Annotated in this window: 49 protein-coding genes (1 of these 49 cut by a window edge); 29 read left to right on the forward strand and 20 right to left on the reverse strand. The window is 71.6% G+C overall.

The window, feature by feature from the left end; translation table 11 throughout:
- On the forward strand, positions 1–593 hold the final stretch of the coding sequence (locus ACWGN5_RS04535; protein WP_453511238.1) for a DUF2079 domain-containing protein. 904 nt of this gene lie to the left of the window's left edge; 593 of the gene's 1,497 nt are visible here — the last part of the coding sequence; the start codon falls outside the window, past its left edge; it ends in the stop codon at positions 591–593.
- Between the two features lie 290 nt (positions 594–883).
- Here the strand turns inward: ACWGN5_RS04535 and mgrA are convergent, their stop codons facing one another.
- Positions 884–1,921, reverse strand: a complete 1,038-nt coding sequence (gene mgrA, locus ACWGN5_RS04540) for an L-glyceraldehyde 3-phosphate reductase (protein WP_453511239.1) — start codon at positions 1,919–1,921, stop codon at positions 884–886.
- Positions 1,922–2,031: 110 nt separating this feature from the next.
- On the opposite strand from mgrA, the gene ACWGN5_RS04545 reads away from it, so the two are divergent.
- The 5 genes from ACWGN5_RS04545 (at position 2,032) to ACWGN5_RS04565 (ending at position 7,742) form a co-directional block, all read left to right on the forward strand.
- Complete coding sequence (locus ACWGN5_RS04545; RefSeq protein ID WP_453511241.1) at positions 2,032–2,793, forward strand: isoprenyl transferase; 762 nt, start codon at positions 2,032–2,034, stop codon at positions 2,791–2,793.
- A gap of 308 nt (positions 2,794–3,101) precedes the next feature.
- Positions 3,102–4,427, forward strand: a complete 1,326-nt coding sequence (locus ACWGN5_RS04550) for a PhoH family protein (RefSeq protein WP_453511243.1) — start codon at positions 3,102–3,104, stop codon at positions 4,425–4,427.
- Positions 4,428–4,804: 377 nt separating this feature from the next.
- A complete protein-coding gene (locus ACWGN5_RS04555) occupies positions 4,805–5,515 on the forward strand; it encodes an aggregation-promoting factor C-terminal-like domain-containing protein (protein WP_453511244.1) in 711 nt (236 codons plus the stop codon).
- A gap of 116 nt (positions 5,516–5,631) precedes the next feature.
- Positions 5,632–7,071 (forward strand): AI-2E family transporter, encoded by a 1,440-nt coding sequence (locus ACWGN5_RS04560; protein ID WP_453511246.1) that lies wholly within the window; start codon positions 5,632–5,634, stop codon positions 7,069–7,071.
- Positions 7,068–7,742 carry a hypothetical protein gene (locus ACWGN5_RS04565; RefSeq protein ID WP_453511248.1) on the forward strand — a complete coding sequence of 225 codons (675 nt, stop codon included), beginning with the start codon at positions 7,068–7,070 and terminating at the stop codon, positions 7,740–7,742. Before ACWGN5_RS04560 ends, ACWGN5_RS04565 begins: the two co-directional genes overlap by 4 nt.
- Before the next feature lie 55 nt (positions 7,743–7,797).
- Here the strand turns inward: ACWGN5_RS04565 and ACWGN5_RS04570 are convergent, their stop codons facing one another.
- Positions 7,798–8,331 carry an alkyl hydroperoxide reductase gene (locus ACWGN5_RS04570; RefSeq protein ID WP_030222466.1) on the reverse strand — a complete coding sequence of 178 codons (534 nt, stop codon included), beginning with the start codon at positions 8,329–8,331 and terminating at the stop codon, positions 7,798–7,800.
- Between the two features lie 12 nt (positions 8,332–8,343).
- The gene (locus ACWGN5_RS04575) at positions 8,344–8,898 is read right to left on the reverse strand and encodes a peroxiredoxin (protein ID WP_453511249.1); all 555 of its coding nucleotides are present in this window, start codon (positions 8,896–8,898) and stop codon (positions 8,344–8,346) included.
- Positions 8,899–9,031: 133 nt separating this feature from the next.
- On the opposite strand from ACWGN5_RS04575, the gene ACWGN5_RS04580 reads away from it, so the two are divergent.
- On the forward strand, positions 9,032–10,000 hold the full coding sequence (locus ACWGN5_RS04580; protein WP_453511251.1) for a hydrogen peroxide-inducible genes activator: 969 nt from the start codon (positions 9,032–9,034) through the stop codon (positions 9,998–10,000).
- A gap of 91 nt (positions 10,001–10,091) precedes the next feature.
- Here ACWGN5_RS04580 and ACWGN5_RS04585 read toward each other — a convergent pair whose 3' ends face one another.
- Genes ACWGN5_RS04585 through ACWGN5_RS04595 form a run of 3 tightly spaced genes read right to left on the reverse strand, consistent with a single transcriptional unit; the run spans position 10,092 to position 13,665 of the window.
- Complete coding sequence (locus tag ACWGN5_RS04585) at positions 10,092–12,464, reverse strand: FtsX-like permease family protein (protein ID WP_453511252.1); 2,373 nt, start codon at positions 12,462–12,464, stop codon at positions 10,092–10,094.
- The gene (locus tag ACWGN5_RS04590; RefSeq protein ID WP_453511254.1) at positions 12,461–13,144 is read right to left on the reverse strand and encodes an ABC transporter ATP-binding protein; all 684 of its coding nucleotides are present in this window, start codon (positions 13,142–13,144) and stop codon (positions 12,461–12,463) included. Before ACWGN5_RS04590 ends, ACWGN5_RS04585 begins: the two co-directional genes overlap by 4 nt.
- Complete coding sequence (locus ACWGN5_RS04595) at positions 13,141–13,665, reverse strand: PadR family transcriptional regulator (RefSeq protein ID WP_225799388.1); 525 nt, start codon at positions 13,663–13,665, stop codon at positions 13,141–13,143. Before ACWGN5_RS04595 ends, ACWGN5_RS04590 begins: the two co-directional genes overlap by 4 nt.
- 266 nt (positions 13,666–13,931) lie before the next feature.
- Here ACWGN5_RS04595 and ACWGN5_RS04600 point away from each other — a divergent pair, with 266 nt between their 5' ends.
- Entirely contained in the window at positions 13,932–16,148 is a 2,217-nt protein-coding gene (locus ACWGN5_RS04600) for a transglycosylase domain-containing protein (protein ID WP_453511256.1), read from the forward strand.
- A gap of 82 nt (positions 16,149–16,230) precedes the next feature.
- Here the strand turns inward: ACWGN5_RS04600 and ACWGN5_RS04605 are convergent, their stop codons facing one another.
- The 3 genes from ACWGN5_RS04605 to ACWGN5_RS04615 all read right to left on the reverse strand — a co-directional run bounded on the left by ACWGN5_RS04605 (position 16,231) and on the right by ACWGN5_RS04615 (position 20,764).
- A complete protein-coding gene (locus ACWGN5_RS04605; protein ID WP_453511257.1) occupies positions 16,231–18,228 on the reverse strand; it encodes a SpoIIE family protein phosphatase in 1,998 nt (665 codons plus the stop codon).
- A gap of 311 nt (positions 18,229–18,539) precedes the next feature.
- Complete coding sequence (gene fomD / locus ACWGN5_RS04610; RefSeq protein ID WP_453511258.1) at positions 18,540–19,205, reverse strand: cytidylyl-2-hydroxypropylphosphonate hydrolase; 666 nt, start codon at positions 19,203–19,205, stop codon at positions 18,540–18,542.
- Between the two features lie 158 nt (positions 19,206–19,363).
- Positions 19,364–20,764, reverse strand: coding sequence for a class II fumarate hydratase (locus ACWGN5_RS04615; RefSeq protein WP_453511260.1), 1,401 nt, complete (start codon positions 20,762–20,764; stop codon positions 19,364–19,366).
- 105 nt (positions 20,765–20,869) lie between these two features.
- On the opposite strand from ACWGN5_RS04615, the gene ACWGN5_RS04620 reads away from it, so the two are divergent.
- Positions 20,870–22,399 carry a ricin-type beta-trefoil lectin domain protein gene (locus tag ACWGN5_RS04620; RefSeq protein ID WP_453511262.1) on the forward strand — a complete coding sequence of 510 codons (1,530 nt, stop codon included), beginning with the start codon at positions 20,870–20,872 and terminating at the stop codon, positions 22,397–22,399.
- A 95-nt stretch (positions 22,400–22,494) separates the two neighbouring features.
- Here the strand turns inward: ACWGN5_RS04620 and ACWGN5_RS04625 are convergent, their stop codons facing one another.
- Entirely contained in the window at positions 22,495–23,136 is a 642-nt protein-coding gene (locus ACWGN5_RS04625; protein ID WP_453511263.1) for a lipoprotein, read from the reverse strand.
- A 116-nt stretch (positions 23,137–23,252) separates the two neighbouring features.
- Here ACWGN5_RS04625 and ACWGN5_RS04630 point away from each other — a divergent pair, with 116 nt between their 5' ends.
- On the forward strand, positions 23,253–23,753 hold the full coding sequence (locus ACWGN5_RS04630; RefSeq protein ID WP_453511264.1) for a dirigent protein: 501 nt from the start codon (positions 23,253–23,255) through the stop codon (positions 23,751–23,753).
- A 13-nt stretch (positions 23,754–23,766) separates the two neighbouring features.
- Here ACWGN5_RS04630 and ACWGN5_RS04635 read toward each other — a convergent pair whose 3' ends face one another.
- Together ACWGN5_RS04635 and ACWGN5_RS04640 are read right to left on the reverse strand one after the other, a co-directional pair.
- A complete protein-coding gene (locus ACWGN5_RS04635) occupies positions 23,767–24,387 on the reverse strand; it encodes an HAD family acid phosphatase (protein WP_453511266.1) in 621 nt (206 codons plus the stop codon).
- A gap of 213 nt (positions 24,388–24,600) precedes the next feature.
- Complete coding sequence (locus tag ACWGN5_RS04640; RefSeq protein WP_453511267.1) at positions 24,601–26,271, reverse strand: fumarate hydratase; 1,671 nt, start codon at positions 26,269–26,271, stop codon at positions 24,601–24,603.
- 238 nt (positions 26,272–26,509) lie between these two features.
- On the opposite strand from ACWGN5_RS04640, the gene ACWGN5_RS04645 reads away from it, so the two are divergent.
- Positions 26,510–27,229, forward strand: a complete 720-nt coding sequence (locus tag ACWGN5_RS04645; protein WP_453511268.1) for a DUF1707 SHOCT-like domain-containing protein — start codon at positions 26,510–26,512, stop codon at positions 27,227–27,229.
- Positions 27,230–27,435: 206 nt separating this feature from the next.
- Positions 27,436–27,807 (forward strand): WhiB family transcriptional regulator, encoded by a 372-nt coding sequence (locus ACWGN5_RS04650; protein ID WP_030692804.1) that lies wholly within the window; start codon positions 27,436–27,438, stop codon positions 27,805–27,807.
- Positions 27,808–27,932: 125 nt separating this feature from the next.
- On the opposite strand, the gene glpX is transcribed toward ACWGN5_RS04650, so the two are convergent.
- Positions 27,933–28,967: a class II fructose-bisphosphatase gene (gene glpX, locus ACWGN5_RS04655; protein WP_352023716.1), complete on the reverse strand. Its 1,035-nt coding sequence runs from the start codon at positions 28,965–28,967 to the stop codon at positions 27,933–27,935.
- Between the two features lie 116 nt (positions 28,968–29,083).
- Here glpX and ACWGN5_RS04660 point away from each other — a divergent pair, with 116 nt between their 5' ends.
- Positions 29,084–29,617: a DUF4245 domain-containing protein gene (locus ACWGN5_RS04660; RefSeq protein ID WP_453511269.1), complete on the forward strand. Its 534-nt coding sequence runs from the start codon at positions 29,084–29,086 to the stop codon at positions 29,615–29,617.
- A 56-nt stretch (positions 29,618–29,673) separates the two neighbouring features.
- Here ACWGN5_RS04660 and ACWGN5_RS04665 read toward each other — a convergent pair whose 3' ends face one another.
- The 4 genes from ACWGN5_RS04665 to ACWGN5_RS04680 all read right to left on the reverse strand — a co-directional run bounded on the left by ACWGN5_RS04665 (position 29,674) and on the right by ACWGN5_RS04680 (position 33,345).
- Positions 29,674–30,264 carry a malonic semialdehyde reductase gene (locus ACWGN5_RS04665; protein ID WP_453511270.1) on the reverse strand — a complete coding sequence of 197 codons (591 nt, stop codon included), beginning with the start codon at positions 30,262–30,264 and terminating at the stop codon, positions 29,674–29,676.
- Between the two features lie 159 nt (positions 30,265–30,423).
- On the reverse strand, positions 30,424–30,684 hold the full coding sequence (locus ACWGN5_RS04670; RefSeq protein WP_369146259.1) for an exodeoxyribonuclease VII small subunit: 261 nt from the start codon (positions 30,682–30,684) through the stop codon (positions 30,424–30,426).
- 35 nt (positions 30,685–30,719) lie between these two features.
- Complete coding sequence (xseA, locus tag ACWGN5_RS04675) at positions 30,720–31,937, reverse strand: exodeoxyribonuclease VII large subunit (protein ID WP_453511271.1); 1,218 nt, start codon at positions 31,935–31,937, stop codon at positions 30,720–30,722.
- A 55-nt stretch (positions 31,938–31,992) separates the two neighbouring features.
- Entirely contained in the window at positions 31,993–33,345 is a 1,353-nt protein-coding gene (locus ACWGN5_RS04680) for an APC family permease (RefSeq protein ID WP_453511272.1), read from the reverse strand.
- 54 nt (positions 33,346–33,399) lie between these two features.
- Here ACWGN5_RS04680 and ACWGN5_RS04685 point away from each other — a divergent pair, with 54 nt between their 5' ends.
- Positions 33,400–34,428 carry a 4-hydroxy-3-methylbut-2-enyl diphosphate reductase gene (locus ACWGN5_RS04685; RefSeq protein WP_453511274.1) on the forward strand — a complete coding sequence of 343 codons (1,029 nt, stop codon included), beginning with the start codon at positions 33,400–33,402 and terminating at the stop codon, positions 34,426–34,428.
- A 30-nt stretch (positions 34,429–34,458) separates the two neighbouring features.
- Positions 34,459–35,202 (forward strand): polyphosphate--glucose phosphotransferase, encoded by a 744-nt coding sequence (gene ppgK / locus ACWGN5_RS04690; RefSeq protein WP_453511276.1) that lies wholly within the window; start codon positions 34,459–34,461, stop codon positions 35,200–35,202.
- Between the two features lie 121 nt (positions 35,203–35,323).
- Here ppgK and ACWGN5_RS04695 read toward each other — a convergent pair whose 3' ends face one another.
- Positions 35,324–36,022, reverse strand: a complete 699-nt coding sequence (locus ACWGN5_RS04695; RefSeq protein ID WP_453511277.1) for a DUF6542 domain-containing protein — start codon at positions 36,020–36,022, stop codon at positions 35,324–35,326.
- A 162-nt stretch (positions 36,023–36,184) separates the two neighbouring features.
- Here ACWGN5_RS04695 and ychF point away from each other — a divergent pair, with 162 nt between their 5' ends.
- Positions 36,185–37,273: a redox-regulated ATPase YchF gene (gene ychF, locus ACWGN5_RS04700; RefSeq protein ID WP_453511278.1), complete on the forward strand. Its 1,089-nt coding sequence runs from the start codon at positions 36,185–36,187 to the stop codon at positions 37,271–37,273.
- Positions 37,274–37,349: 76 nt separating this feature from the next.
- Here ychF and ACWGN5_RS04705 read toward each other — a convergent pair whose 3' ends face one another.
- The gene (locus tag ACWGN5_RS04705; protein ID WP_453511280.1) at positions 37,350–37,964 is read right to left on the reverse strand and encodes an antibiotic biosynthesis monooxygenase; all 615 of its coding nucleotides are present in this window, start codon (positions 37,962–37,964) and stop codon (positions 37,350–37,352) included.
- A gap of 37 nt (positions 37,965–38,001) precedes the next feature.
- Positions 38,002–41,172 (reverse strand): NACHT domain-containing protein, encoded by a 3,171-nt coding sequence (locus ACWGN5_RS04710; protein ID WP_453511281.1) that lies wholly within the window; start codon positions 41,170–41,172, stop codon positions 38,002–38,004.
- 687 nt (positions 41,173–41,859) lie between these two features.
- On the opposite strand from ACWGN5_RS04710, the gene ACWGN5_RS04715 reads away from it, so the two are divergent.
- The 13 genes from ACWGN5_RS04715 (at position 41,860) to ACWGN5_RS04775 (ending at position 56,759) form a co-directional block, all read left to right on the forward strand.
- On the forward strand, positions 41,860–42,699 hold the full coding sequence (locus ACWGN5_RS04715; RefSeq protein WP_453511283.1) for a hypothetical protein: 840 nt from the start codon (positions 41,860–41,862) through the stop codon (positions 42,697–42,699).
- Between the two features lie 281 nt (positions 42,700–42,980).
- Complete coding sequence (locus ACWGN5_RS04720) at positions 42,981–44,252, forward strand: nucleotide disphospho-sugar-binding domain-containing protein (protein WP_453511285.1); 1,272 nt, start codon at positions 42,981–42,983, stop codon at positions 44,250–44,252.
- A 4-nt stretch (positions 44,253–44,256) separates the two neighbouring features.
- Positions 44,257–44,859, forward strand: coding sequence for a dTDP-4-dehydrorhamnose 3,5-epimerase family protein (locus tag ACWGN5_RS04725; protein WP_453511286.1), 603 nt, complete (start codon positions 44,257–44,259; stop codon positions 44,857–44,859).
- A gap of 51 nt (positions 44,860–44,910) precedes the next feature.
- Complete coding sequence (locus ACWGN5_RS04730; protein WP_453511287.1) at positions 44,911–46,503, forward strand: MFS transporter; 1,593 nt, start codon at positions 44,911–44,913, stop codon at positions 46,501–46,503.
- Positions 46,504–46,548: 45 nt separating this feature from the next.
- Positions 46,549–48,312 carry an FAD-binding oxidoreductase gene (locus ACWGN5_RS04735; RefSeq protein WP_453511289.1) on the forward strand — a complete coding sequence of 588 codons (1,764 nt, stop codon included), beginning with the start codon at positions 46,549–46,551 and terminating at the stop codon, positions 48,310–48,312.
- Positions 48,313–48,339: 27 nt separating this feature from the next.
- Complete coding sequence (locus ACWGN5_RS04740; protein ID WP_453511291.1) at positions 48,340–49,455, forward strand: acyl-CoA dehydrogenase family protein; 1,116 nt, start codon at positions 48,340–48,342, stop codon at positions 49,453–49,455.
- An 11-nt stretch (positions 49,456–49,466) separates the two neighbouring features.
- A complete protein-coding gene (locus ACWGN5_RS04745; protein ID WP_453511292.1) occupies positions 49,467–50,297 on the forward strand; it encodes an SDR family oxidoreductase in 831 nt (276 codons plus the stop codon).
- The gene (locus tag ACWGN5_RS04750) at positions 50,294–51,118 is read left to right on the forward strand and encodes an NAD(P)H-binding protein (protein WP_453511294.1); all 825 of its coding nucleotides are present in this window, start codon (positions 50,294–50,296) and stop codon (positions 51,116–51,118) included. Before ACWGN5_RS04745 ends, ACWGN5_RS04750 begins: the two co-directional genes overlap by 4 nt.
- Positions 51,119–51,150: 32 nt before the next feature.
- Entirely contained in the window at positions 51,151–51,636 is a 486-nt protein-coding gene (locus ACWGN5_RS04755; protein WP_453511295.1) for a flavin reductase family protein, read from the forward strand.
- Between the two features lie 13 nt (positions 51,637–51,649).
- Positions 51,650–52,489 (forward strand): SDR family oxidoreductase, encoded by an 840-nt coding sequence (locus ACWGN5_RS04760; RefSeq protein ID WP_453511297.1) that lies wholly within the window; start codon positions 51,650–51,652, stop codon positions 52,487–52,489.
- A 115-nt stretch (positions 52,490–52,604) separates the two neighbouring features.
- On the forward strand, positions 52,605–54,134 hold the full coding sequence (locus ACWGN5_RS04765; protein WP_453511298.1) for an FAD-dependent monooxygenase: 1,530 nt from the start codon (positions 52,605–52,607) through the stop codon (positions 54,132–54,134).
- 46 nt (positions 54,135–54,180) lie between these two features.
- Complete coding sequence (locus tag ACWGN5_RS04770; RefSeq protein WP_453511300.1) at positions 54,181–55,233, forward strand: methyltransferase; 1,053 nt, start codon at positions 54,181–54,183, stop codon at positions 55,231–55,233.
- A 134-nt stretch (positions 55,234–55,367) separates the two neighbouring features.
- A complete protein-coding gene (locus ACWGN5_RS04775) occupies positions 55,368–56,759 on the forward strand; it encodes an FAD-binding oxidoreductase (RefSeq protein ID WP_453511302.1) in 1,392 nt (463 codons plus the stop codon).
- The last annotated feature ends 248 nt before the right edge of the window (positions 56,760–57,007 follow it).

Consider the following 57,007-nt stretch of genomic DNA (forward strand, 5'->3'; position numbering starts at 1 on the left):
CCACCCTCGGCTGGCGGCTGCTCTCCGAGAACGGCTTCCACTGGGGGACGGCGTTCCACTACAGCGCGATCCTCATGCCCGTCGTGTTCGCCGGTCTCGTCGACGTGCTGGGCAGACGAGCCCCGGACCGGCGTGAGCTGCGGGCCGTCCTCGCGACGGTGCTGGTCGTGACGGCCGTCCTGCTGCCGTCCTTCCCCCTCGCCCAGCTCGCCCAGCGGGCCACCTGGCACACCACGCCGCACGTGCGGGCGGCCCGCGCGCTGCTCGCCCGCATCCCCGACGGCGCCACCGTCGCCGCCTCCAACCGGCTCGCGCCGCAGCTCACCGCGCGCTGCACGGTCGTCCTCTTCCCGACGTTCCCGGTGGACGGCGAGCTCTACCGCCACGACGTCCCGCGCCTCCCGGCGCCGACCGCCGCGTGGATCGTCCACGACGAGCGGGCGCCCGAGGCCTGGCCGTACCCCTCGGGCCACTGGCCCTACCCCCTGGAGCGGCAGCTGGCCGAGCTGGAGGCCGCGACCGGGACGTACGGCTACGAGGTCGTCGCCCGCCGTGACGGCATCACCCTGCTGCACCGGCGACCGGAGGCCTGACCTGCCGGAAAGCCGCCCCGCCGGGCCGGTCGCGTCAACGTCGCGCCCTTGGGGGGCGGTCCCTCTTCGGAGGGACGGAACTCCGCCGCCACGCCGGGGCGCAAACCCGCCACGGGGCCCCGGACCCCTTGTGCCGCCTGGGATCCGGCCCATCCGGCGGGGTTCGTTCGGCGCACGTGGCGCGCAACACGACTATCGAAGGGTTATGGTGGAAACCCCCCCTCGGGCCGGTCCGTATCCCCCCCACGGACCGGCCCGTTTTTTGTGCTCCGACTGCCCTCCGGGGCGCGTCAGCCCCGGCCGGCCCAGATGTTCGTGCCCTCGGTGTCGACGGCGAAGGAGTCGATCTCCTTCAGCTCCTCCTCCGACAGCGGCGCCGCGTGCAGGGCCGCCACGTTCTCCTCCAGCTGGGCGACGCTGGACGCGCCGATCAGCGCCGAGGTCATCCGCTCGTCCCGCAGCACCCAGGACAGCGCCAGCTGGGCGAGGGACTGCCCGCGCCGCTCGGCGATGTCCGCCAGGCCGCGCAGCCGCCGCAGCACCTCGTCGGAGAGCAGGTTCGGGTCGAGGGACTTGCCCTGGGTGGCCCGCGAGCCCTCCGGGATGCCCTTCAGGTACTTGTTGGTGAGCAGCCCCTGCGCCAGCGGCACGAAGGAGATGCAGCCCATGCCGGCCGCCTCCAGGGTGTCGAGGAGGGCGTCCTCCTCGGTCCACCGGTTGATCATGGAGTACGAGGGCTGGTGGATCAGGGCCGGGACGCCCATGTCCTTGAGGATCCGGGCGGCCTCGGCGGTCTGCTCGCTGTTGTACGAGGAGACGCCGACGTACAGCGCCTTGCCCTGCTGGACGGCGGAGGCCAGGGCCCCCATCGTCTCCTCCAGCGGGGTGTGCGGGTCGAAGCGGTGCGAGTAGAAGATGTCGACGTGGTCGAGGCCCATCCGGTTCAGGGAGGCGTCGAGCGAGGACAGCAGGTACTTGCGGGAGCCCCACTCGCCGTACGGCCCGGGGTGCATCAGGTAGCCGGCCTTCGTCGAGACGACCAGCTCGTCCCGGTACGGCGCGAAGTCCTGGGCGAAGATCTTGCCGAAGTTCAGCTCGGCGGAGCCGGGCGGCGGCCCGTAGTTGTTCGCCAGGTCGAAGTGGGTGACGCCGAGGTCGAAGGCGCGGCGCAGGATCGCGCGCTGGGTGTCGAGCGCGCGGTCGTCGCCGAAGTTGTGCCAGAGACCGAGCGAGATCGCCGGGAGCTTGAGTCCGCTGCGGCCGGTGCGGCGGTACTCCATGGAGTCGTAGCGGTCCGCGGAGGCGCGGTACAGGGGGGAATCAGTCACGTATCTCTGCTTATCACGGACTTGTGACAGTCCCGGGCTGGGAGCCCGTCGCCCGTCCGCAGTAGTGTGGCGGCTTCGGGGGCCGACACTGCATGGAGGGGTAAAGAACAGTGAACCTGCGCGACCTGGTGTACGGGCTCTACGCACGCCGGGTGGAAGGCCGCCTCGACCACACCCAGGTGCCCAAGCACATCGGGGTCATCCTCGACGGGAACCGTCGCTGGGCCAAGGCGTCCGGCGGGACCCCCGAGCAGGGACACAAGGCCGGTGCGGACAAGATCCAGGAGCTGCTCGGCTGGTGTGCCGAGACGGACGTCGAGGTCGTGACGCTCTGGATGCTCTCCACGGACAACCTGAACCGCCCCGAGGAACAGCTCGTCCCGCTGCTCGGCATCATCGAGAACGCGGTGCGCGCGCTGGCCGCCGACGGCCGCTGGCGGGTCCACCACGTCGGCACGATGGACCTGCTGCCCGCTCGTACGCAGACGGTGCTGAAGGAGGCCGAGCAGGCCACCCACGGCAACACCGGGATACTCGTGAACGTCGCCGTGGGCTACGGCGGCCGGCAGGAGATCGCGGACGCGGTCCGCTCGCTGCTGCTCGAGGCCGCGGAGCGGGGCACGAGCTTCGAGGAGCTCGCCGAGATCGTCGACGTCGAGCACATCTCGGAGCACCTGTACACGCGTGGCCAGCCCGATCCGGACCTGGTGATCCGGACCAGCGGGGAGCAGCGGCTCTCCGGGTTCATGCTCTGGCAGAGCGCCCACTCCGAGTACTACTTCTGCGAGGTCCACTGGCCGGCCTTCCGCAAGGTCGACTTCCTGCGGGCGCTGCGGGACTACGCGGCGCGGCACCGGCGCTACGGCACCTGACCGGCAGCGGTCACGCCACCCGGACATTCCCGGTCGGAATCGATCACCTCGTGTTCATGAACACGTCGTCATATGCCATGGCATGGCAAGGGCTGTTCGAGGGCATATCCCCAGTGAAGTGAGCGGCACGGAGACCGCCACCCGGGAGGCCCCTTGCACCAGGACGACCGTGCGGAACACGTACGGGAGAAGCGGAGGGCCGTGGTTCGGCCCGCGCAGCGCGGCCTGAGCCCGGTCCCATTCCGCAGCGACACCGGTTCCGTCGCACCCCGACCTCACAGGGGTCTTCAGAGGGGGTCTGTCCTTCCGTGGTGACCAGCACGAAGCGCCGCCTTTCCGACCGGCGCACCTATGTTCTCGACACCAGCGTCCTGCTGGCCGACCCCAACGCCGTCTCGCGCTTCGAGGAGCACGAGGTGGTGCTCCCGATCGTCGTCGTGACGGAGCTGGAGGCCAAGCGGCACCACCCCGAGCTCGGCTACTTCGCCCGGCAGGCGCTGCGCCTGCTCGACGACTTCCGGGTCCGGTACGGACGCCTGGACGCCCCGCTCCCCATCGGGGACCTGGGCGGCACCCTGCGTGTCGAACTCAACCATTCCGACCCCGGCGTCCTGCCCGCCGGCTACAGGTTGGGGGACAACGACTCACGGATCCTCGCGGTCGCGCGCAACCTCCAGGCGGAGGGGTACGACGTCACGGTCGTCTCCAAGGACCTGCCGCTGCGCATCAAGGCCTCCTCGGTCGGGCTCCTCGCCGAGGAGTACCGCGCCGAGCTCGCCATCACGGACGCCAACGGCTGGACCGGGATGTCCGAGCTGGCGCTCTCCGGCGAGCAGGTCGACCTGCTCTTCGAGCAGAACACGCTGTACGTCCCCGAGGCCGCCGAGCTCCCGGTCCACACGGGCCTGGTGCTCCAGTCCGAGCGCGGCAAGGCGCTCGGCCGGGTCACCGCCGAGGGGAACGTACGCCTGGTCCGCGGCGACCGGGAGGCCTTCGGGCTGCACGGCCGCAGCGCCGAGCAGCGGATCGCGCTCGACCTGCTGCTCGACCCGGACGTCGGCATCATCTCCATGGGCGGCCGGGCCGGCACCGGCAAGTCGGCGCTCGCGCTCTGCGCGGGCCTGGAGGCGGTCCTGGAGCGCCGTCAGCACCAGAAGGTGATGGTCTTCCGTCCGCTGTACGCGGTCGGCGGCCAGGAGCTCGGGTACCTGCCGGGCAGCGAGTCCGAGAAGATGAGCCCGTGGGCCCAGGCCGTCTTCGACACGCTGTCCTCGGTCGCGGGCCGGGAGGTCATCGAGGAGGTGCTCGGCCGCGGGATGCTGGAGGTCCTGCCGCTCACCCACATCCGGGGCCGCTCCCTCCACGACGCCTTCGTCATCGTGGACGAGGCCCAGTCCCTGGAGCGGAACGTCCTGTTGACCGTTCTGTCCCGTATCGGGGCGAATTCGCGGGTCGTCCTGACCCATGACGTCGCCCAGCGCGACAACCTCCGGGTCGGCCGGTACGACGGAGTCGTCGCCGTGGTCGAGAAGTTGAAGGGGCATCCGCTCTTCGCGCACGTCACGCTCACCCGCTCGGAGCGCTCGCAGATCGCCGCGCTCGTGACGGAGATGCTGGAGGACAATCAGCTCTGACCGATTCGTACCCGTCTGTACGGGTAAGACAGTTGGCGCCGCCCGGCAAAGCGCAGGAGCTTAGCCGGGCGGCGCCCTGCTGTCCCGTGGATCCGTCAAAACACCTGCGCCCACCGAGGTGTGAGCTTTCACACGCAACACGGAATTGCCTTGCGGCCTCACCGTCCGGCAGAGTCTTGCTTCCGTCAGGCCCCGCATACGGCACACGTGCACCCTCAGGGGTGCGCACAGCACCACACAACTCCACAGCCGTCGCCGTATGCCGCCCACAGCACCACGGGCCCGTGTCTTCTGTGACCCCGTACGTCGGAGACCAGTGCCAGGGGCAAGATTTCGCCCGCGTGGTCACCTGTGCGGACGTGCTGGAAGGAAACCGTGTGAGCCGGATCTCGGTCCGGGGATTCGCGGTGGCTTCGGCCACTGCGGTCACCACTGTCGGCGCCATCGCCGGTGTTGCCACGGGCAACGCCGCGCAGCCCTCGGACGACAACTTCGAGGCCACCGCGGCCGACACCTCGCTGCTCGCGGACATCCCCGCCGGGGAGCAGGCCCAGGTACAGGTCTCGTCCCTCGCGGAGCAGGCCGACGTCCAGGCCGCCGCCGCCGACGCCGCCGCGAAGAAGTCCGCGGAGGAGTCCGCCCGCATCCGCGCCGCCAAGGACGCCGAGGCCAAGAAGGAGGCCGCCGACAAGGCAGCCGCCGAGGCCAAGGCCGAGGAGGAGCGCAAGGAGGCCGAGGAGCGCGCCAACCGTTCCTCCATCCGCAGCGCCAGCTCCTTCGCCTCGCAGGGCTCCTACAGCATCGCCGAAGTCAAGGCGATGGCCCGGCAGATGATGCCGTCCGACCAGTTCTCGTGCTTCAGCAACATCGTGGACCACGAGTCCGGCTGGAACTACCGCGCGACCAACCCGTCCTCGGGTGCCTACGGTCTCGTGCAGGCCCTCCCGGGCTACAAGATGGCCTCGGCCGGCGCCGACTGGCAGACCAACCCGGCCACCCAGATCAAGTGGGGCCTCAACTACATGGACAGCCGCTACGGCAGCCCGTGCGGTGCCTGGTCCTTCTGGCAGGCCAACCGCTGGTACTAGTCCCAGCGCGCTCAACCTCCGGAAGCCCCTCGCCGTCCTACGGTGAGGGGCTTCTTGCGTGTAGGTTCGCGAGGAGATACGAGCGGGGCGGGACCTGCGGGGGAAGAGGAAAAGTGATGTCCGGAGTGCCAGGCTGGCTGGGCCGGCTGGGCGAGAGCCTGAGCCGCATGGGAGAACGACTCGACGAGCGCCGGGCCGAGGCGGAGCGGGAGGACCCGCTCGGACCGCCGTACGTGTCCGACGTCCCGTACGAGGCCGCGGCCGCGACCGCCCCCGTACGGCCCGACGTCGACCCCGACACCGCCGCGCCGCTCCCGGAGCCCGCGGCCGCCGCGGCGGACAGCGGCCCCGCCGAGCAGGGCCGTTCCGTCCCCGCACCCCCCTCGTACGCGCCGGCCGTCGCCGCCCGCCCCGACCCCGTCGCCGCCATCCCCTGGGGCATGCGCGTGGCCGCCGAGGCAGGCTGGCGGCTGCTCGTCCTGGCCGGCACGGTCTGGGTCCTGATGAAGGTGATCAGCTCCGTGCAGCTGGTCGTCCTCGCCTTCGTCGCCGCGCTCCTCGTCACCGCGCTGCTCCAGCCCACCGTCGCCATGCTGCGCCGCAAGGGCCTGCCCCGCGGGCTCGCGACCGCCGTGACCGCCGTCTCCGGCTTCGTCGTCATGGGCCTGGTCGGCTGGTTCGTGGTCTGGCAGGTCATGGACAACATCGACAACCTGTCCGACCGCGTCAAGGACGGCATCGAGGAACTCAAGCACTGGCTGCTCGACAGCCCGTTCCACGTCACCGAGCAGCAGATCAACGACATCGCCAAGAACCTCAGCGAGGCCATCGGCGCCAACGCCGAGCAGATCACCTCCGCCGGACTCCAGGGCGTCACCGTCATCGTCGAGGCCATGACCGGCATCCTGCTCGCCATGTTCTGCACCCTCTTCCTGCTCTACGACGGGAAGAAGGTCTGGGAGTGGACGCTCAAGCTGGTGCCCGCCCAGGCCCGGCCCGGCGTCGCCGGCGCGGGACCCCGCGCCTGGCGCACCCTCACCGCCTACGTCCGCGGCACCGTCCTCGTCGCCCTCATCGACGCCGTCTTCATCGGCCTCGGACTGTGGTTCCTCGACGTGCCGATGGCGGTGCCGCTGGCCGTCTTCATCTTCCTGTTCGCCTTCATCCCGCTGGTCGGCGCGGTCATCTCCGGCGCCCTCGCCTGCGTCGTCGCCCTCGTCACCAACGGCGTGTTCACCGCCCTCATGGTGCTCGTCGTCGTGCTCGCCGTGCAGCAGATCGAAGGCCACGTCCTCCAGCCGTTCATCCTCGGCCGGGCCGTCCGCGTCCACCCGCTCGCCGTCGTCCTGGCCGTCGCCGCCGGCGGCCTCACCGCCGGAATCGGCGGCGCCGTCGTCGCCGTACCGCTGGTCGCCGTCCTCAACACGGTGGTCGGCTACCTCCGCGCGTACAGCACCGAACAGGCGCTCCGGAGCACCCCCGAGCCGCGCGGGGCGACGGCCTTCGCCGTGGCGCCGGTCCCGGCGCCGGGCGCCGCCGAAGGGGAGGCCAAGTGATATCCGAGCCCGAGCTGGTCGGCGGTACGGAGTTCGACGACCCCGAGGTACTCACCGAGGCGCCGCCGCCGCGCCCGCCCCGGGCCCGCCGCCCCTGGCTGTGGGCGCTCGGCGGCGCGGTGCTCGCCTCGGCCGTGTGGGGCGGCGGGCTCTACGCGTACGGACAGAAGAGGGAACCGGGCACGGACCTCGGCGGGTACGCCGCGAAGGTGGACATCTGCGGGGTGGCGAAGCTGAAGGCGCTCGGCGGGATCCTCGGCAAGCGGGGCGAGGACGGCCTCGGGCCCGAGATGGACGATCCGGCGGTGTACGAGGCGTCCTGCCAGATGACCTACGGTGATCCGGACGCCGGGTACAGCGCCTCCCTCACGTACACCCTGCACAAGGTGACCGACCCGGGGCCCGAGTTCGCGGCCCGGTCGAAGTACTACGACCTCACCACGCCGATCGGCGGTCTCGGGGAGCAGGCCTACTTCAACGACAGCGGCGGCGAGGGCGGGGACCTCAGGATCCTCGACGGGCAGGCCGAGATCGCGCTCAACATCTACCGGCAGTACTCGACCGACGCGCAGGGGCGCCCGCTCGGGGAGGGCAAGAAGATCGACCTCTCCGGCATCGACGTCCCCATGACCCAGGACATGCTGGCCCTCATGGCGGAGCTGAAGAAATGACGGAAGGGCCCCGGGGCGCGAAGCCCCGGGGCCCTTCTCGTACGACGGGTCCCGCCTACTCGGCGAGGACCGCTTCCGCGTCGAGGGTGACGCCGACCGCCTGGATCACCGCGGCGATCTTCACGGCCTCCTGGATCGTGGCGCGGTCGACACCGGCCTGGCGCAGGACCTGCTCGTGCGAGTCCAGGCACTGGCCGCAGCCGTTGATCGCGGAGACGGCCAGCGACCACAGCTCGAAGTCGACCTTCTCGACGCCCGGGTTGCCGATGACGTTCATCCGCAGGCCGGCGCGCATCGTCCCGTACTCGGGGTCCGACAGCAGGTGCCGGGTCCGGTAGAAGACGTTGTTCATCGCCATGATCGCGGCGGCGGACTTGGCGGCCTGGTACGCCTCGGGCTTCAGGTTGGCCTGGGCCTCGGGCTCCAGCTCCTTGAGCACCTTCGGCGAGCGCGAGGCGATCGCGCAGGCGAGGACGGTGCCCCACAGCTGCTGCTGCGGGAGGTCGCTGTTGCCGATGACCGAACCGAGGTTCAGCTTCAGGTCCTTGGCGAAGTCCGGTATGGCGGACTTCAGTTCGTCGAGAGCCATGTCGGGTCGCCCTTACTCGCCGGCGAGGAGCGCGGCGGCGTCGAGGGTGTTCTCGCCCTTGTTCCAGTTGCACGGGCAGAGCTCGTCGGTCTGCAGCGCGTCGAGGACCCGCAGGACCTCCTTGGGGTTACGGCCGACGGAGCCGGCGGTCACCATCGTGAACTGGATCTCGTTGTTCGGGTCGACGATGAAGACGGCACGCTGGGCGAAGCCGTCCTCGCCGCGGACGCCGCAGTCGCTCATGAGCTCGTGCTTCGAGTCCGCCAGCATCGGGAAGGGCAGGTCACGCAGGTCGGCGTGGTCCTTGCGCCAGGCGTGGTGGACGAACTCGGAGTCGCCGGAGACGCCGAGGATCTGGGCGTCGCGGTCGGCGAACTCGTCGTTCAGCTTGCCGAACGCGGCGATCTCGGTCGGGCAGACGAAGGTGAAGTCCTTCGGCCAGAAGAACACCACGCGCCACTTGCCCTCGTAGGACTTGTGGTCGATCTGCGCGAACTCCTTGCCGCTCTCCAGCGACACGCAGGCGGTCAGGTCGTAGGTGGGGAACTTGTCACCGACAGTGAGCACGCGCTCTCCTTGCAGGGTGGAAGGTGCCCTTTTGGGGTCTTCCGTGAGGGGTTGGACGGCCCACAGCATGGCACGGAGTGCATTGATCAGTGAAATAGCTAGAGTGGGTCGTGTTGATCGAAGGTGGTTATCAGTGGCATCCCGGTACAGCACCCCGCACGGCCCGCACCGAGGCAAGCAGCCCAGCCTTTCGCAGCTCAGAGCCTTCGCGGCGGTCGCAGAGCATCTGCACTTCCGTGATGCGGCGGCCGCCATCGGCATGAGCCAGCCTGCACTCTCGGGCGCGGTTTCGGCCCTCGAAGAGGCACTCGGTGTCCAGCTCCTCGAGCGTACGACGCGGAAGGTGCTGCTCTCTCCCGCGGGGGAGCGGCTCGCGGTCCGCGCCCGGGCCGTCCTCGACGCGGTCGCGGAGCTGATGGAGGAGGCGGAGGCGGCCCAGGCCCCCTTCACCGGCGTCCTCCGGCTCGGCGTGATCCCGACCGTCGCGCCGTATCTGCTGCCCACCGTGCTGCGGCTCGTCCACCGCCGCTACCCCGAGCTCGACCTCCAGGTCCACGAGGAGCAGACCTCCTCGCTCCTGGAGGGGCTCACCGCCGGGCGGCTCGACCTGCTGCTGCTCGCCGTGCCGCTCGGCGTGCCCGGCATCGCGGAACTCCCCCTCTTCGACGAGGACTTCGTCCTGGTCACCCCGGAGGGGCACCCCCTTGCCGGGCGCGACGACATCCCGCGCGAGGCCCTCAAGGAGCTCCGGCTGCTGCTCCTCGACGAAGGGCACTGCCTGCGCGACCAGGCCCTCGACATCTGCCGGGAGGCCGGTCGCACCGACGGCGCCGAGGTCACCACCACCGCCGCCGGGCTCGCCACCCTGGTCCAGCTCGTCGCCGGCGGCCTCGGGGTGACCCTGCTGCCGCGCACCGCCGTGACCGTCGAGACCGCCCGTAACACCGCCCTGTGGACCGGAAGGTTCGCCGAGCCGGCGCCCTCGCGGCGGATCGCCCTCGCGATGCGGACGGGCGCGGCCCGGCACGCCGAGTTCGAGGAGCTGGCGGCGGCCCTGCGCGGGGCGATGAAGGGGCTTCCCGTACGGGTGCTGGGCGCCTGAGCCCGTACGGACGCTCTCGTACGGGTGAGGGGCTTCCTGACACCCCCCGGTGCCAGGAGCCGACGCCCCTCTCGCACATACGAACGACGGGTTACTCCGTGCGCAGTCCGTCCGCCCTCATCAGCCGCCACAGCACCGGCATGCTCAGCAGCGTCACCACCGCGATGAGACCGAGGCCGATCCCGACGACGGGCAGGAAGACCCACCAGTCGTTCACCCGCTGACCGCCCATCCTCAGCAGGACCACCCCGAGGCCGAGGCCGCCCGCCACGGCGAGGGCGAGTCCGAGGAGGATCGGCACCGCCGTCTGCCAGAGCACCGACCAGCTCAGGGTCGAGCGGCGGGTGCCGAAGGCGACGAGCGAGGACAGCAGCCGCTTGCGGTCCCGCAGTTGCTCCAGGGTCGCCACCAGGAGCGAGGCCGCCACCAGGAGCATCGTCAGGGTGGAGCCGACGAGGATGCCGGTGCGGACGCTGGAGAACGCCGCGTCGCGCTCGGTGTCCTTGAGGGTGCGCACCCAGGACGTCGGATCGATGGCGTCCGCCGTGTTCCGTACGAGGTCGGCGGCGTCCGGCACGGCAGGGTCGAGCCGGACCATGGCCTGCGCGTCGGGTTCGTCGAGCCCGGCGGTGTCGATCGCCGCAGGGGTGGCGAGGACGCCGTACTGGTACATGCCCGTCGGATCCGGCCGGGAGTCCACGACCTTGGCGGCGGCGGGTATGCGCCACTCCGGCAGCGGTGCGCCCTTCGGGCGCTGCGGCGCGCTCGGGTGCGGATGCGGGTCGCGCAGGGCGACCGTGGCGCCGGGCCGGGCGGTCCTGGTGACGAGGGAGTCGTCCGGGTTGCCCTGTCGGCCGTGCGCGAGGAAGACGAACACGTCGCCGTCCGCGCAGGAGGGAAGCGTCGCGAACTCCCGGAGGGAGGCGCAGTCGCCGACCCGGAGCGAGGCCTGCGGGGAGAACTCCTCGCCACCCTTCAGGGGGCCGGGCCGCCACACGCGCGACTCGACGACGCCGATCACGCCGGCGACGCCCTCGGTCCGGCGCAGGCGGTCGATCATCCCCCGGGCCTCCTCGGCGGTCCTGGCGTCGGCGCCGATCGCGATCTGGGCGCGGGAGGTGTCCTCGCCGGTGGGGCTCGTGAAGTCGTTCTCCATCGCCTGGAAGAGCATCTGGAGCGCGATCGCCCCCGTCGCCGCGACGACGATTCCGCTGACCGCGCGGGCCGCCGTGCCGCTGCTCAACTGGAGCCTGCGGACCGCGAGCTGCCAGGCCACAGGACCGGCGTGCAGCCGCTTCACGCCGGCCTCGACGAGCCATGGCAGCAGCGTGGTGAGGCCGGTCAGGGCGAGTGTCGTGCCGAGCACGACGCTCACGCTGTCGATGCTCGTCTGGTTCGCCCGCACGTCGCCGATGAGCGGGACGAGGAAGGCGACGCCGGCCGCGAGCAGCAGCAGCCGCCACCACAGCCGGCGGCGGCGCGGGGTGGAGGTGCGGACGACGCCGAGCGGTTCGATGACCACCCCGCGCAGCGCGAAGAGGGTGACGACGACCGAGGCGACCGGGACGACGGCGAGGACGAGCAGGGCGAGCGCGGTCATCGGGACGACGTCGCCGGGGTAGGCGTTGACGTCCCAGATGGTGAAGATCCCCGCGAACTGCCGGGCCGCCGCGAAGAGTCCGAGGCCCACGAGCAGGCCCAGGAGCGCGCTCGCGAGGGATTCGCCGGCCGCGATCCGCCGGGTCATGGCGGTGTCCGCGCCGATCAGCCGCAGTGCCGCGAGCCGCCGGTCGCGCTGCTCGCCGCCGAAGCGGACGGCGGTCGCGACGAAGACCAGGACGGGGAGGAGCAGGACGACGCAGGCGACGACGACGAGGAGGATCAGGAACGCGTTCATCGGTTCCTCGGGCACCGACCAGCCGTAGCGGGTGCCGCGCCCGTCGAGGTTCTCGGCGTCGAGGAAGTCGACGTGGGCGACGTACCGGAGTTCGGCGGGGCCGATGAGTCCGGCCGGGCCGATCGTCCCGGCGATCTCGTAGGGGAGCCGCTTCTTGAGGAGGGCGCCCTCGGGGGAGTCGAGCAGTTCGCCGAGTGCGGGGGAGACCAGCATCTCGCCGGTCCGGGGGAAGGCGGGGGCGCCCGGCGGGAGCGGGGGCGCGTCGCCCTCGGGGCGCAGCAGCAGTCCGCTGACGACGTCGTCCCGGTAGACGGTGGTCCGGCTCAGGTGGAGGAAGGAGTCGGGGCGGGGCGAGGTGACCTCCTCGCTGCCGTCGACGGCCCGGACCGACTCCCGCACCTCCCGCTGGAAGAGCATGTTCGGGAAGGAGGCGGCGAGCAGCAGCAGGGCCACGCCGAAGCCGACGCCGGTCGCGGTCAGTACGGTGCGGAGCAGGCCGGAGCGGCCGCCGGTGACCGCGAAGCGGGCGCCGAGCGTCAGGTCGCGGGCCCAGGTGCCGGGGCTCATGCGGCCCACACCGAGTCCCGTACCGAGCCGTCCCGTACGACGACCTCGCGGTCGGAGTAGGCGGCGACCCGGGCCTCGTGGGTGACGAGGACGACGGCGGCGCCGGTGTCACGGGAGGCGTCGGTGAGGAGCCGCATGACCCGCTCGCCGTTGAGGGAGTCGAGCGCGCCGGTCGGCTCGTCGGCGAAGATCACGCGCGGGGCGGTGACGAGGGCGCGGGCGACGGCGACGCGCTGGCCCTGGCCGCCGGATATCTCGCCGGGGCGTTTGCCGGCGACGGTGTCGACCTCCAGGCGGGCGAGCCACTCGGCGGCCCTGGCCTCGGCGGTCTTGCGCTTCTCGCCGTTGAGGCGGAGCGGGAGGGCGACGTTCTCGACGCAGGTCAGCTCGGGTACGAGCTGGCCGAACTGGAAGACGAAGCCGAAGTCGGTGCGGCGCAGGGAGCTGCGGGCCCCGTCGGAGAGCGCGGTGAGCTCGCGGCCGTCGTAGGTGATGGTGCCGGCGTCGGGGCGCACGATGCCCGCCAGGCAGTGCAGGAGCGTCGACTTGCCGGAGCCCGAGGGGCCCATGACGGCGACGACCTCGCCGGCCCGGAGGGCGAAGTCGGCGCCGGCGAGCGCCGGGGTCGGGCCGTAGGCCTTGTCCAGGCCGGTGGCGTGCAGGAGCGGGGTGGGGCTCATCGGCGGATCTCCTCGGCGAGCGCGTCGAGGCGGGCGGCGGTCAGTTCGAGCCAGCGCAGGTCCGCTTCCAGGTGGAAGAGGGCGTGGTCGCAGATGAGCTGGTCGGCGAGGTCGCCGTCCCGCTTGCGCCGGGTGAGTTCGCGCATCAGCCGGAGGTGCTCGGCGCGCTGGGTGTCGAGGAGCTCGGCGGCGCCGCGGCCGGTGAGCAGGGCCAGGACGACCTTGGTGTAGAGCGTGGACTGGAGGTACGGCTCCGGCTTCTCGGGGGTGGCGAGCCACTGGGCGACATCGGTGATGCCGGCCTCGGTGATCGCGTACCGCTTCCGCTCCGGGCCGCCGCCGGCCTCGATGCCGTCGACGACGACCAGGCCGTTCTTCAGGAGCCGGGACATCGTCGAGTAGACCTGGCCGTAGTGGAGCGGCCGGTCCTGGCCGAACTTCTCGTCGAAGGCGCGCTTGAGGTCGTAGCCGTGGCGCGGGCCGGACTCCAGGAGCCCGAGGAGGGTGTGACCGATGGACATGGCACCACTGTACACGCGGTGTATACGCACGATGTATAGCCGGACCCGGCTGGGTCCGTCACCAAGCGGAACCGACCCTTCACGCAACCATCCGTCCGGCCCGAGCGTCGGTTCCTCTGGGCGTGGGTGCTGATTCTCACGTCCGGAAAAGACGTGATCGGTTGTCCTTTGTCCGCCTCGTCGGTGTTAGCTTGCTGAGCTGATCCGGCGCGGACGGGCTCAGCACCGAGGGCGCCGGACACACGACGAGCGGAGCGACGGGACACATGGGCCGACCGGACAAGGGCAAGGCGAAGAAGCGCGGCATACGCCGTCTCTTCACCTGGAAGAAGCTCCTGGGCACCTTCTTCGTGTGCTGCCTGCTCGGCATGGGTGCCCTCTACGTCGTCTACCTGATGGTCCCGGTGCCGTCGGCCAACGCCGAGGCGACGATGCAGAGCAACATCTACAAGTACTCCAACGGCAAGATCCTCGCCCGCACGGGCAAGATCAACCGTGAGATCGTCGGCCTCGACAAGATCCCACTGAAGGTCCAGAACGCGTTCGTCGCCGCCGAGAACAAGACCTTCTACAAGGACAACGGCGTCGACATCAAGGGCACCACCCGCGCCGCCTGGAACACGATCACCGGCAAGGCCAAGCAGGGTGGCTCGACCATCACCCAGCAGTACGTCAAGAACTTCTACCTGAGCCAGGACCAGACGGCCACGCGCAAGCTCAAGGAAATGGTCATCGCCATCAAGGTGGACCAGAACATGAGCAAGAGCGACATCCTCGCCGGCTACATGAACACCAGCTACTACGGGCGCAGCGCCTACGGCATCCAGGCCGCCGCCCGCTCGTACTACGGCGTCGACGCCACCCAGCTCACCACCGCGCAGGGCGCCTACCTCGCCTCGCTGCTCCAGGCGCCCAACCAGTACGACTGGACGTCCGCGAGCGCCACCGGCCGCAAGCTCGTCGAGGAGCGCTGGAACTACGTCCTCGACAACATGGTCGGCGAGGGCTGGCTCACCCCCTCCGAGCGCGCCGGCATGAAGTTCCCCGTCCCGCAGAAGCCCAAGCCCGCCCCCGGCATGGAGGGCCAGACCGGCTACATCGTCGAGGCCGCCAACCAGGAGCTGATGCGCCAGGGCATCAGCGAGGAGGACATCAAGTCCGGCGGCTGGACGATCACCCTCAACATCGACGAGAAGAAGCAGAAGGACCTCGTCAAGGCGGTCGACAAGCAGCTGGAGTCCAAGCTCGACCGCAAGGGCGACAAGAAGCAGGCCACCGTCCAGGCCGGCGCCACCTCCGTCGACCCGAAGACCGGCGCGGTCGTCGCGCTGTACGGCGGCGTCGGCGCCACCGAGCACTGGATGTCCAACGCGACCCGCCGCGACTACCAGCCCGCCTCCACCTTCAAGCCGCTCGTCCTCGCCTCCGCCGTCGACAACCAGGCGGTCACCCAGGACGGCCGGAAGATCGGCCTCGGCACGGTCTACGACGGAGACAGCAAGCGCCCGGTCGTCGGCAGCCCCATCGACTTCGCGCCGGAGAACGAGGACGACTACAGCTACGGCCCCGTCACCGTCCAGAAGGCCACCAACAAGTCGATCAACTCGGTCTACGCCCAGATGATCGTCGACGTCACCCCGGCCAAGGCCAAGAAGACCGCCCTCGCCCTCGGCATGAAGGACGGCGCGGACTTCCCCGAGAGCCCCGCCATCTCCCTCGGCACCATGGGCGCCTCGACCATGGACATGGCCGGCGTCTACGCCACGCTCGACAACCACGGCAAGAAGGTCACCCCGACCCTGGTGAAGACCGCCACCCACAAGGACCGCACGGTCCAGGGCGCCCAGGCGATCGGCGAGCAGGTCATCAGCCGCGAGGCCGCCGACACCGCCACCCAGGCCATGACGGGCGTCGTGAAGAGCGGCTCCGGCTTCCGCGCCGCCGGCGACTACGAGGCCGCCGGCAAGACCGGCACCTCCGAGAACAACCGCTCCGCCTGGTTCGTGGGCTACACCCCCGAACTCGTCACCGCCGTCGGCCTCTTCGGCGAGGACGCCCAGGGCAACCAGGTCACCCTCACCGACACCATCAACGAGGGCCGCGCCAACGGTGGCCGTACGCCCGCCCAGATCTGGGGCGACTACACCGAGCGCGCGCTGAACGGCGGCTCGGACGCCACCTTCGACCTGGAGACCGACGGCGCCGCCCCCGACGGCACCCTGCCGGAGCCCACCGAGAGCAGCGAGGCCCCGGCGACCGAGGAGCCGACCGAGGAGCCGACCACGGCCCCCACGGGCCCGACGGCCCCGCCGACCTCCACGGCCACCACCCCGCCGCAGCCGACCGGCGACCCCGTCACCACGCCGCCGGAGCCCACCGGGGAGCCGACGGCCACCGAGGAGCCGACGACCGCGCCGACCACGATCCAGCCGCCCGACGCGGGCGACCCCGTCGTGAACAGCAGCGCCCGCCCGCCCCGCTGACGACACACGCCGAAGGCCGGACCCCTCGCACGGGGTCCGGCCTTCGGTGCTTTCCCGCGGGTACGGGGCTCAGGTACGGGACTCAGGTACGGGTCGCCAGCTCGAACCAGACCACCTTGCCGCCCGAAAGCCGGGTCGCCCCCCACCGCCGGGCCAGCCGGTTCACCAGGAAGAGCCCGCGCCCGCCCTCGTCGGTGTCGCGCGCCCGCCGCTGCCGGGGCAGCTGCGGAGAGTCGTCGCCGACCTCGCAGCGCAGCACGTCCGTACGGAGCAGCCGCAGGGTCACCGGACGCTCCGCGTACCGCACGGCGTTCGTCACGACCTCGCTGATCAGCAGCTCGACCGAGTCCGTCAGCTCCTCCAGGTCCCAGCGGGCCAGCGCCCGCCGGGCGAGCCGCCTGGCCCGCCCCGGGGCGGCGTCCTCCGGCTCCAGGAACCAGTACGCCACATCGCTCGGCGCGATCCCGTCGAACCGGGCCGCGAGCAGCGCGATGTCGTCGTCCCGGTCGCCGGGACCCAGCATGTCCAGGACGTCGTCGCAGAGCGCTTCGAGCGGCGGCGAGTGGTCCGGGCCCGTCAGCTGCGCGGTCGCCGCGAGGCGCTCCCGCAGCTGCTCGATCCCCGTCCACACGTCCCGCAGCCGGGACTCGACGAGACCGTCCGTGTACAGCAGCAGCGTCGCGCCCGCCGGGGCGTCCAGCTCGACCGCCTCGAAGTCCACCCCGCCGACCCCGATCGGGGCGCCGGGCGGCACCCGCAGCACCTCGGCGCGGCCGCCCAGGTGGAGCAGTATCGGCGGCGGATGGCCCGCGTTGGCGACCGTGATCCGGTGCGAGACCGGGTCGTACACCGCGTACATGCAGGTCGCCATACGGTTCTCGCCGAGCCGCTGCGCCTGCTCGTCCAGGTGGTGCAGGACCTCCTGCGGAGGCAGGTCGAGACCGGCCAGGGTCTGCGCCGTGGTGCGCAGCTGGCCCATGATCGCCGCCGAGGTCATGGAGTGGCCCATGACGTCGCCGACGACCAGGGCGACCCTGCTGCCGGGCAGCGGGATCGCGTCGTACCAGTCGCCGCCGACCCGGGCCGTCTCGGCCGCCGGCAGATAGCGCGAGGCCAGCTTGACGCCGGTCGGCTGCGGCAGCGAGTCCGGCAGCATCGTCCGCTGGAGCTCGTCCGCGATGTACGCCTCACGGCCGTAGAGCACGGCCTTGTCGATGCCGAGCGCGGTGTGCGTGGCCAGCTGCGCCGCGACCAGCAGGTCGTTCGGCTCGAAGCCGGCCCGCTCGGGGCGGCGCAGGAACACGGCCGCGCCGATCACCCGGCGCCGGCCGCGCAGCGGCGCGAGGACCGCCCGCAGCCCGCCGGGCAACGGGTGCTCGGGGCCGAGGAGTTCGGTGAGGGCGGACTTCGCGGCCGCGGAGTCGCCGAAGACCGGCCGCACCCCGCGCAGCACCTCGGCGAGCGCCCCGCCGTTCCGTACCTCGCAGAGTTCGGCCGCGGGGGTCGGTTCCGGATCGGGTACGAGGACGAGCTCCTCGCCCTCCAGATCGCTTAACCGGAGCCGGTCCGTGCGGCGCAGCCGCAGCACGAACGGCGCCACCGGCCGCTCGTCGCCCACCGGGAGCGGGTCGCGGAGGTAGACCAGGATCTCGTCGGAGAAGGTCGGCACGGTGGCCCGGCACAGGCCGAGGACGATCTCGTCCAGGTCGATGCCGCGCGCGATGCGCCGGGTCGCGGCCCCGACGAACCGCAGCCGCTCGCCCTCCCGCCGCGCGGAGCCGTCCCCGCCGCGCGACCCGCCGGGCGGTTGCGGGGAGACGGCGACGGCGACCGCGCCGGGGGTGCCGGGGTGGCCCGGGCCGCCGGGGGTGTCCGGGTGGCCCGTGCCGGCCGGCATCTCCGGCGTGGTGGGCTGCGTGGGTGCCTCCGCGCCCGGGGTCGCGGGGATCGCCGGGCCGCCCGCCTGGGCGGGCAGGTCGGAGGGCAGGCCGGCCGCCGCCTCCTGGCGAGGCCGCGCGCGTTCCTGCGGCCGGGCAGCCAGGGGCTGCCGGCCTTCGTGGGAGGTGGGATGCTCCGTCACGCGTGGGATTCCGTCCGTCCGGGCCGGTGGTGCGATGCACTCGCTCTTCTCGCCGATGCCGCGCCTTCGGCGGGGGTAAACCCCTCGTATGCAGCGGATGTGGACGTTCCGCGAGCTGCGGCAACGGCAGGGGTCGCAACACCCGGGCGCACGTCCGGCACTGCTCTCCCCCTCGTGGATGACTTCTGGTCAGGTCCTGCGCTGTGCTGAGTCGTTGACGTGCGGTTCGGTCGGTCTGACGTGGTGTTCGGTCCGTCTGTGCCGTGCGGAGGACGATCCTACGTTTGAACCCCGGGGGCGCATCAAGGGTCTCACGGCGCCGTGTGCGCCGGAGTGCGATCCCAGTCCGCCGGCAGATCCGGAACCCGCCAGCCCGGATCGGGCCGCCAGTCCTCCCAGCCGTCCGCGAACGGCGTCCCCCATCTCTTGATCCGCTCCACCGCCCGCTCCCCGGCCGCCCGCACCCCGGCGGCCTGCTCCGGGCTCATCAGGCCGGACCGCTGGGCCTGCGCGAACTCGTCCTCGTCCCGCCACAGCCAGCTGCGGTCGGGGTAGACGGAGATGTCGAGGAAGTGGTCCTCGGAGTCGAAGCCGCCGGACCACCGGACCCGCGGCTCCTCGAGGTTCACGTACCAGCTGCGGAAGCGCCAGCCGCGCTCCCAGAACAGCCACACCGACCACGGCTCTTCGGGCCGCGCCAGCTTGAGCACCCCGCTGCCGGCCCAGCGGGTGCGCTCGGTGGTGCGGGGGGCGGTGTAGCGGGTGGCGAGCGGCTCCTCGTGGACGGCCGTGCCGTCGGCGAGGACGGGCCGGACGCACTCGGTGCCGGGCGCCATCCAGACCGCGAGCAGCTCGGGCGTGTCCTGGACGACCGTCACCGGCCGGCAGATGTGCACCGCTCCGGTGCCATTGCCGCGGTAGCGCCAGAGGATGTGATCCCCCGGCGCCCAGTGCTGAGGGCCGCCCGATCCTGTCATGCGCAGATCTTAGGGGCGCGCTCCCACGACCGCTGCGGCACAGATCACCAAGGAGTCGGCTACCGGTCACGGACGAAACGGCTACCGGCCGGTCGCCGGAGGCCGGGGGTGCGGGCCCCGGTCGCCACCGGCCGGTCGCCGTCGGTGGGGCCGCCGGCCTACGGGTGCGTCATGCGCAGCACGTCCAGCGCCTCGTCGAGCTGCTCGACGGTGAGGTCGCCGCGCTCCACGTAGCCGGACTCGAGGACCACCTCGCGGATGGTCTTCCGCTCGGCGAGGGACCTCTTCGCGACCTTCGCCGCCTCCTCGTAGCCGATGTACTTGTTCAGCGGGGTGACCACGGACGGCGACGACTCGGCGTACTCCCGGGCGCGCTCCACGTTCGCCGTGATCCCGTCGACCGTGCGGTCGGCGAGCAGCCGGGAGGCGTTGGCCAGAAGCCGTACGGATTCCAGGAGGTTCTTGGCCATCACCGGCAGCATCACGTTGAGCTCGAAGTTCCCGGCCGCGCCCGCCACCGCCACGGTGGTGTCGTTCCCGGTCACCTGGGCGGCGACCATCAGGACCGCCTCGGGGATCACCGGGTTCACCTTGCCCGGCATGATCGAGGAGCCGGGCTGGAGGTCGGGGAGGTTGATCTCGGCGAGGCCGGTGCGCGGGCCGCTGGCCATCCAGCGAAGGTCGTTGGCGATCTTCGTGAGGGAGACGGCGATGGTCCTGAGCTGCCCGGACGTCTCCACCAGGCCGTCGCGGGCGCCCTGGGCCTCGAAGTGGTCGCGGGCCTCGGTCAGCGGCAGGCCGGTGGCGCGGGCGACCTCGGCGATGACGGCCGCGGAGAAGCCGGCCGGGGTGTTGATGCCGGTGCCCACCGCCGTACCGCCGAGGGGGAGTTCGGCGAGCCGGGGGAGCGCCGCGCGCAGCCGCTCGGCGCCGTACCGGACCTGGGCCGCGTAACCGGCGAACTCCTGGCCCAGGGTGACCGGAGTGGCGTCCATCAGATGCGTACGGCCCGACTTCACCACCGACGAGAATTCGGCCGATTTTCGCTCCAGGGCGGCGGCCAGGTGATCGAGGGCGGGGATCAGGTCACGGGTGACGGCGGCGGTGGCCGCGATGTGGATGGAGGAGGGGAAGACGTCGTTCGACGACTGCGAGGCGTTGACGTGGTCGTTGGGGTGGACCTCGCGGCCCTCCGGCAGCCGCTCGGTGGCGAGGGTGGCGATCACCTCGTTGGTGTTCATGTTGGACGAGGTGCCCGAGCCGGTCTGGAAGACGTCCACGGGGAAGTGCTCGTCCCAGCGCCCCTCCGCGACCTCGTCGGCGGCCGAGGCGATCGCCTTCGCGCGGTCCTCGTCGATCACGCCGAGCTCGGCGTTGACCTTCGCGGCGGCCGCCTTGATGCGGGCCAGAGCCTCGATGTGGGCGCGCTCCAGGCGCTGCCCGGAGACCGGGAAGTTCTCCACGGCCCGCTGGGTCTGGGCCCGCCACTTGGCGTGCGCGGGGACCCGCACCTCGCCCATGGAGTCGTGCTCGATCCGGTATCCATCGTCCTGGTTCATGTATCCAACCTCCAATAAAAGATGAGCACTTGTCTTGTTCGATGTATTCCCAAGGCGCGTACCGGCCAGTAAAAACCGTGGGTAACCCCACTTCCAGGAGGCGCAGTGAAGCGCACCAGGTACAGACTCCGCTGGCCCGTCGCGGCCGTCGCCGCCGCCGCGGCGGCCCTCGGCAGCATGACCGCAGTCGCCCCCGCCGGCGCGGCCGACACGAGCACCGCGGCCGGAATCACCTCCGTACCGCTCTCTCCCGAGCTGGAGGCGATCCGGGCGGCCGAGGCCACCAAGATCTACGGCAGCCCCGAGGAGCGCCCGCTCGCCCAGCGCAGGACCGGCCTGATCTCGCTGGGCGACAGCGAGATCTCCGGCGAGGGCGTCGGCACGTACGAGTCGCCCACCAACGGGCCCACCAACTGGTGCCACCGCTCCCCGGACGCCGCCATCCACCGCACCGGGATCCCCGCGGACCTCACCTTCAACGTGTCCTGTTCCGGCGCCTACACCGGGAACATCCGGATCGGCGGCTCCAAGCAGTACGCCGACGAGCTCGTCCAGAGCGACAACCTCGCCATCAAGGCCCGCAACACCCGCATCAAGATGGTCCTGCTCGTCGCCGGCGCCAACGACGACCTGCAGTTCGGGCCCGTCATGACCGACTGCGTCCAGCGGTACGTGCTCAGCCAGGGCACCTGCGAGCCCAAGTACGCCCCCGGCTGGCAGGCCCGCGTCGACGGACTCGTCCCCAAGGTCGAGCAGACCGTCCGCGACCTCAGGACCGTCATGCGCGACGCCGGATACGCCGACGGCGACTACAAGCTCGTCGTCATGGGCTACCCCAGCCCGATCGGCCCCGACTTCCACGACAACCCGAACTTCCCCGGCAAGCTCGCCTGCGGCGGCATGGGCTACGACTCCGACACCAAGTGGGGCCGCAACACCGCCGTCCCCGCCTTCGAGCGCGGCATGCGCAGGATCGCCGCCGACACCGGCGCCACCTACCTCGACAACTCGCGCCTCTTCCACGGCCACGAGGTCTGCATGGAGGACACCTGGGCCCGGGGCCTCTACATCGACCTCTCCAAGCCCGGCGGCCTCGACGAGAACTCCGTACGCCAGTCCTTCCACCCCAACAAGAGCGGCCACGGCGCCTTCGCGTCCTGCCTGACCCAGATCTACAACTCGGGCCTGCGCGAGGCGAGCTGCGCCGACGTCAACTCCTCCGGCACCCCGACGCTCTTCCCGCTCGCCTGGGACGACGCGTACCAGCCGCTGAGGAACCAGGCGACCGGCAACTGCCTGGACGTCAACGCCTCCGAGTCCGCCAACGGCACCGCCGTCCTCGGCTGGGACTGCCACGGCGGCCGCAACCAGGGCTGGTGGTACGACTCCGCCCGGCAGACCGTCCACACCCAGCTCACCCAGGACCGCTGCCTGGACGTACCGGGAGCCGCCTACCAGGCCGGCAAGGCCCTCATCGTCTGGAACTGCAGCGGCGCCGCCAACCAGAAGTTCGTCCGTGACGGCGCCACGATCCGGCCCGCCGCCGCGACCGGACTCTGCCTCGCCCAGAGCGCGGCGAAGGAGCCGGTCAGGCTCCAGAACTGCGACGGCTCCGCGAACCAGAAGTTCGCGTAAGGGCCTTCGGAAACCCCGTGGCCTCCGTCCGGTGCGGGACGGGGGCCACGGTCATGCTCAGAGCGCCTTCGTCCGGTGCGGGGCCACGGTCATGCTCAGAGCGCCTTCGTCGTGCTCTTCGCCAGCTCGTAGGCCGGGAGCATCTCCCGGTGCTCGTCGGTGTCGAGCCCGCCGAGATGGACGATGACGACCGCGCCCTTCGGGGTGGAGACGGCGAAGGCCCGCTCCTCCTTGGACTCCTCCATCAGCTCGTTGTAGACCGTGTAGGTCACCTCGGTCGCGGGCAGCGCGCCCGCCTTCGTCTCCCGGTAGGTCACCGCCGAACTGCCCTTCTCCGCCTTCACGAAGCCTTCGAGGGCCGTGCGGGCCGGGCCCTTCGGGGCCGTCCACACCCGCAGGTAGCCGATGTTCCCCGAGGGCTTGGCGTCGACCTCGCAGCGGACGGTGGCCGGGCCCTGCCGCGTGAGCGCCGCGAACTCCGGGTCCTCGGGGTTCTTGATGGCCTCCGGCTTCCAGTCCTCCGCGAGCCCGAAGGAGACGGGCAGCGCGCAGGCCGACCCCGGACCGCCGAGGGTCGCGGCGGCCCGGGGCGCGGCGGGCGCGCTGGACGTCTTGTGCGTGCCGGCCGCCGGGGCGACGGGCTTCGGGGTCGTACCGCAGGCGGTCAGCAGCAGTCCGGCCACCGCCACGAGGGCGGCGGGGACGGCCGTACGTATCGGTCGTGCTCTGTCTGGCATGGCGCCATGATCCCCGACGCCGCCGCCGCGGATTGCGCCGGACGGGCGAATCCGGCGTGATCGCCGCACAATGTGAAGCGTGCCGAGGGGGACCCCCATCCCACGGGAGGCAGGACATGACCCGCACCTTCAGGAGGATCGGCTCGCTCTGCGCCGGTACGGTCGCGGCGGTCACCTTCGCCGCCGCCGCCCCCGCCCAGGCCGACAACGGAGACGGCTTCGAGTTCACGCTCTACGCCAAGCAGGTCCCGCCCCCCGCGGCGGACGAGAGCGGCCCACCGCCCAAGGTCGGGGACGCCCCCGTCTTCGCCGACGACCTCTACAAGACCAAGGGCGGCGAGAAGGTCGGCCGCGACGGCGTGGCCTGCGCCGTGGTGCGCGTCTCCGGCGACCAGGTCGACATGAACTGCGTCGGCACCATCGTCCTGAACGGCGGACCGGGCGGACAGCTCGCCGCCCAGGCCCTCACCACCTTCGACACCTCGAACGACACGCCCTCCGCCTTCGACCTCGCCGTCACCGGCGGCACCGGTGACTTCACGAGCGCGCGCGGCTACATCAGCGTGACCCCCGACGGGGACTACGACCGGATGGACTTCCACATCACCAAGCGGTAGGCGACGGGCAGGGCTAGGAGAGCTTGCCGCCGTAGTCCGGGAGCTTGAAGGCGCGCTCGGCGTGGCCGCCGACGAGGTCGGTCGTGTTGTTGCCGATGTTCGCGATGATCGTGTAGCCCTTGGCCTCGATCTCGGCGCGCTTCTCGGTCTTGTACGCGCTGACCTCGGCGAACAGGTCGGGGAGCGAGCGCACGTACAGCCCGTCGACGGGGTAGCCGGCCTTCTTCAGGTTCCAGTCCGTCAGGGAGTAGATGATCCCGGGGCGGGCGGTGACGAAGAAGACGGCCACCCCGCGCGCGTGGGCGTCGTTGACGAGCGCGCGCACGTCCGCGATGGCCGGGGTCGGCAGCTCCCAGAACGGGTGGAAGTCCGTCTCCAGGGAGCTGTTGTCGATGTCGAGGACGATGGCCTGCTTCTCGCGGCCGGCGTTCTCCGAGCGCGCCTCGATGTACGGGCGGGCCTCGGCGACGACGGCGGCGACGTCGTGGCGCCAGGTCGTGTAGTCGACGTCCGCGAGGGCCGCGGCCGAGGTGACGTGGGTGTCGGGGTCGGCGGCGGAGGCGGCGGGCGCGGCACCGACGACGAGGACGGCGGTCAGGCCGAGGGCCGCGGCGGTGGTCTTGGCGGAGGGCATGGGGGGCTCCCGAGTGGTGGGTCGAACCGGCTCAGTGATTGACATGCTCGCGACCCATACTGACCAGTAGGCAACGGGAGGGCTACCGGTTGGTAGCGACTTTCTGAGCGAAAGATCTTTCCGGGCGGAGATCCCTTCCGGGCGGAGAAAAACGACGCCCCCCGGCCGGGAAGGCCGAGGGGCGTCGCGAGAGCCCTACGAGATCGGGAGAGATCAGGCGAGACCGGGACCCCGCACCGGGATGTGCGTGAACGTCGGCTCCGGGGCCGGGTTCTGGAAGAAGTCGTTGCCCTTGTCGTCCACCACGATGAACGCCGGGAAGTCCTCGACCTCGATCTTCCAGACCGCCTCCATGCCGAGCTCCTCGTACTCGACGACCTCGACCTTCTTGATGCAGTCCTGCGCGAGGCGCGCCGCCGGGCCACCGATCGAGCCCAGGTAGAAGCCGCCGTGCGCGCCGCACGCGTCCGTGACCTGCTTGCTCCGGTTGCCCTTGGCCAGCATGACCTTCGAGCCGCCCGCGGCCTGGAACTGCTCCACGTACGAGTCCATGCGGCCGGCCGTCGTCGGACCGAAGGAACCGGAGGCGTAACCCTCGGGGGTCTTCGCGGGGCCCGCGTAGTAGACCGGGTGGTCCTTCAGGTACTGCGGCATCTCCTCGCCCGCGTCCAGGCGCTCCTTGATCTTGGCGTGCGCGATGTCGCGCGCCACGACCAGCGGGCCGTTGAGGGAGAGACGGGTCTTGACCGGGTACTTGGTCAGCTCGGCGAGGATGTCGTCCATCGGCTGGTTGAGGTCGATCTTGACGACGTCGCCGGCCTCGTCCAGGTGGGAGTCCTCGGTCTCCGGCAGGAAGCGCGCCGGGTCGGTCTCCAGCTGCTCCAGGAAGACGCCCTCGGCGGTGATCTTCGCGACGGCCTGGCGGTCGGCCGAGCAGGACACGGCGATCGCGACGGGCAGCGAGGCGCCGTGACGGGGGAGGCGGACGACGCGGACGTCGTGGCAGAAGTACTTGCCGCCGAACTGCGCGCCGATGCCGATCTTCTGCGTCAGCTCGAAGACCTTCTCCTCCAGCTCCTTGTCGCGGAAGCCGTGGCCGGTCTCGGCCGAGCCCTCGGTGGGCAGCTCGTCCAGGTAGTGCGCGGAGGCGTACTTCGCGGTCTTGAGCGCGAACTCGGCGCTGGTGCCGCCGACGACGATCGCCAGGTGGTACGGCGGGCAGGCCGCCGTGCCGAGCGAACGGATCTTCTCCTCCAGGAACTTCATCATGGAGGCCTCGTTCAGGACCGCCTTGGTCTCCTGGTAGAGGAAGGACTTGTTGGCCGAGCCGCCGCCCTTGGCCATGAAGAGGAACTTGTACGCGCCGCCGTCGGTCGCGTACAGCTCGATCTGCGCGGGCAGGTTCGAGCCGGTGTTCTTCTCCTCCCACATGGTCACCGGGGCCATCTGCGAGTAGCGCAGGTTGAGCTTGGTGTACGCGTCGTAGATGCCCTTGGACAGGGCCTCCTCGTCGCGGCCGGAGGTCAGCACGTTCTGGCCGCGCTTGCCCATGACGATCGCGGTGCCGGTGTCCTGGCACATCGGGAGCACGCCCGCGGCGGCGATGTTCGCGTTCTTGAGGAGGTCGAGCGCGACGAACTTGTCGTTGTTCGACGCCTCCGGGTCGTCGATGATCCGGCGCAGCTGGGCCAGGTGCGCCGGGCGCAGGAAGTGCTGGATGTCGTGGATGGCCTCGGCGGCCAGCTTGCGCAGCGCCTCCGGCTCGACCTTGAGGAACGTACGCCCGTCGGCCTCGAAGGTGGAGACACCTTCGGAGGTCACCAGGCGGTACGGCGTGGTGTCCTCTCCCAGGGGGAGCAGATCGGAGTACGCAAACTCAGGCATGACGGCGGCCATTCCTCACTCGGCAGACAGCTGCGCCGCCTCCGTTGGCGGCGCGCCCTCCAGCGTATGACGCGGGGGCGGCGCCGATCCTGTGAGGTAAGGCTCAGTAGCGGGCGGAAGGGTGCCGGAATGGCGTGTTTCCGTGCCCGGACGTGCGCGTCCGGGGGTGTCCCCTAGGGGACGGGACCAGGGTCTGTCCCTCTGGTTGCGATCTATCGCGTTTCGCTAGGCTGACTTCGTGGACCTCGAAAAGCAGCCCGAACCCGAGAAGCAGCCGCAGCCGCAGCGGCCGGTCGCCCCCGCCGAGCCCGCTCTCGCCGGGCCCGCCCACGTCGATCCGCAGGGTTCGCTGCGGGCCTCGGACGCCGACCGCGACCGCGTCGCGGACATCCTCAGGGACGCCCTCGCCGAGGGACGGCTCGACGCCGAGGAGCACTCGGACCGGATCGACGCGGTCTACCGGGCCAAGACCGTCGGGGAACTGGAGCCGATCGTCCGCGACCTGCCGGCCGCCCGGACCGCCCGCGAGCCCGAACCGGCCGTGGCCTGGGGCCCGGACGACCCCGAGGGCCCCGCGGAGAGCCTCGTCGCGATCTTCTCCAGCACGACCCGCAAGGGCCGCTGGCGGGTGAGCCGCCGGACGAACGCCTTCGCCCTCTTCGGGAACGTCGAGATCGATCTGACCGAGGCGATCTTCGCCCAGCGGCTGACCACCATCAACGCCACCTCGATCTTCGGCAACGTGGAGGTGCGGGTCCCGGAGAACATCAGCCTGCGCGGCAGCGGCAGCGGCGTCTTCGGGAACTTCGAGGTCGTGACCCTGGAAGGGGCCGACCCGCAGGCCCCGGTCGTCGTCATCAACGGCTACTCGGTCTTCGGGAACGTGGAGGCCAGGCCCAAGCGCGGCAAGTGGATCACCGACCTCCAGGGCAGGCTGCGCAAGCACCTCGGACACTGACGACCGGCGCCGTCCCGGGGGCCGCTCCGGTCGCTGGTGCAAGGGCCCTTCCGGGAGCCCTTGTGGGGCGCCCCCGGAGGTGACCGGAATTCGCCCTCGGGTATCCGCAGTGCGGAACGGCGGGGCACGCAGTGCATAGGCGCGCGCACAGCGGGTAGGGCTGGTGCATCGCCGCTCGCTCGCGAAGCCGTCGTCAGGAGTAGACCGTGCTGCAACTGCCGCATCAGCCCCTCCAGGTCGCCGCCGTACCCCCTCAGCGCGCCCCTGCCCGGGAGGACGAGGCCGGTCCATGGCACGCGGAGGCGGTGTGCCGCCGGGACGAGGCCGGGCTCTTCTTCGCGCCCTCCAAGGAGCCGACCGCCGCGCGGCTCGCCCGCGAGGAGGCGGCCAAGCGGGTCTGCGCGCGCTGTCCGGTCATGGTCGAGTGCCGGGAGCACGCCCTGCTCCAGCCCGAGCCGTACGGGGTGTGGGGCGGGCTCACCGCGGCGGAGCGCCGCGTCGTCCTCGCCCGGCGCCGGCGGCGTGAGGTCGAGCTGCGGAAGGCCGCCGCGACCGAGCGGATCGCCCAGGCGGGCTGACGGGACCGCGGAGAGCTTCCCCCGCGCCCGTACGAGAAGGGGCGCCCCCACCGCACATGGGGGCGCCCCTCTTCGTACCGTCGCGCCTTCGTACCGTCGCGCCTTCGTGCCGCCGCGCTGAAGCGTTACTTCGCGCGGTCGAAGTCGATCGCGCTGTAGGCGCGCAGCTTCGAGAGGCGGTGCGTCGAGTCGATCTGGCGGATCGTGCCGGACTTCGAGCGCATGACCAGCGACTGCGTGGTCGCCGTCTCGGCGCGGTAGCGCACGCCGCGCAGCAGCTCGCCGTCGGTGATGCCGGTCGCGACGAAGAACACGTTGTCGCCGCTGACCAGGTCGTTCGTGGACAGCACACGGTCCAGGTCGTGGCCCGCGTCCAGCGCCTTCTGGCGCTCGGCGTCGTCCTTCGGCCACAGCTTGCCCTGGATCACGCCGCCGAGGCACTTGATGGCGCAGGCGGAGATGATGCCCTCGGGGGTGCCGCCGATGCCCATGAGCATGTCGACGCCGGTGCCCTCGCGGACGGCCATGATCGAACCGGCGACGTCGCCGTCCGAGATGAACTTGATGCGGGCGCCGGTCTCGCGGATCTCCTTGACGATGCCCTCGTGGCGGGGGCGGTCCAGGATGACGACCGTGATGTCCTCGGGCGAGGAGTTCTTGGCCTTGGCGACCCGGCGGATGTTGACCGAGACGGGGGCGTTGATGTCGACGAAGTCGGCGGCCTCGGGGCCCGTGACCAGCTTGTCCATGTAGAAGACCGCGGACGGGTCGAACATGGTGCCGCGGTCGGCGGCGGCCAGGACGGCGATCGCGTTCGGCATGCCCTTGGCGTTCAGGGTGGTGCCGTCGATCGGGTCGACGGCGATGTCGACCTCGGCGCCGGTGCCGTCGCCGACCCGCTCGCCGTTGAAGAGCATCGGGGCTTCGTCCTTCTCGCCCTCGCCGATGACGACGACGCCGTTCATCGAGACGGTGGAGATCAGGGTCCGCATGGCGTTGACCGCCGCCCCGTCCGCGCCGATCTTGTCGCCGCGGCCGACCCAGCGGCCTGCGGCCATGGCGGCGGCCTCGGTGACGCGGACCAGCTCAAGGGCGAGGTTCCGGTCGGGGGCCTCGGGGGAAACGACAAGCTCGGGCGGAAGGTGGTGGTGCTCGGTCATCGGTGCGCACCTTTCTGTACGGCGACGGCCGGGAAAAGAGGGTGCTGCGACTCTATCGGTACGTCGACAAAATGAGCAGAGGGGCCCACGTATGAGCACAACACCATGATGCGACCATGGTGGGCGTGGCAGGTATGCGAGGCAGGCAGACGGTACGCGGGATGTTCCAGTCCCTCGGGGTGATCATGGTCGCCGCGGGCGTGATGTATCTCTTCATCCCGCACGACGAGAACGCGGACCCGGTCAAGGCGAAGGACTACCGGGTCGAGCTCCTCACGGCCCAGCGGGCGGCGCCGTATCCGGTGCTGGCGCCCGAGGGCCTGGGCGAGGGCTGGAAGGCGACGGTGGTCTCGTACAAGCGCGAGAAGGCCGACGCCTGGCAGCTCGGGTTCCTCTCCCCGGACACCCAGTACGTGGCCGTGAACCAGTCCACGGCCGAGCCGGGGAAGTTCGTCCCCGAGGTGACCCACAAGGCCAGGAACACCGGGAAGACCCAGACGGTCGCCGGTCAGGTCTGGCAGCGCTGGGAGGGCCCGAAGTACGACGCCCTGGTCCGCACGGAGAACGGCGCGACGACCGTGGTCGCCGGCACGGCCTCCTTCGAGCGGCTGGCCGAGATGGCCGGCTCGCTGAGGTCGCAGAAGGTCTGAGACGCACGGGGAAGGGCCCCGCACTCGTGGAGTGCGGGGCCCTTCTCGCGTACCACTCAGACGGTGGTGACGACCTCGTCGTAGGAGAGGCGCGGGGAGCGCGGGAACCAGGCGTCCTCGCCCGGCTTGCCGATGTTGACGATCATCAGCGGGGTGTGGTCGTCGTCCAGGAACTCCTTCTGGACGCCGGCGAGGTCCGCACCGGTCATCGGGCCGGCGGCCAGGCCGGCGGCGCGGACGCCCACGATGAAGTACGCGGCCTGGAGGGCGGCGTTCAGCAGGGCGGAGCCCTCGCGGACCGGGCGCTCCGAGAAGAACATGTCCTTGGCCTGCGGGAAGTGCGGGAGCAGGGCCGGGAGGTCCTCGTGGAACTCGTTGTCGGCGGAGAGGATCGCGACCAGCGGAGCGGTGGAGGTCTTGGCCGCGTTGCCCTCGGCCATGTGCTTCACCAGGCGCTCGCGGGCCTCGGGGGAGCGGACCAGGGTGATGCGCAGCGGGGTCTGGTTGAAGGCGGTCGGGCCGTACTTCACCAGGTCGTAGATCGCCTGGACCTGCTCGTCGGTCACCGGCTCGTCGGTGAACGTGTTGGCGGTGCGGGCCTCGCGGAAGAGGAGGTCCTGGGCGACGGCGTCAAGGGCGAGAGACATGCTGCGTACCTTCCGGACTGCAAAAGGGGGTCGCCCGTACGAAGTTCGAGCGATGTCTCGACAGTACGCCCAGGATTGGTGAAAATTCAACTAATGCATCCGGATAGTGATCCGGTTCACGTGGAGTCTACCTGTCCGGGTCCCCGTCCCCCCTCGGGGCTACTCGTCCTCGTCCTCCGCCTCCGCGGCCCGCTCGGCCGCCAGCGAGGCGTCCAGGCGGGCCCGGGCGCCCTCCAGACGGCGCCGGCACACCTTCGCCAGCTCCTCGCCGCGCTCCCAGAGCGCCAGGGACTCCTCCAGGGACGTCCCGCCCGCCTCGAGCCGCCGGACGACCTCGATCAGCTCGTCCCGCGCCTGCTCGTAGCCGAGGGCCGCCTCCTCCGCGCTCGTGTCCGCACCCGCGTCCGTGCCCGCTGCCATCTGCCGCTCCATCCTTCGACTCCGTTTCTCCGTACTCAGGCCGGGTCGGCCACGCGCCGCACCGTGAACTCGCCCTCGGCGACCCTGGCCCGCAGCTCCTCGCCCTCCGCGACCTCCCCGGGCGAGCGGACCACCGCCCCGTCCGCCCGCTGCAGCACCGCGTACCCCCGCTCCATCGTCGCCGCGGGGGACAGCGCCCGGACCCGCGCCCGCGTGTGCGAGAGCTCCGAGTCCGCCCGGTCCAGGAGGTGCCCGAGGACCCGCCGGCTCCGGGCGAGGAGGGCCGCGAGCTCGTCCTCGCGGACCTCGACCATGCGCTGCGGATGCTCCATGACGGGTCGCGCGAGCGCGTGCGCCAGGCCGCGCTCCTCCCGCTCCAGGAGGCCGCGCACGGTCCGCAGGGCCCGGTCCCGCAGCCCGCGCACCCGGTCCAGCTCCTCGCCCACGTCCGGGACGACCTTCTTGGCCGCGTCCGTCGGCGTCGAGGCGCGCAGATCGGCCACCAGGTCGAGCAGCGGCGCGTCCGGCTCGTGCCCGATCGCGGACACCACCGGCGTACGACACTCGGCCACCGCCCGGACCAGCTGCTCGTCCGAGAACGGCAGCAGGTCCTCGACACTGCCGCCGCCCCGGGCCACGATGATCACGTCCACGTCCTCGTGCGCGTCCAGCTCCTTGACCGCCTGCACGACCTGCGGGACCGCCTTCACGCCCTGCACCGCGACGTTCCGCACCTCGAAGCGGACCGCGGGCCAGCGCCGGCGCGCGTTCTCCAGGACGTCCCGCTCGGCCGCCGAGGCGCGGCCGCAGACCAGGCCGATCAGGTGCGGCAGGAACGGCAGCGGCTTCTTCCGGTCGAGCGCGAACAGACCCTCCGAGGCCAGGCTCCGCTTCAGCTGCTCAAGCCGCGCCAGCAGCTCGCCGATCCCGACCGGCTTGATCTCCACGGCCCGCAGCGACAGCTGCCCGCGCGGCGCGTACCACTCGGGCTTCGCGTGCACGACGACCCTGGCACCCTCCGCGACCACGTCCGCGACCGCGTCGAAGACCTGGCGGTAGCAGGTGACGCCGATGGAGATGTCGTACGAGGGATCCCGCAGCGTCAGGAAGACGACCCCGGCGCCGGGGCGCCGCGACAGCTGCGTGATCTGCCCCTCGACCCAGATCGCCCCGAGCCGGTCGATCCACCCCCCGATCATCCGGGAGACCTCACCGACGGGAAGCGGTGCTTCTGCGGACGTAGTCAGACCCATGGACCGAGCGTAACCGCGCGGTACGACAACGTCAGGGGCGCGTCCGGAGACCGCGTCACGCGCGCGGGGACGTGCGGGTCGCGCCCTGGACCGACAGGACGACGAGGCCGATGCCCAGCCACACCACGCCCACCACCTGCGCGGCGGCCGAGGCCTCGACGATCACCGCGATCAGGATCGCCGCGCCGACCACCGGCACGACGACGTGCTTCAGCCAGTGCGGCGGCCCCTCCGCCCGCCGCACGGCGAACCAGCCCACCACGCTCGCGTGCAGCAGCACGAAGGCGGTCAGCGCGCCGACGTCGACCACCGACACCAGATGGTCGAGGCCGTCGTCGCGGCGGGCCGCCCACACCGCCGCGATCATCGTCACCGTCGCCGCCACGAGCAGCGCCACGCGCGGGACACCGCCGTCGGTGCGGGCCAGCAGGTGCGGCAGGCGCCGGTCGCGGCCCATCGCGAACAGCAGCCTGCCGCCCGCCGCCTGCCCCGCGAGCGCCGCGAACGCCGCGCCGATCGCCTTGGAGACGGCCACCAGATCGTGCAGCCAGCCGCCGACCGAGCTGTCCACCGCGTCGTAGAAGGCCGAGCCCTGCTTGCCCGGGTCGGCGGCGAGCTCGGCGGAGGAGACCGGCTCCAGGAGCGCCACCAGCCAGCTCTGGGCCACGAACAGGACGCCCGCGAGCGCCAGGCAGAACAGCACCGCCCGCGCCACCTTCGCCGAGCCCCCCGTCACCTCCTCGGCGAACGAGGCGATCGCGTCGAAGCCCAGGTACGACAGGACGGCCACCGACACCGCGCCCACCACCGCGGCGAGCGAGAACGAGCCGTCGCCGGTGAGCGGCGACCACCAGTCGCGCCGTGCCCCGTCCCGTACGAGCATCACCACCGCCGAGACGACGAACACCAGGAGGACCACGATCTCCATCGCGAGCACCGCGAAGCCGACCCGGGCCGCCGCCCGCACGCCCCACAGGTTCAGCAGGGTGGTGACCACCACGGCGATCCCGGTCCACACCCACCGGTCCACCTCCGGGACCAGCGCCTCCATCGCGATGCCCGCGAAGAGGTAGGCGACGGCCGGGATCAGCAGGTAGTCGAGCATCGCCATCCAGCCGGCGATGAAACCCGGCCCCTCTCCGAGGCCCTTGCGCGCGTACGTGAAGACGGAACCGGCCTGCGGAGCGACCCGCACCATCTGGGCGTAGCTGAACGCCGTGAACGCCATGGCGACCGTGGCCACGACGTACACCAGTGCGACGGCCCCGCGCGACTTCGCGTCGAGCGTTCCGAAGACTCCGACCGGCGCCATGGGGGCGATGAACAGCAGTCCGTACACCACAAGGTCGCGGAATCCGAGATTCCGCCGGAGCCCCTCGTGGTCCGCCACCTGCGTCTCCTGAGCCATGGCGCCAGTTTCGGCCAAGGCGCCGCTCCATCCGCTCACCGACGCGGCCTTACGATGGGACGCATGACTGCAACGCCCGCGACGAACCGCCCGAAGCGTGTCCTGCTCGCCGCCCCCCGCGGCTACTGCGCGGGCGTGGACCGTGCCGTGATCGCCGTGGAGAAGGCCCTGGAGCAGTACGGGGCGCCGATCTACGTCCGGCACGAGATCGTCCACAACAAGTACGTCGTCCAGACCCTGGAGCGGAAGGGCGCGATCTTCGTCGACCAGGCGACCGAGGTGCCGCCGGGCAACATCGTGATGTTCTCCGCGCACGGCGTCGCCCCGACCGTCCACGAGGAGGCCCGCCAGGGCCGCCTCAAGACCATCGACGCCACCTGCCCGCTGGTCACGAAGGTGCACAAGGAAGCCGTTCGCTTCGCCAACGAGGACTTCGACATCCTCCTCATCGGTCACGAGGGCCACGAGGAGGTCATCGGCACCTCCGGCGAGGCCCCCGACCACATCCAGCTGGTCGACGGCCCCGAGGACGTCGCCAAGGTCGAGGTCCGCGACCCCTCCCGGGTCGTCTGGCTCTCCCAGACCACGCTCTCGGTCGACGAGACGATGGAGACGGTCGACGCGCTGAAGGAGAAGTTCCCGCAGCTGATCTCCCCGCCGTCCGACGACATCTGCTACGCCACGCAGAACCGCCAGACCGCCATCAAGGAGCTCGCCGGCCAGGCCGAGCTGGTGATCGTCGTCGGCTCCAAGAACTCCTCCAACTCGATCCGCATGGTCGAGGTCGCCAAGCAGGCCGGCGTCCCCGCCGCGTACCTCGTCGACTTCGCCAGCGAGATCGACGAGGCCTGGCTGGAGGGCGTCACCAGCGTCGGCCTCTCCTCCGGCGCCTCCGTCCCGGACGTCCTGGTGCAGGAAGTCCTGGAGTGGCTCGCCGAGCGCGGCTACGCGGACGTGGAGATCGTCAAGACGGCCGACGAGTCCCTGACCTTCTCGCTCCCCAAGGAGCTCCGCAACAAGGACCTGCGGGCCGAGGCGGAGAAGCTCCTGGCAGCCGCGCCGGGCGCGTCCGTCAAGGAGTAGCAAGCCCCCTCAGCCCTTACCGTGGGGTCCATGAACGTCTTCGGAGTGGACATCGGCGGCTCGGGCATCAAGGGTGCCCCCGTGGACCTCGAGCGCGGCACGCTCACCGAGGAGCGCCACAAGGTACTGACCCCGCAGCCCGCCACACCCGACGGTGTGGCGGGCTGCGTCGCGGAGGTCGTGGAGCACTTCGGCTGGACGGGACCCGTCGGGGTGACCTTCCCGGGCGTCGTGACGGGCTCCACCATCCGTACGGCCGCCAACGTCGACAAGTCCTGGATCGGCGTCGACGCGGGCACCCTGATCTCGGACCGGCTGGGCGGGCTCCCGGTGACCGTCCTGAACGACGCGGACGCGGCCGGGGTCGCGGAGATGACCTTCGGCGCGGGCCGGGGCCGCAAGGGCACGGTCATCCTGCTGACCCTCGGCACCGGCATCGGCTCCGCCCTCTTCGTCGACGGCCGGCTCGTCCCCAACACCGAGCTCGGGCACCTGGAACTCAAGGGCCACGACGCGGAGACCCGGGCCTCGACGAAGGCCAAGGAGGACGAGGACCTCAGCTGGGAGCACTGGGCGACCCGACGTCTCCGCAAGTACCTCGCGCACGTGGAGATGCTCTTCTCGCCGGAGCTGTTCATCATCGGCGGCGGCGTGAGCCGCAAGGCCGACAAGTTCCTGCCGCTGATCGAGGGCATCCGCGCGGAGATCGTCCCGGCGGAGCTCCAGAACAACGCCGGGATCGTGGGGGCGGGGATGGCGGCGGGGGCGGTCTGAGGGGGCGCTGGGGGGGCGGGATATTGGATCCGAGATCCGTATGTCGGATCCAAGATCCTGCATCCGACATACGAATCTCGGATCCAATATCCAACATGCGAATCCCGGATATTGGATCCGGTTACGCGACCGGGCGCCGTCCCGCCGCCGGCGTCCGCCCGCCCGGACCCTCGCCCGAGCCCGCGCGCGGCGCGTTGCGCTGGTGACGGCGCCCCATGTCCCGGACCTTGCGGACGCTCGCGATGACGCCGGCGACGAGGGTGCCGCCGTAGAGCCAGCCCGCGTGCACGGCGAGGGCGGTGACGACGGCCATCGCCTGGCCGCCGAAGCCGCCCGTGCCGCCCGCGATGGGGACGACGCCGACAGCGAAGGCGATGGGGACGCCGATCGGGGCGGTGACCAGGTCGGCGGTCCGGACCCAGAGCGCGGTCAGGGCGCTGACCGGCAGGAACAGCAGCCCGTACACGACGGGGGAGCCGTCCAGGAGCAGCTGGTCGAGGAGACCGAGGGCCAGCATGACGGCCGAGGCGAACAGCCCGGCGCCGAGCCCGGTGAGGCGGGGCGAGGGGAGCCGGCGCAGGGCGAGGACGACGGGCGGCACGGGCCGGCGCCCGGCGGGCCGTGCGGAGGCGCGAGCGGCGGGGGCGCCGGGCGCGGCTCCGGCCCGCTCCACGCGGGCGCGCCCGGGCGCGCGCCCGGCCCTGCCGGTCACGCGGTAGACGGCCGCGCCCTCCACGAGCGCGCCGGGCGGTGCGACCGGCGTGGCGGGGGTCTGCGGCCTTCGGCGGCCTTGCGGCTGACTTGTCCTGTGCTGCTCCACACGACCAACGTAGGTCGGAAGGGGGCGGGAACCGGGTCCGGGACACGCCCTTTGGGTGACCTTGCCCGTGAGAACGGCCGAAGGTGTGCGTCACCGGCCGGTTCGGCCCGCCCGTAAACTGGGGGATCGGCCCACCATCCACACCTTCAGGAAGTCGCCACCGTGTCGCTCACGATCGGAATCGTCGGTCTGCCGAATGTCGGCAAGTCGACCCTGTTCAACGCCCTGACCAAGAACGACGTGCTGGCGGCCAACTACCCGTTCGCCACGATCGAGCCCAACGTCGGCGTCGTCGGTGTCCCCGACGCCCGCCTGACCAAGCTCGCGGAGATCTTCGGCTCCCAGCGCATCCTCCCGGCGACGGTCGACTTCGTCGACATCGCGGGCATCGTGCGCGGCGCGAGCGAGGGCGAGGGCCTGGGCAACAAGTTCCTCGCGAACATCCGCGAGTCGGACGCGATCTGCCAGGTCATCCGCGCCTTCAAGGACGAGAACGTCGTCCACGTCGACGGCAAGGTCTCGCCGAAGGACGACATCGAGACGATCAACACGGAGCTGATCCTCGCGGACCTCCAGACGATCGAGAAGGTCCTGCCGCGCCTCCAGAAGGAGATGCGGATCAAGAAGGACACGGCGCCCAAGGTCGCCGCCGTCGAGGCCGCCCAGGCGATCCTGGAGAAGGGCGACACGCTCTTCTCGCAGGGCATCGTCCAGGGCTCGGAGAAGGCTGAGCTCCTGCACGACCTCCACCTCCTCACCACGAAGCCGTTCCTGTACGTCTTCAACGTGGACGAGGACGAGCTGACGGACGAGGCCTTCAAGGCCGAGCAGAGCGCCCTGGTCGCCCCGGCCGAGGCGATCTTCCTCAACGCCAAGCTGGAGCAGGACCTCGCCGAGCTCGACGAGGAGGACGCCATGGAGCTCCTCCAGTCCGTCGGCGCCGAGGAGCCCGGCCTGGCCACCCTCGCCCGCGTCGGCTTCGCCACCCTCGGCCTCCAGACCTACCTGACGGCCGGCCCGAAGGAATCCCGCGCCTGGACGATCAAGCAGGGCGCGACGGCCCCCGAGGCGGCCGGTGTCATCCACACCGACTTCCAGAAGGGCTTCATCAAGGCCGAGGTCATCTCCTTCGCCGACCTCGTCGACACGGGCTCGGTGGCCGACGCCCGCGCGGCCGGCAAGGCCCGCATGGAGGGCAAGGAGTACGTCATGCAGGACGGCGACGTCGTGGAGTTCCGCTTCAACGTCTGATCCGCGTAGCACGTCGGAAGGGGCCGGGCTCTTTGAGCCCGGCCCCTTCCGTGTTTCCGTGCCGAGGTTCCGTGGGTCAGGTGTGGGGGACTGCCGTGGCGAGGACCACGTCGAATTCCTCCAGGCTTCTGGTGGTCACGTGGGCCTTCTCCGTGGCCTCTCCGCGGACCGCCGCGATGGCGCCGCGGGATGCCACGAGGGCGTCGCGGTCGGTGTAGAGCGCGCCGACGGCGGCTCTGCCGTGGTCGCGGTCGACGAGCAGGGAGATGCCGGCCAGTCCGGGGATCTTCTGGACCTTGGGCAGTGCGGTCTCGCGGAACGTGTCCACCAGCAGGTCGATGCCGGAGGGTTCGACGTCCATGCGGAGCAGCCGGAAGCCGGCGCCCGGGCCGAGGTCCTCGGCGCGCCGGGCGACCGCGGCTTCCCAGTTGTCGAGGGTCGTGGTCCGCGCGAAGGGCGCCAGGAGCTCGTCCCGCCGCTTGCGCAGTTCCTCGAAGCTGGCCTGCCGGGAGGCCTCGTCCTCCCACCACGACCCCACCAGGAGCTTTCCGAGCTCGCGGTCGGCGAACAGGCCCATCCCGCGATAGCCGGGCTGCTCCGACAGCAGCGCCCGTCCCTCGGTGCGGAGAGCTTCGGTGACGTCGTCGAGGTCGGCCGGATCGCCCGTTGCGTAGATGCTGCGAACGTACATGGTGCTCTTCCTGTCTTTCCGTGGGGAGGGAGTGGGATCACTCCCGGTGGTGGGGTGGGGTGGGCGCCACCTCCGATGGGGGCATGTCGCGGGCTCGGTCGCCCATCTCGTCCCAGAACTGCCGGAGACCCGTGAAGGACGTCTTCCGCTGCCACCGGGCCCTGCGCCGGAACCGGAGCTGGAACCACGACCGGGGCTGCAGCAGACCGCGCTGGTTCATGCAGAAGACCTCGCTGAGCTCCACCCGCAGGTCCGGGATCTTCGGCGGGCTCGGGCACAGTTTGAACGGGCAGCCGTCGGCGCACTTCGACCCCGGTGGTGTCGACGTCGCGTGGGTGGTCGTCCAGGTGGGATCCATCGTGGTGCGGTCGTGGGTCAGGCACGGGGGGAGCTCCGGCGGGATGCTGCTGTTCCGCTCCAGACGGCGGAAGAGCTCCCTCGGGCGATCGGCCCGTTCGGTGAGGGTGATCAAGAGGACGACATCGGCGAGGAGTTGCTGGGCGTCGGGGTCCAGGGTGCTCCAGCCCGCGGAGGGCGGGATCCAGAGGTGGTGGCGATGGGGTTCGCTGGGAGACCCGGTCTCCGAACCGACCTGGGAGGCGACCAACGCCTCGTCGATCCACAGGAATCGCTCGGGGCGGCGCGTCTGCAGGGCCCGGACCGCGAGCCTTCCGGCCGCCTCCACGAAGGGGTGTTCGTGCTGGCCGGGAGGCAGTTGCAGCCACCGCCGGACCTGCTCCTTCGGGTCGGCCCCGTGCCCGTGCTCGGGCCGCTCCTCCGTGACGTCGTCCGGCAGGGCCCACAGGGTGAGCGCGTGCAGCAGCGTCAGCCGGGTGAACCAGAAGCGGTTGGCCTCCAGCATCTCCCAGGCCTGTTCGGCCAGGAACTCGCGTGCCTCCCCTCGGGCGGCCGGATGGACCCGACGGTTGGCCGCGTGCTTGAAGCCGTGCGCCAAGGCCACCTCCAGGCCCCGCCTCCCGAAGGGATCCTGGCGGTCCTCGCCGCCGGCGGGTGAGGTGAGCGTGCGCAGCCAGGCTTCGAGGTCGTCGTACGGGGTGTCGACGTGGTGTGCCATCGCGACGGAGTCGACCAGCATCGGGATCAGCCGTGCGCTCATCGTGTTCTGGTTCCAATTGCACCGCTCCTGCCGGGACTCGTCCTCCTCCTGCTCCCGTTCGACCCGGGTCTGTTCCGCCCTCGCCCTCCGCTCCAGCTTGCGGCGCTCGCGCTCCCCTTCCGGCCCCGTGGCCCGTCCCGGAACCGGACGGGCCACGGGAGCGGCGAGGGACGTCGCCCAGTCGGTGACGGTGGGGGTCGGTGCGAGCAGCCGGTCGCGCAGCGTCGTGAACGCCTTGTCGCCACCGGCCCCGATCTCGTCCGCGATCGCGATCCGCACCCGGTAGGCGGGCTCCTGACGGGCGATGGAGAACAGCTGGTCGTAGGCCGGCTTGCCGCCGTTCGAGGCCGCACGGCGCGAGGCCGCGCCCAACCGCCTCACCAGCGACAGCTTGGCCGCTCTGATCCTTTGCGGGTCCCGTCCCCGCAGCCTGCTCCACTGCTGGGAGAGCGGCGCGGCGATGGTGCTCGGATCGGGGTGGTTCTCGACGCTGTCGACGTCCAGAACCGCCCCGTACATGTCGAGCAGTTTGGCGGACGACGTACTGTCCGCGGCGCATTTCAGGAGGAGGCGTCGAATGGTGCCGATCGGGCACGCGGGATTCGTTCCGCCCGTGATCGCGCAGATGCACCGGGACGTCTCGTTCAGTGAGCGCGAGTGGAACACCAGGGCGATGAGGATCTCTCGCCCGGGGTTTCGCAGTGCCGCCGGGAAGTAACTCTCGTGCGTCGGAGTGGCGCTCGGGTCGAATTCGTCGAGCACCGCGTCCAGATAGCGGGAGCCGAGATATGCCTGCATGATGCTGTGCTGGAAGCGCACGTACTTGCCGGACTCCTCGACGATTCCCATGCGGGTGCCCCAGGTGGCGGCGAGCCGGAGGTCGAGCTGACTGTCCCCCCTCCTTCTCTCCATTTCTCTGTGGATGACGGGGTGGGCCGAGAGCTGATTGAACTTCACCTGGGACGTATCGGATTTCAACCCGATGCACGCCAGTGCCGAAAGGCACTCCACGGTGACCCGCCGTTCGTCGCGGGTGAGGGGCAGTTCCGGATGGAGGTCGCCGTCGACGAGGGCGCCGATCCAGGTCTCCAGAAGGTCGAATTTCAGTTCCCACGCGTCGTGGTTCGCGTGGTCTCCGTTCCCCTCGTCGTCGCTGACCCACACCTGGTCCAGCAGGCTCCTTCGGTGCAGGTCCTTCGCGATCTGCAGGTAGAGCGGGGACTCCGTGACGTTGGCGACCTCGATGATCCGGGCGAGCCGCCGCTTGTCGGCACGCCAGTCGCCGCTCTCGGCGATGTATTCGAGCGCGGATTCCTCGCTCAGGGGCTCCAGTTCGGTGACCGCCGCCTCCATGGCGCGCAGGGGGTCGTGCGGCCGGGACGTGATGACGAGGGGGAGCCGGGCCTCGCCTGCCGCGCGGATGGCCTTCCGGATCACGTTGTCCCGGTCGACCGCCATGCTGTCGTCGGACAGGGCTTCCTCGAGGCCGTCCGCGAGGACGACGATCTTGTCGTGGCGTCTGAGCAGTCGCCACACCTTCTCGGCCTCGGCGTCGGAATGGGTCTTCGACTCCACGACGCTGCGGAATCGGCTGTACGCGAGCTCACCGAAGTCCAATGTGCCCTGGGCGTCCCGCAGTCGGACGGGGACCGGGAAGGCGCCTTTCCTGGCGAGCATCTCCGTGAGGCGCACCATCAGTGCGGTCTTTCCCGTCCCGATCGAACCCACGACCACGTGGGGGCGCCGGGCCTTGCCGTCCCGCATGTTGTCCATGAGGGCGTTGCACAGCTGATCGCGCCCGACCACGTGCCCCATCAGGCTGCCCGAGGTCTCCACGAGCGACCGTGATTCCCGCCTGGCCTTGCGCATGTAGAACGAGCGGACCGACCGGAACCGCCAGACGAGGAAGAAGATGGTGGTGAGGGACAGGGTGAGGACGGGAAGCACGAGGCTGTTCACGACGCCGCACGAATAGCCGGAAGGCTGGCAGCTCGCGTCCGGGTCGATCTTCCAGGGCCAGCTGGGCCAGATCAGTTCGCCCTCGCTGAACACCGCGACGGCGGCCTTCACGACCCAGAAGACGAGGCACACCGCCAGGATCCCGGCGAGCGTTATTCCGAGCGTTCTCGAGAGGGGGGAACGCCAACGCTTCGCCGAGGAGACGCCCCTGGTCAGCAGCCAGACGCAGTGGAACTGCCTGCCGAACGAGATGAAGGGCCAGCGTATGCGGGACCAGGTCCGCCGGAGCGTCCCCGATGCGGGCGGATCGGGATTCCTGAGGGTGAACCTGATGCGGAGAAAATCGCTGGCGCGACGCATGTCCCTTCCCTCCGCCGCGCGGAACCGGGCACGCTGATCCGCACGATGAACGCTGAAGGTCCGACAGTCGTGGGACTCTCTGGCAACAGGGCCGGCGCGATGCGCAACAGGGCCGGCCGGATGCGATGTCGAGGTCGCCGACGCGAAGAGATGATGTCTGCCGTCGATCTCAGGCTAGCCTCGATCCCTCCCGTGCGCGCGCCGGGGTGAGGAGCCGGCCGGGGTGTCCGCTTCCCGGGCGCCCCCTGCCCGAGGGCGTCCGCCACCAGGCGCCCCCCGTCGTCGTTCGACACGTCCGCGAAAGTTCCATCAGGGAATGGGAAGGTTGATGACAGAGGACTGACAGGGCGCCGGGGATTCCTTGCCCGGCGGCGAATCCGCGAAATACGTTCGTGCCCAATCGAGACCGGGGGCACCATGACACGCGGATTCAGTGGCACGACACGAGCGGCCCGTGCGGTGGCGAAGCCCGTGCGATGCGAGGGGATCGCGTGTCGCGGTGGAGAGGAGACGGCCGGACGGGCCCCGGGGGTCGTCGGGGACGGGAAGCGGCTCTGTGCGGGCTGCGTCGTCCGGCTGACCGGGGGGCTCGCCCGGCTGCCCCGGCTCTACGAGGAGTGCGGGCTGCTCCTCGGGGGTTCCGACCGGCCTCGGGAGCGGACGTCCGGTGGCGGTGCGGCGCCCGGACTTCCGTTCAACACGGCGGCCGCCGAGGCCCGCTCCGTCATCGTCGGCGTGCTGCGCTCCTGGGCCGGTCTCGTCGTCGGGGAGCGGGTCGTCGCCGCGCCCCGGGACACGGTGGCCGGGGTCGTCGGGTTCCTGATCCGGCACGCCGGCTGGCTGGCCGCCCACGAGGCCGCGGGCGAGCTGTCCGAGGAGGTGGCGCGGGCGGTGCGCCGGGCGCGGTACGTCGTCGAGCCGTCCCCCGGGCGGGGCATGCGGGTCGGGGCGTGCGTCGTGGCGGGCTGCGCGGGCGCGTTGACGGCGGTGGCCCGTGCCGACCGGGCGGACACGCCGGTCGAGATCGGCTGCGGCGCGGATGCCTCGCACCGCTGGACGGCGCAGGAGTGGATGGCGCTGAGCCGCGACGTACAGGCGCCCGAGCGGGCCGCCGCTCCGGCGGCGGTGCGCTGGCTGGGGGCCCGGGACATCGCCCTGCTCTGGGGGATCCCCTCCGGCAGCGTGTACCGGCGCGCCAGCGAGCAGCAGTGGCGGCGGCGCACCGGCAAGGGCCGGACGTTCTATCACGAGGAGGACGTGCTGCGGTCCCTCGGAGCGAGGGACGGCGGGCGCCGCTGACGGAGCGGGCACGAGAGCGGGTACGGCCTTCGGGCCGTGCCCGCTCTTCTGTTTCCCGTGGATTTGTGATTTGACCTTTCTCTGACGCGGTCCTGTCGCTGCTTTAAGAAAGTGGCATTGACATCCTCCGGTTCGTCGAAGAAGCTGTTCAGTAACTTCCTCAGTGCTGTGCCCGGATATTCTTTTCCGGGTTCCGGGGAATGGTTCTTTTTACTTCGCGGCGCATCGGTGGATTGTTTCGGTGCGTCTTTTCGGCGTGCCATGACAGTTAAGGCATTCATATGCGGATTCTCATCGCAGTCGCGCCGCTGCCCGCCCATCTGTATCCCGGCGTCCCGCTGGCGTGGGCGCTGCAGAGCGCCGGTCACGAGGTGCGGGTGGCGAGCAACGACAGTCTCGTCGAGCACATCACCGCGGCCGGGCTCACGGCGGTCGGTCTTGGCGAGCGCACGTCCCCGCCCGTGCCCGCCACGGACGAGGAGCTGGAGCGCTTCGGCGACGCGCTCGCGTTCGAGGCCGGCTCCGACTTCGACCGGCTGTTCCGGGCGACCCGCTTCTATCTGATGGCCGCCTATACGCGGTACCACCCGGCCGCGGAGGGCCGGCAGGAGCTCGCGGACGGTCTGGTCGAGGCCGCCCGGAACTGGCGGCCGGACCTGGTGATCTGGGACCCGGCCTGCCCGGTGGGGGCGGTCGCCGCCCGCGAGTCCGGCGCCGCTTCGGCCCGGCTGCTGTGGGGCCCCGACTACTTCGGCTGGATCCGCAGGCGCCTGGTCGAGCGGGCGGCCGACCCGGCGTCAGGAGTGACCGCGGCCACGGATCCGCTGGCCGCGGCGCTGGCCCCGGTGTTCGGCCGCTTCGGCCACGAGTTCTCCGAGGAGCTGCTGCTCGGCGACTTCACCCTGGACCCGCTCCCCTCACAACTGCCCACGATCGAAGGACTCCGCAGGGTCCCGATGCGCTGGGTGCCGTACACCGGGGCCGTGCCGGTTCCCCCGTGGCTGTCCCAGCCACCGGCACGGCCCCGGGTCTGTCTCTCGCTCGGTGTCACCGGGCGTACGGTCCACGACGGCCGGGACGAGCGGGTCGCCGCCGTCTTCGAGGCCGTGGCCGGGAAGGACGTCGAGGTGGTCGCCACGGTCAACGCCGACCAGCTGGGCCCGGATCCGGTCGTCCCCGACAACGTGCGGATCGTGGACTTCCTGCCGCTGACCCAGGTGATGCCGACGTGCGCGGCGATCGTCCACCACGGCGGCTTCGGCACGTTCTTCGCCGCGGCCGCCCACCGGGTGCCCCAGCTGATCGTGGGCGAGGACCTGGGGAGCGCGCTGAACAGCACCCGCTACCTGGAGGCCAGGGGAGCCGGTGTGACCCTGCACGCCGACGGCCTGACCGCGGCGGAGGTGGGCAAGCAGCTCGACCGGCTGCTGACGGAGCCGTCGTTCCGCGACGGGGCGGCCGCCGTCCACGCGGACCTCACGGCCGCGCCCTCGCCGGCCGAGCTGGTGCCCGTACTGGAACGGCTGACCGCCCAGTACCGCGGACGGGGCTGACGGGATGCGCGTGGAGGAGACCCGGGTTCCCGGCGCGTACGTGTTCACCCCGGACCCGATCCCCGATCCGCGGGGCGTGTTCTTCGAGGCCCTCCGGAGCGACCTCGTCGAGGAGACGGTCGGCCGCCCGTTCCGGCCGGCGCAGATCAACTACTCGACGTCCGTACGCAACACCCTCCGCGGCATCCACGGCGTGGCCGTGCCGCCCGGGCAGGCCAAGTACGTGACGTGCGTGCGGGGAGCGGCCCGCGACCTCGTCGTCGACCTGCGGGTCGGCTCGCCGACCTTCGGCGAGCACCACGCGACGCTGCTCGACGCGGAGTCGGGCCGGTCCGTGTACGTGCCCGAGGGCGTCGGCCACGGCTTCCTGACGCTCACCGACGACACCTGCATCTGCTACGTCGTCTCCACGCTCTACGTGCCGGGCACGCAGATCGACATCGACCCCCTCGACCCCGACCTGGCGCTCCCCTGGGGCTTCGAGGAGCCGCCGCTGATGTCGGAGAAGGACGCGAAGGCGCCCGGCGTGCGGGAGGCGCGCGCCGCGGGGCTGCTCGCGGACTGGCACGACCTGCGCCGAGCCGATCTTGACCTCAAGTCGACTTGAGGTTTTAGGGTCTCGGCGACCAGCGCCGAACGACAACGCAAGGAGAATCCTTTGAGTACCGACGCCGGTACGTCGGCCGTGCCGAAGGCGACCCGCAGAGAATGGCTGGGCCTCGCGGTCCTGGGGCTTCCCACCCTGCTCATCGCCATGGACCTGACGGTGCTGCACCTGGCACTGCCCACGCTCACCGCGGACCTCAGGCCGGGCAACACCGAGCTGTTATGGATCGTGGACGTCTACGGCTTCCTCATCGCCGGCTTCCTCCTCCCCATGGGTGCGATCGGGGACCGGATCGGCCGCAGGAAGCTGCTGCTGATCGGCGGCGCCGCGTTCGGAGTGGCCTCGGTGCTCTCCGCGTTCGCGACGAACCCGACGACGCTCATCGCCGCCCGGGGCCTGCTCGGCATCGCGGGCGCCACCCTGATGCCCTCCACGCTCTCCCTGATCCGGGTCATGTTCCAGGACCCCAAGCAGCAGGGTGCCGCCATCGGCGCGTGGACCGGCTTCTTCGGACTGGGCACGGTCATCGGCCCGCTGGTCGGCGGAACGTTCCTGGAGCTGTTCTGGTGGGGCGCGGTCTTCCTGATCGGCGTTCCCGTGATGGCGCTGCTGCTCGTCCTCGGCCCGATCCTGCTCCCCGAGTACCGGGACCGCTCGGTCGCCCGCCCCGACCTCCTCTCCGCGGTGATGTCCGTCATCGCGATGCTCGCCCTGATCTACGGTCTCAAGCGGATCGCCCAGGACGGGCTGCGGCTGGAGTCCGGGCTCTCCCTCGTCCTCGGCGTACTGCTCGTGGCGCTGTTCCTGTACCGGCAGACCCGCCTCGACCAGCCCCTCGTGGACCTCAAGCTGTTCCGCAACAGCCTGTTCGGCACCGCCCTCGGCATGCTGGTGCTCGCCACCCTGCTCTCCGCGGGACTGCAGTTCCTCGTCATGCAGTACCTCCAGCTCGTCAAGGGCCTGAGCCCGATCCAGGCCGGGCTGTGGTCCCTGCCGATCACCCTCGGCGTCATGATCGGCGCCATGGGCGGACCGGGGCTCGCCGGGAAGATGAAGCTCAGCACCCTGCTCTCCGGCGGCCTGGTGGTCTCCGCGCTCGGCATGGTCCTGCTGACCTTCGTCAGCGGCCCCTCCGACCTGTACCTCGCGGTGGGCGGCACGGCCGTGATCGGCATGGGCCTCGGTCCGATGATCTCCCTCGGCACCGGACTGATCGTCGGGGCGGCCCCGCCCGAGCGGGCCGGCGCCGCGTCCGCGATGGCCTCGACCGGCACCGAACTCGGCAGCGCCCTCGGCGTCGCCCTGATCGGCAGCATCGGCTTCGCGGTGTACCGCTCCCGGCTGTCCGACCGGCTCCCCGAGGGCCTGTCGGCGGGCGACGCCCACGCGGCGAAGGACACCCTCGGCGCCGCCGTGGACACCGCGCGCGGGCTCCCGGCCGAACTCGCCGACCGCCTCCTCGCGGTGGCCCGCGACGCCTTCGTGCACGGCCTGCGGACGACGGCGATCGTCGGCGCGGTGCTCGCCGTGCTCCTCGCCGTGGTCGCCGCGACCCTGCTGCGCGGCGCCACGATGCCCGGCCCGCCGCCGGCCGCGGAGGGTGAAGCGGACGAGGCGAAGCCCCTGGAGCGGGTGGACAACTAGGGCCCGCCACGCGGAAGCCGACGACTCGAAAGTGGACGACTGACCATGCCGGACGCGAACGTACCGGCCGGACCGGCCCGGACCCCCGTCGGGGTCTGGGCCGGTTCGGTCCGTCACGACGACCAGACCGACCCCTACGTCATCTCCTTCGCACCGGACGGAACGATCGCGCTCCGCACGTCCGGCACCGTCGGCACCGGGACCTGGGCCGCGGGGGAGGCGGGGCGATTCTCGTACGAACTCACCGAGACCTTCACCCCGGCGAGCGGCCGGGCCGGCCGGATCGAGGCGACCGTCGAGGCCCACCTCGACGGCGACGCCCACCGCGGCACCGGCACCGCCCGGATCAGCACCCCCGACGGCGTGCCGGTGCACACCACCACCGCCGAGTTCGCCGGCGAGCGCGTCGCCCGCGAACCCGCCGGCTGGCACGGGCTCGTGACCCTGGGGACACCGGTCCGCGGACGGGTGCTCTTCCCCGGGGACGAGGGCTTCGAGGAGGTGGTGGACTCCGGCTGGCTGCTCACCGTCGAGCACCGGCCGGCCGCGGTCGTGATCGCCGCCGACGCCGAGGACGTGGCCGCCGCCGTCCGGTTCGCCGCCGCGGCCGGCCGGCCGGTGGCCGTGGAGTCGACCGGCCACGGCAGGTCGGTGCCCGCCGACGGCGCGGTGTTCGTCTCGACCCGGGAGCTGCGCGGGCTCTCGGTCGATCCGCGGGCCGCGACCGCCCGGATCGGGGCGGGGCTGACCTGGGGCGAGGTGCTCGACGCCACCGCCGGGCACGGCCTCGCGCCGCTGAGCGGCTCCTCGGCGGACGTCGGGGCGGTCGGCTTCCTGACCGGCGGCGGACTCCCGCTGGCCTGCCGTACGTACGGCTTCGCCGCGGACCGGGTCCGCTCCCTGGAGCTGGTCACCGCCGACGGCCGGGTCCGCGCCGTCTCGCCGGCCCAGGACCCCGACCTGTTCTGGGCGGTACGGGGCGGCAGGAGCAACTTCGGCGTGGTGACCGCGGCCGAGATCGACCTGGTCCCGCTGCGGGACGTCTACGCCGGCGAGCTGTACTACCCGGGCGAGGACCCCGCGCACGCGGCGCACGTCGTGCGGTCGTACCTGGCCTGGGCCAAGGACCAGCCGGACGAGATGTCGTCCTCGCTGACCCTCGTGCGCTTCCTGGACCTGCCGAAGGTGCCCGAGGAGTACCGCGGCCGGTCCTTCGTCCTCGTGCACGTGCTGTGCACCGCGGGGGAGGGGCTCGGCGAGCGGCTCGTGGCGCCGCTGCGCGCGCTCGCCCCCGAGCGGGACAACTGCGCCACCATGCCGTACGCGCGGGTCACCGAGCTCCACCACGACCCGAAGCAGCCGGTACGCGTCCACTTCCGCAGCGCGCTCCTCGACGAGCTCGACGACACGGCGGCCGAGACGCTGGTCTCGTTCATCGACCCGGCGCTGCCCGGCGGGCCGTACCCCAACATCGAGCTGCGTCACCTGGGCGGGGCGCTGAGCCGCCCGCCCCGGCGGGCGCACGCGGTGGGCAGCAGGACCGCGGCCTTCCATCTGTGGACGCGGATACCGGCCCCCGCCGAGACGGCCGACGAGGCCCGCCGGCTCTCGGACGAGGTGCTGGCACGGCTGAGGCCGTGGGACACCGGCGAGCTGCTGCCGGGGTTCCTCTTCGACCACGACGCCGGCCCCGAGCGGGTCCGGCGGGCCTACGCGGAGCCCGACCACCGGCGGCTGACCGGGCTGAAGGCCCGGTACGACCCGCAGAACCTGTTCCGCATCAACCACAACATCCCGCCCGTCCCGTGACGGTGCGTGAGAGGGGGATCAACCGGAATGACAGTCTCCACCGAGATACGGACGACGGTGGCCGAGGCCGCCGCACTGGCCGGTACCCAGGCCGCGAAGGCCGACGCCGAGCGCAGGGTGAGCGAGGAGGTCGTACGGGCGGTGGTCGACGCCGGCTTCGCCCGGTGGCTCGTACCCGCCCGCTGGGGCGGCTCCGACCGCGGCTACACCGAACTGACCGAGGCCGTGGCGGAGATCGGCGCGGAGTGCTCCTCCGCCGCCTGGCTCGCCTGCCTCGCCGCCCACGCCGCCCGCTACGTCGCCTGTCTGCCCGAGCAGGGCCAGGCCGACATCTGGGGCGACGGCCCCGACACCCTGGTCGCGGCCGTCATCAAGCCGCAGGGCACGGCGGCCGCCGTCGACGGCGGCTTCCGGCTCTCCGGCTCCTGGACCTACGTCAGCGGCGTCGAGCACTCCGACTGGGCGCTGCTCACCGGCCCCACGCCCGGCCCGAAGTCCGGCGGCCAGCCCATGCGGCTCTTCGCCGTCCCGCGCCGCGACTACACCTTCGAGGACACCTGGTCCTCCCTCGGCATGCGGGGCACCGGCAGCCACACCCTCGTCCTGGACGACGTGTTCGTGCCCGAGCACCGGGTCTGCCTGCGCGAGGACGCCTTCCGTGGCGCGACCGTCGGCCTGCCCGGGCGGGCCCCGCTGCCCAACCCGGCCGTCAGCGGACTGACGTTCGTCGCCCCCGTCCTCGGCGCCGCGCGCGGCGCGCTCGCCGTCGCCGCGCAGCTCGTGGCCGTCGCCCCGACCGGCCCCCGGGCCGCCGCGGGCCAGGCCTACCAGGTGGAGTTCGCCCGGGCCGCCGGCGAGATCGACGCGGCCCAGCTGCTCCTGGAGCGGGCCACCGCCGTCGTGGACGGCGGCACCCTGACGCCGGAGCTCGCGCGCCGCAACCGCCGCGACTTCGCCCTGGCGCTCCAGCTCCTCGCGGACGCCACCGACCGGCTGCTGAGGATCGGCGGCACCCGCGCCCAGGAGGACGGGCACCCGCTCCAGCGGTACTGGCGGGACGTCCGCTCCGTCACGAGCCACGCGGTCATGCAGTTCGAGCCCGCAGCCCTCGACTACACCCAGGGCCTCGCCGGTCCGGCCTGAAGGAGACGACGATGATCCTGGTATCCGGAGCCACCGGCCACGTCGGCCGGCCGCTCGTGGACGAACTGCTCGCCGCCGGCCGCAAGGTGCGGGCGCTCAGCCGAGACCCGCACGGGGCGGCACTGCCCGCCGGGGTCGAGGTGGCCGCCACCGCCGACCTGCCCCTGGAGGGCATCACCTCGGCGTTCTTCGTCATGGCCGCGTTCCCGGGGGGTACGGCCGAGCCGATCGCCCGCCTGAAGGAGGCGGGCGTCCGGCGCATCGTCGCCCTCTCCTCGTACTCGGTCCTCGACGACGACCCGAAGAACATGATCGCCGTGAAGCACCGGGACCTGGAGCGCCAGATCCGGGAGACCGGCGCCGAGTGGACGTTCCTGCGGCCCGCCGGCGGACTCGCGGCCACCGCCCTGGAGTGGGCCGGGCAGATCCGTACCGAGGGGGTCGCCCGCTTCCCCTTCGGGGAGGCGTGGACCGCCCCCGTCCACGAGCGGGACATCGCCGCCGTGGCCGCCCGCGCCCTGCTCACCGACGAACTCGTCGGCGAGGCACCGCTGTTCAGCGGACCCGAGTCGATCACCTACGCCGACCGGGCGCGGATCATCGGCGAAGCCACCGGCGAACCGGTCCGGTTCGCCGAGCTCACGCACGACGAGGCGCGGCAGGCCTGGCTCGCGGCCGGCATCCCGCCGCACGCCGTCGAGGCGCGGCTGCGGATGTTCGCCACGATGGTCGGCCGCCCGCACGAGATCTCACCGGTCGACCCCTATCTGGGAAGGCCCGGGCTGAGCTTCGCCCAGTGGGCCGCCGACCACGCCGACGCGTTCCGGAAGGGGACGAAATGATTCTGGTAGCCGGTGCCACGGGCAACGTGGGCGGCGAGCTGCTGCGGCAGCTGCGGGCCGAGGGAGCCCCCGTCCGGGCCCTCACCCGGAACCCCGCCCGGGCCGGGCTCCCGGCCGATGTGGAGGTCGTCGAAGGGGACTTCGGCACACCGGAGTCCCTGGCCAAGGCCTTCTCCGGGGTCGAGGCCCTGTTCCTCATGATGTCCGGGAACGAGACCGCGGTGGTCGAGGAGGCGGCCCGCGCCGGGGTACGGCGGATCGTGCTGCTCTCCAGCGTGGCCGTGGAGACCCGCCCCGACTCCCTGATCGGCCGCGTGCACCACGAGGCCGAGCGGGCCGTCGAGGAGTCCGGCCTCGAATGGACCTTCCTGCGGCCGGGCCAGTTCGCCTCCAACACCCGCGGCTGGGCCGCCCAGATCGCCCGCGGGGACGTCGTCCGGACGCCGTTCGGACAGGTGGGGCTGCCCGCCGTCCACCCCGGCGACATCGCCGCGGTCGCCAGGACCGCCCTCACCCGCGAGGGCCACGCGGGCGCGGTGTACGCGCTCAGCGGCCCCGCGCCCGTCACGCCCGTCGAGCAGGTCGCGGCGATCGGCGCCGCGATCGGCCGGAAGCTGCGCCACGAGGAGTCCACCCCGGAGCAGGCCGCCGCCGAGATGGCCGCCTTCATGCCGGCCGAGATCGTCGCCGCCACCCTGGAGTTCCTCGGCAGCCCCACCGCGACGGAGACCCGGGTCCTGCCCACCGTCGAGCAGGTGACGGGCCGTCCGGCGAGGACCTTCGCCGAGTGGGCGCGCGACAACGCCGACGGGTTCCGCTGACACCCGGGAGAGAGCATGGGGGCGCGACAGTGTTGACCCAGCGCGGATTCCGCGACGTACTGGGACGTTTCGGCACCGGTGTGGTGCTGGTGACCGCGGAGTCGGAGCGCGGGCCGGTCGGCATGGCGGTGAACTCCTTCACCTCCGTGTCCCTCGACCCGCCCCTGATCGCGTTCTGCGCCGCGCTGACCTCGACCACCTGGCCGGCCGTCCGCGCGGCGGGCGGCTTCGCCGTCACGATCCTCAGCGACGCCCAGGAAGACGTCTGCCGGACCTTCTCGGCCCGCGACGCGGACCGGTTCGCCGGCGGGAACTGGATACGGACCGCCGCCGGACACCCGGTGGCGGCGGACGGACTCGGCTGGCTGGACTGCCGCATCAGGTCGGTCCAGCTCGCGGGCGATCACGAACTGGTGATCGCCGAAGCGGCGGACTGGTCCCTCGGGGCCGAGACGAGACCGCTGATCTTCCACTCCGGTCGCTACGCCGGACTGACGGAGCGATCACACGCACGATGATGGGGAGAAATCTGTGTTCCTGGTGACCGGAGCGACCGGCAACGTCGGCCGTCACGTCGTCGAAGGGCTGCTCGCCGAGGGGCAGTCCGTACGGGCCCTCACCCGCGACCCCGCGGCGGCCCGCCTGCCCGCCCGGGCCGAGGTCGCGGTCGGCGACCTCACCCGGCCGGAGACGGTCGAGCCCGCCCTGAAGGGCGTCTCCGCGCTCTTCCTGTTCCCCTCGCCGGGCACGGCGGGGCCGGTCGTCCGGGCCGCGCAGCGGCAGGGCGTGCGCCGGATCGTCCTGCTGTCCTCCTCGGCCGTCGCGTACGAGACCGAGGGCGCCGACAACGCGATCGTGGCGTTCCACAAGGAGATCGAGCGCGAGGTCGAGGCCTCCGGACTGGAGTGGACCTTCGTCCGGCCCGGTGCCTTCGCCGTCAACACCCTCCAGTGGGCGCCGCAGATCCGCGCCGGGGACGTCGTGCGCGGGCCGCACGCCGGGGCCGAGATGTCCATGATCCACGAGCGGGACATCGCGGACGTCGCCGTCCGGGCGCTGCTCACGGACGGCCACGCGGGCGCGAAGTACGTGCTGACAGGACCGGAATCCCTCACCCAGGCCGAGCAGGCCCGGCGCATCGGCGAGGCCGTCGGGCGGCCCGTCCGGTACGAGGAGCTGGCGCCCGCCGCCGCGCGCGAGGAGATGCTCCGCAACGGCGTCCCGGCCGCCTTCGCGGACATGCTCCTCGCCTTCCAGGCCGGGCTCGTCGGCGTCCCCGCGGAGGTCACGACGGTGGTCGAGGAGATCACCGGCCACCCCGCACGCACCTTCGACGCATGGGCCGCCGAGCGCGCGGCCGACTTCCGCTAGGGCCTGTCCGGCGGCCCGGGGCCCCGGCCCCGGGCCGCGTCCGGCAAGAGGCCCGGCCCCTCCCCGCGGGCCCGGCCCGTACGAGACACGAACGAACCACGAGAGAGGTGTCCTCATGGCAGATGTGATCATCGCCGGCGGCGGCCCGACCGGCCTGATGCTCGCCTGCGAGCTGCGGCTCGCCGGAGTGGACGTGCTGGTCCTGGAGAAGCTCGCACGGCGGACCGGTGAGTCACGGGCCGGCGGCCTCCACGCCCGCAGCGTCGAACTCCTCGACCAGCGCGGGATCGTGGACCGGTTCCTCGCGGAGGGCAGCGCGCAGCCGCTCGCGCACTTCGCCTTCATGCACCTGGACATCGACGACTTCCCGACGAGGCATCCGTACGCCGTCGCCATCCACCAGTCCCGGATCGAACAGCTCCTGGAGGACCGCGCGCTGGAACTCGGCGTCCGGCTGCGCCGGCCCGCCGAGGTGATCGGCCTGGAGCAGGACGAGACCGGCGTCCAGGTGGAGGTCGCCGTCGACGGCGGCACCGAACGGCTGCGCGCCGACTACCTGGTGGGCTGCGACGGCGGCCGCAGCAAGGTCCGCAAGCTGACCGGCATAGGCTTCCCCGGCACCCCTGCCACGCTGACCGCGCTCCTCGGCGACGTCGAGCTCACCGACCCGCCCTCCGAGATCGTCTTCGGCCAGGAGGGGCGCCGGGACAACGGCTTCTACATGAACTTCCAGTCCGAGTACCCCGGGCTGCGCCGGATCATCACGGTGGAGTTCGGCAAGGTCACGGACCGGGACGCCCCCGTGACCGTCGAGACGCTCAGCGAGGCCTGCGTCGAGATCGTCGGCACGGACTGGGGCATGCACAGCCCGCGCCGGCTCGACCGGTTCAGCGACGCCTGCCGGCTCGTGGACGCGTTCCGCCAGGGGCGGGTCCTGCTCGCCGGGGACGCCGCGCACGTCCACTTCCCCTCCAGCGGCCAGGGCCTGAACCTGGGCCTCCAGGACGCCGTCAACCTGGGCTGGAAGCTCGCCGCGGTCGTGAAGGGCGAGGCCCCCGACGAGCTGCTCGACACGTACCACTCCGAGCGGCACCTGCACACCACGCACATGCTCAACAACATCCGCGCGCAGACGGCGCTCTGGCCCGCGGGCTCCGAGGCCGACGCGCTCCGCCGGGTCTTCGAGGACCTCATCGAGTTCGAGCACGGCAACCGCTACCTCGGCGGCGTCATCAGCCAGCTCGACACCCACTACCCGGTGGGCGACGGGCACCCGGCCCTCGGCCGCCGGATGACCGACCTCGACATCAAGTCGCCGACCGGCCGGGTGAGCGTCTACGAGCTGCTCCACGGCGCACGGCCCGTGCTGCTCGACTTCAGCGGCCGCCCCGACGTGCGCGCCGCCGCCGACGGCTGGACGGACCGCGTGGACCTGGTCGAGGCGGAGCCCCAGGACGACCACTGGGCCTTCCCGGTCATCGGCGACGTCCCGGCCCCCGCGGCCGTCCTCGTCCGCCCCGACGGCCACGTCGCCTGGGCCACCCCCACCGCGGCCGCCGCGGGGATCGAGGCCGAGGGCCTCACGGACGCGCTCACCCGGTGGTTCGGACCCGCCCGGGCCCGCCGGGAACAGGACGCGGCCTGACCGGCCACAACCCGACCACCACCACCCTCCGAACGGGAGCAACAGCGTGTCGCTGGACGAACCGACGACCGAGACCGCCGACACCGCCACCGGCTTCGCCGCACTCCAGCGGCTCGCCGACCTGGTGACCCCCATGGCGGTGAGAGTGGCCGCCCACCTGCGGCTCGTCGACCACCTGCGCGACGGTGCGCACGACCTGGCATCGCTGGCGAAGGCGACCGGTTCCCACCAGGACACGCTGAGACGACTGATCCGGCACCTGGTCGCCGTCGGCGTCCTGACGGAGCCCGCCCCGGACCACTACGAGCCCACCGCGGTGGGCGAGTTGCTCGCCCACGGCCATCCCGCCACCCAGGTCGGCTGGCTGGATCCGAGCCACATGGTCGGCCGGGCGGACCTCGCCCTCGTCCACCTCTTCGAGGCCGTGCGCGACGGCGAAGCCGTCTACCGGCAGCGGTACGGCAAGGAGTTCTGGGAGGAGGTCTCCGACGACCCCGCCCTCGGCGCCACCTTCTACGACATGATGGCCAACGGCCAGCGGACCGTCTTCCGGCAGGTGGCCGAGCGGCACGACTGGACCGGCGTACGGCACATCCTGGACGTGGGCGGCGCCGACGGCGACCTCCTCGCCGCCGTCCTCGCGCAGGAGCCCGGCATCAGCGCCGGCCTGCTGGAACTGCCCGGCCCGGCGGCCCGGGCGCGGACGAAGTTCGAGGGCACCGAACTGGCCGACCGGGTCACCGTGTTCGACGGCAGCTTCTTCGACCCGCTCCCGGTGACCGCCGACACCATCACGCTGTCCTTCGTCCTCCACAACTGGTCGGACGAGGACGCCGTACGCATCCTGCGCCGCTGCGCGGACGCGCTGGAGCCGGGCGGATCCGTGCTGCTCGTCGAGTGCGCCGACCAGTCGCCCAGCGCGCCGGATCCGGCGTTCACGAGCGCCGATCTCCGGATGCTGGTCTACTTCGGCGGCCGCGAACGCACCCAGGGGGAGTGGCGGGACATCGCCGTCGCGGCGGGCCTGGACATCGCCTCGCTGTCCCCCGCCCTCGCCTATGGCGCACGCGTCGTCACCTTGGTGAAGACGCCCTCCTGATTTCCGGGAATGCCCGCACGGCGGTGATGAAGGAGCGTGTCCGAATTCGATCGGGACTTTCCTTCCTCGGTTGACAGGAAAAAGTCCCGAATGACACGGTCCGAAGATCTGAAAGCATATTAAGGAGTCACTCTGTGACAGCACCTCACGGCCGAGCCGCCCTCGCGATCGAGGAGCTCACCGATGAGCAGTACGGACAGGTCATCCGCCCCGGCGACGCCGAGTACGACGCGGCCCGCACCGTGTACGTGGGCGATGTCGACCGCAGGCCCGCCGTGATCCTGCGCCCGCGGAACGCCGGACAGGTGGCGCGCGTCGTGACGCTCGCCCGGGAGACCGGGACCGAGTTCGCCGTCCGCGGCGGCGGGCACAGCGGCGCCGGGCACGGCGTCGTCGAGGGCGGCATCGTCCTCGACCTGCACCACCTGAAGGGCCTGGAGATCGACGTCGAGGCCCGCACGGCCTGGGCGGAGGCCGGGATCTCCGCCGGCGAGTACACCGCGGCGGCCGCGGAGCACGGGCTCGCCACGGGCTTCGGCGACAGCACCATGGTCGGCGTCGCCGGCATCACCCTGGGCGGCGGCATCGGCTTCCTGTCCCGCAAGTACGGCATGACCATCGACGACCTCCTCGCCGCGGAGATCGTCACGGCCGACGGCGAACTGCTCTCGGTGGACGAGCGGCACCACCCGGACCTGTTCTGGGCGATCCGCGGCGGCGGCGGCAACTTCGGCGTCGTGACCCGCCTCAAGCTCCGCCTCCACGAGGTCGACGGCGTCTACGGCGGCATCATGGTGCTCCCCGTGACCCCCGAGATCCTCGAGGAGTTCATCGCCGAGGCGGAGGCCGCCCCCGAGGAGCTCACCACGATCGTGAACGTGTGGACGGCGCCGCCGTTCCCGTTCATCCCCGCCGAGCAGCACGGCAAGCCGATCATCCTGGCGGTGATGTGCTACGCCGGGCCCGCCGAGGACGGCGAGAAGGTCATCGGCCGGTTCCGGGCGATCGCCCCGCCGCTCGCCGACATGGTGCGGGCCATTCCGTACCCGGCGATGTTCGGCCCCGCGGACCCCTCGGCGCACCCGATCTCCGCGGTGCGCAACATCTTCATCGACCGCGTCGACCGGGCGACCGCCGAGGCCATCCTGGACCGCACGGCCGCCTCCGACGCGATCACCGCCGGTGTGCAGCTGCGGGTCCTCGGCGGCGCCATCGCGCGCGTGCCCGACGACGCCACCGCCTACCCGCACCGGCAGAGCCGGATCATGGCCCATCTGACCGCCGTCTACGCGGACCCGGCCGACGCCGACCGGCACGAGGCCTGGGTCGAGGAGTTCATGACCGCGATCCGGCAGTCCGACTCCGGCTCCTATGTGAATTTCGTGGTGAAGGCCGGAGCCGAGGACGTCCGGGAGACGCTCTACCCGGGCGCCACCGGAGAACGCCTCGCCCGGATCAAGGCGGAATACGACCCGGCCAATCTTTTCCGCTCCAATCACAACATCGTGCCCGCGACATCGGGGTGACGTAACCGGGCGATGCTCCGGATTCCCGGGAAGGGGACGCCGTATTCGGCGTCCCCTTCTTGTCGTTCTCTCGCCGTTTTCCAGTCGTTTGGAGGAAAGTCAATGACAGCCGACAGAACGGAGACCCGGACGCGGGCGGGGGGGGGCCCCGCGGGGGGGCGCCCCCCCCCCCCCCCGCGCCGCCCCCCCACCCCCCGCCCCCCGCCCGCGGGGCCGGCCCGCCGCGCCGGCGGGGCCCCCCCCCGCCA

The sequence above is a fragment of the Streptomyces sp. NPDC055815 genome, assembly GCF_053616475.1.

Excerpts from the sequence above, each read along its gene's own strand:
- ACWGN5_RS04560 (WP_453511246.1), top strand. The coding sequence starts at position 5,632 with ATGTCCGGAGTGCCAGGCTGGCTGGGCCGGCTGGGCGAGAGCCTGAGC.
- ACWGN5_RS04570 (WP_030222466.1), bottom strand. The coding sequence starts at position 8,331 with ATGGCTCTCGACGAACTGAAGTCCGCCATACCGGACTTCGCCAAGGAC.
- ACWGN5_RS04585 (WP_453511252.1), bottom strand. The coding sequence starts at position 12,464 with ATGAGCCCCGGCACCTGGGCCCGCGACCTGACGCTCGGCGCCCGCTTC.
- ACWGN5_RS04590 (WP_453511254.1), bottom strand. The coding sequence starts at position 13,144 with ATGAGCCCCACCCCGCTCCTGCACGCCACCGGCCTGGACAAGGCCTAC.
- ACWGN5_RS04595 (WP_225799388.1), bottom strand. The coding sequence starts at position 13,665 with ATGTCCATCGGTCACACCCTCCTCGGGCTCCTGGAGTCCGGCCCGCGC.
- ACWGN5_RS04600 (WP_453511256.1), top strand. The coding sequence starts at position 13,932 with ATGGGCCGACCGGACAAGGGCAAGGCGAAGAAGCGCGGCATACGCCGT.
- fomD (WP_453511258.1), bottom strand. The coding sequence starts at position 19,205 with ATGACAGGATCGGGCGGCCCTCAGCACTGGGCGCCGGGGGATCACATC.
- ACWGN5_RS04615 (WP_453511260.1), bottom strand. The coding sequence starts at position 20,764 with ATGAACCAGGACGATGGATACCGGATCGAGCACGACTCCATGGGCGAG.
- ACWGN5_RS04625 (WP_453511263.1), bottom strand. The coding sequence starts at position 23,136 with ATGCCAGACAGAGCACGACCGATACGTACGGCCGTCCCCGCCGCCCTC.
- ACWGN5_RS04630 (WP_453511264.1), top strand. The coding sequence starts at position 23,253 with ATGACCCGCACCTTCAGGAGGATCGGCTCGCTCTGCGCCGGTACGGTC.
- ACWGN5_RS04635 (WP_453511266.1), bottom strand. The coding sequence starts at position 24,387 with ATGCCCTCCGCCAAGACCACCGCCGCGGCCCTCGGCCTGACCGCCGTC.
- ACWGN5_RS04640 (WP_453511267.1), bottom strand. The coding sequence starts at position 26,271 with ATGCCTGAGTTTGCGTACTCCGATCTGCTCCCCCTGGGAGAGGACACC.
- glpX (WP_352023716.1), bottom strand. The coding sequence starts at position 28,967 with ATGACCGAGCACCACCACCTTCCGCCCGAGCTTGTCGTTTCCCCCGAG.
- ACWGN5_RS04660 (WP_453511269.1), top strand. The coding sequence starts at position 29,084 with ATGGTGGGCGTGGCAGGTATGCGAGGCAGGCAGACGGTACGCGGGATG.
- ACWGN5_RS04665 (WP_453511270.1), bottom strand. The coding sequence starts at position 30,264 with ATGTCTCTCGCCCTTGACGCCGTCGCCCAGGACCTCCTCTTCCGCGAG.
- ACWGN5_RS04670 (WP_369146259.1), bottom strand. The coding sequence starts at position 30,684 with ATGGCAGCGGGCACGGACGCGGGTGCGGACACGAGCGCGGAGGAGGCG.
- xseA (WP_453511271.1), bottom strand. The coding sequence starts at position 31,937 with ATGGGTCTGACTACGTCCGCAGAAGCACCGCTTCCCGTCGGTGAGGTC.
- ACWGN5_RS04680 (WP_453511272.1), bottom strand. The coding sequence starts at position 33,345 with ATGGCTCAGGAGACGCAGGTGGCGGACCACGAGGGGCTCCGGCGGAAT.
- ACWGN5_RS04685 (WP_453511274.1), top strand. The coding sequence starts at position 33,400 with ATGGGACGCATGACTGCAACGCCCGCGACGAACCGCCCGAAGCGTGTC.
- ppgK (WP_453511276.1), top strand. The coding sequence starts at position 34,459 with ATGAACGTCTTCGGAGTGGACATCGGCGGCTCGGGCATCAAGGGTGCC.
- ACWGN5_RS04705 (WP_453511280.1), bottom strand. The coding sequence starts at position 37,964 with ATGTACGTTCGCAGCATCTACGCAACGGGCGATCCGGCCGACCTCGAC.
- ACWGN5_RS04720 (WP_453511285.1), top strand. The coding sequence starts at position 42,981 with ATGCGGATTCTCATCGCAGTCGCGCCGCTGCCCGCCCATCTGTATCCC.
- ACWGN5_RS04725 (WP_453511286.1), top strand. The coding sequence starts at position 44,257 with ATGCGCGTGGAGGAGACCCGGGTTCCCGGCGCGTACGTGTTCACCCCG.
- ACWGN5_RS04735 (WP_453511289.1), top strand. The coding sequence starts at position 46,549 with ATGCCGGACGCGAACGTACCGGCCGGACCGGCCCGGACCCCCGTCGGG.
- ACWGN5_RS04740 (WP_453511291.1), top strand. The coding sequence starts at position 48,340 with ATGACAGTCTCCACCGAGATACGGACGACGGTGGCCGAGGCCGCCGCA.
- ACWGN5_RS04745 (WP_453511292.1), top strand. The coding sequence starts at position 49,467 with ATGATCCTGGTATCCGGAGCCACCGGCCACGTCGGCCGGCCGCTCGTG.
- ACWGN5_RS04750 (WP_453511294.1), top strand. The coding sequence starts at position 50,294 with ATGATTCTGGTAGCCGGTGCCACGGGCAACGTGGGCGGCGAGCTGCTG.
- ACWGN5_RS04765 (WP_453511298.1), top strand. The coding sequence starts at position 52,605 with ATGGCAGATGTGATCATCGCCGGCGGCGGCCCGACCGGCCTGATGCTC.